This window comes from Kitasatospora sp. NPDC001095, assembly GCF_053598615.1.
In genome coordinates, this window is the sequence record NZ_JBSFKQ010000026.1 from 1 (window position 1) to 57,671 (window position 57,671).

Consider the following 57,671-nt stretch of genomic DNA (forward strand, 5'->3'; position numbering starts at 1 on the left):
CAGCTCCGCCAGCAGGTCCATCACCTGCGCCTGCACCGTCACGTCCAGGGCCGTGGTGGGCTCGTCCGCGATGATCAGGTCCGGCTCCAGGGCCAGCGCCATCGCGATCATGATCCGCTGCCGCATGCCGCCGGAGAACTGGTGCGGGTAGTCGTTCACCCGCTGCCGGGCGGCGGGGATGCGCACCCGCTCCATCAGCTCGACGGCCTTCTCCTTGGCCTCCTTGCGGGAGACGTTCCGGTGCGAGCGGAACATCTCGCCGAGCTGGTAGCCCACGCTGAGCACCGGGTTCAGCGCGGACAGCGCGTCCTGGAAGATCATCGCGATCTTCTGGCCGCGGATCCGCCGCCGTTCCTCCTTGCCCAGTTTGAGCATGTCCCGGCCCCGGTAGAGGATCTCGCCGCGCGGGATCCGGGCGGGCGGCATGTCCAGGATGCCCATGATCGCCTGCGCCGTCACCGACTTGCCCGAACCGGACTCCCCCAGCACCGCCAGCGTCTCCCCCGCCGCGACGGAGTAGCTCACCCCGTTCACCGCCCGGGCGACGCCGTCCCGGGTGACGAACTCGACGTGCAGGTCGCGGACGTCGAGCAGCGGCCCCTGGTACGGCGCCTCCTGCTCGCGCCCGGCGGTGTCCACCGCTGTACTCACGATGCGTTCCCCTCGCTCAGCGAAGCTTCGGATCGAGGGCGTCGCGCACCGCGTCGCCCAGCATGATGAAGGCCAGCACGGTGACCGAGAGCGCCGTGGCCGGGAAGAACAGCACGTACGGCGCGGTCCGGATCACCTTCTGGGCGGAGGCGATGTCGATGCCCCAGGAGATGGTCGGGTCCTGCAGACCGATGCCGAGGAAGCTCAGCGTCGCCTCGGTGGCGATGTAGCCGCCGAGGGCGATGGTCGCCACCACGATCACCGGGGCGATCGCGTTCGGCAGGATGTGCCGGAACATCAGCCGGCCCGTCCCGGCCCCGAGCGCCCGGCCGGCCACCACGTAGTCGGACTGCTTGACGGTCAGCACCGCTCCGCGCATGACGCGGGCGATCTGGGTCCAGCCGAGCACGCCCAGCGCGACGACCACGGTCCACACCGTGCGGGTGGCGAAGGCGTTCAGCAGCACCAGCGCGCCGAGCAGCAGCGGGATGCCGAAGAAGATGTCGGTGATCCGGGAGAGCAGCGCGTCGATCCAACCGCCGAAGTAGCCGGCCGCCATCCCGGTCAGCCCGCCGAGCAGGGTGACGGCGGCGGTCACGAAGATGCCGACGGTGATCGAGGCCCGGGCGCCGTACACCACCCGGGCGTAGATGGAGCGGCCCTGCGCGTCGTAGCCGAACCAGCCGGCCCCGAAGACGTCGCTCCAGTCCGGCCGCCTGAGGTAGTTGTTCACCAGGTCGGCCGCGCGCGGGTCCGCGTCGGTGAACGCCCCGGGGAAGATCGCCATGATCACCAGCAGCAGGATCAGCAGCGCCGAGAGCAGGAAGATCGGCCGCCGGCGCAGGTCCCGCCAGGCGTCGCCCCACAGGCTGCGGGCCGCCTCGCGCTTCTCCACGTCGGGTTCGACTAAAGTCTCCTGCTCGACGGCCATGCCCTGCTCGCCCGCGTAGTCGAGGCGCACGACCCCCGGCTTGGGGTGCGGTTCGTACGACTCCTCGTCGTGGATGTCGGGCTCAGGCATAGCGGATCCTCGGGTCCAGGACCGCGTAGAGCAGGTCGACGAGCAGGCTGGCGACCAGGTAGACGATCACCAGGACGGTCACGATGCCGACCACGGTGGGGCCCTCCTTCTGGTTGATCGCCCGGTACAGGACGTTGCCGATGCCCTGCACGTTGAAGATGCCCTCGGTGACGATGGCCCCGCCCATCAGCGCGCCGAGGTCGGTGCCGAGGAAGGTGACCACCGGGATCAGCGAGTTGCGCAGCAGGTGGCGGGAGGTGATGGTGCGTCGGGGCAGGCCCTTGGCGACCGCGGTGCGCATGTAGTCGGCCCGCAGGTTCTCGCCGATCGACGTCCGGGTGAGCCGGGCGACGTACGCGAGCGAGAGCGAGCCCAGCACGATCGCCGGCAGGATCAGCTGGGTCAGGTCGTAGCTGTCCTGCACCGTCGGCGTGACCCAGCCCAGGTTGGTGGCGAACACCGTCTGGGCGATGTAGGCCAGCACGAAGACCGGGATCGAGATGACCACCAGGGTCAGGATCAGCACCAGGGTGTCCGGGATGCTGCCGCGCCGCAGTCCGGAGACCAGGCCCAGGGCGAGGCCCAGGACCATCTCGAAGACGAACGCCATCAGGGCGAGCCGGATGGTGACGGGGAAGGCGTCCGCCATGATGTCGGTGACCGGACGGCCGGTGAAGCTGGTGCCGAAGTCCCCCTGGAAGAGGTTCCCCATGTAGTGCAGGTACTGCTTCCAGATCGGCTGGTCCAGGTAGTACGTGTGCTTGATGCTGGCGACCACGGCCGGGTCGGCGGCCTTCTCGCCGAACAGCGCCGCGACCGGGTCGCCCGGCAGCGTGTAGACCATCAGGAAGATCAGCAGCGTGGTGCCGAAGAACACCGGGATCATCTGCAGCACCCGCCGCAGCACGTAACTGCCCATCCGAGCCTCCTTCCTAGGTGTCCGAGCGGGTTCCGGGCGGGTTCCGACCGGGTGTCCGGCCGGCTGTCGGGTCGGGGTGCCCGGCCGACCGGGCCGGTCGGCCGAGAGACCGCGCCCCGCCCTCCGGTGCGGGGAGGGCGGGGCCGGTGCGAGGAGTCGGGGCTCAGCCCTTGACCTCGACCTGGGTCCAGGCCGGGTTGCCGAAGGAGTCGAACTTCACGTTCTGCACCTTGGTCGAGTAGCCCGAGTTGGTGCGGTAGTACCAGAGCGGGATGGCCGGCATCCCGCTCGGCAGCACCGCTTCGGCCCGCTGGTAGCCCGTCACCGTGTCCGCGACGCTGGCGGCCTCGTCGGCCTGGGTGGCCGCCTCGTCGAACTGCGGGCTGCTGTAGCCGAAGTCGTTGGACGCGGCGCCGGTGCGGTACACGTCGGCCAGGAAGTTGGCGTTCAGCGGGTAGTCCTGCACCCAGCCGGTGCGGAAGGCGCCGTTGACGGTGTGCCCGGTGATCGCGGCCCGCGCGGTCTTGAAGTCGGGCTTCGGGTCGCCCAGGCAGTCGACCCCGGTGCTCTGCCGGATCGAGTTGCAGACCGCGTCCACCCACTCCTTGTGGCCGCCGTCCGCGTTGTAGGTGATCATCAGCTTGTTGCCGGGGACGCCGCCGCCCTCCTGGATCAGCTGCTTGGCTCTGGCCGCGTCGAAGGTGCAGAAGTCGCCGCAGGTACCGGACTTGTAGCCCTCGACGCCCTCGGCCACCCAGGCGGTGGCGGGCTTGCGGGAGCCCTGGAGCACCGTCTTGGTGATGGTGGCGCGGTCGATCGCCATCGACAGGCCCTGGCGCACCTTGGCCTTCTCCGGCGCGGCCCAGTCGGCCTGGTAGAGCGTGAAGCCGATGTTCTGGATGGCGCCCTGCGGCTCGTCCACCGCGCGGTCGCCGAAGTCGCTCCTGTACGTGGCCAGCGCGGACGGCGGCACCTGGTCCATCACGTCCAGGTTGTTGGACTGGAGGTCGGCGTAGGCGGCCTCGGACGTGGTGTACATCTTGAAGACGATGCCGCCGTTCTTCGGCTTGTCCACGCCCTGGTAGTCGGGGAAGGCCTTGGTGGTCACGTTGCTGTTGTGCGACCAGCTGACGAACTGGTACGGGCCGTTGCCCACCGGCTTCTGCCCGTACCCGGCCGGGTCGGAGTAGAAGCCATCGGGCAGTGGCGAGAAGGCGATGTAGCCGAGCTTGTACTCGAAGTACGAGACCTTGTGGCTGAGCTTGACGGTGAAGTGGAGGTCGTCGGTGACGGTCAGCCCGGACATCTTGTCCGAGGCGGGCCGGCCGGAGGCCGGGTGGACGTCCTCGTAGCCCTCGATGTCGGAGAACCAGGAACTGTTGATCTGGTTGTTGGCCGGGTTGGCCCCCCAGTTCCAGGCGTCGACGAAGTTCCGGGCGTGCACCGGGGTGCCGTCGTGGAACTTCCAGCCGTCCTTCAGCGTGATCTCGAAGGTCTGCGAGTCACTGGTGTCGATCTTCTCGGCGACCTGCATCCGGATCCGGGCGTTGCTCGGGTCGTAGTCGACCAGCCCCTTGAAGAGGTTCTGGATGATGCGACCGCCGCCGACCTCGTTCGCGTTGGCGGGCTGCAACGGGTTCTGCGGCTCGTTGCTCTGGTAGCTGAAGGACTTGCTGGCGTCCGTCGAGCCGCTGCCTCCTCCGCTGCCGTTGTTGCTGCACCCGGTGGCCATCAGGGCCACGGACGTCGCGACGGCGAGGACCCAGCGAGCACGGGCGGCTACGGGCATGGAGGTTCCTCCTCAAGGGTGTTGTCGCATCACACCCCATGAGAAGTGCGCCCCGGCGACGGCGCGCGTCAGGAACACCCGGACGGGTGCGCTGACCCCCCGCCGAGTTGACGCGGCGCCGGAACGCCGGAAGGGCCCGCGGCGCGAACGCCACGGGCCCTTCCTGGGACCACCGGGGGATCAGGCCGCTGCGGCCTGCTCCCGGACCTCGGGGAAGTGGCAGGCCGACTCGTGCGCGGCCGGGCCCTTCAGCAGCGAGGGGACCGCGAGCAGCGGGACCTCCTCGGAGCACTTCTCCTCCGCCTTCCAGCAGCGGGTGCGGAAGCGGCAGCCGGACGGCGGGTTGGCCGGCGAGGGGATGTCACCGCTGAGGATGATCCGCTCGCGGGACTCGCGCGCCGTCGGGTCCGGCACCGGCACGGCGGAGAGCAGCGCCTGGGTGTACGGGTGGGTGGCGTTCTCGTAGATCTCCTCGTCCGAGCCGATCTCGACCATCTTGCCCAGGTACATCACGCCGACGCGGTCGGAGATGTGCCGGACGATGGAGAGGTCGTGCGCGATGAACATGTAGGAGAGGCCGAACTCGCCCTGCAGCTGCTCCAGCAGGTTGATCACCTGCGCCTGGACGGACACGTCCAGAGCGGAGACCGGCTCGTCGCAGATGATGATCTCGGGCTTGAGCGCGAGGCCGCGGGCGATGCCGATGCGCTGGCGCTGACCGCCGGAGAACTGGTGCGGGTACCGGTTGATGTACTCCGGGTTCAGACCCACGACGTCCAGCAGGTCCTGGACGGCCTTGCGGCGGTCGCCCTTGGGCGCCACCTCGGGGTGGATCTCGAACGGCTCGCCGATGATATCGCCGACCGTCATGCGCGGGTTGAGCGAGGTGTACGGGTCCTGGAACACCATCTGGATGTTGCGGCGGACGGACTTGAGCGCCGCGCCGGACAGCCGGGAGATGTCCTCGCCCTTGAACAGCACCTGGCCGGAGGTGGCCCGCTCCAGGTTCATCAGCACCTTGGCCAGCGTGGACTTGCCACAGCCGGACTCGCCGACGATGCCGAGGGTCTCGCCCTTCTTCAGCTCGAAGGAGATGCCGTCGACCGCCTTGACCGCACCGACCTGCTTCTTGAAGAGGATGCCCTGGGTCAGCGGGTAGTGCTTGTGCAGGTCCTTGACCTCCAGGATGTTCTCAGCCATGGAGGGTCTCCTTCCAGAGGTGGCACGCGCTGCGGCGGCCGGCGAGCTCCTTGCCGTCCTTGTCCGTCACGTGGTGCAGCGCCGGGATCTCGGTGCGGCACAGGTCGGTGGCGACGTCGCAGCGGGGGTTGAACGCGCAGCCGGTCGGAACCTTCAGCAGGTTCGGGGGCAGGCCCTTGATCGCGTACAGCTCCTGGCCCTTCTGGTCCAGGCGCGGGATGGAGCGGAGCAGGCCCTTGGTGTACGGGTGCGCGGGGTTCGCGTACAGCTCGTGCACCGGGGCGGTCTCCACGATCCGGCCCGCGTACATCACGGCGATCTTGTCCGCGACGTCGGCGACCACGCCGAGGTCGTGGGTGATCAGGATCAGGCCCATGTTGTACTCGGCCTGCAGCTCCGCGAGGAGGTCCATCACCTGGGCCTGGACGGTCACGTCCAGGGCGGTGGTGGGCTCGTCCGCGATGATCAGGTCCGGCTCCAGGGCCAGCGCCATGGCGATCATGATGCGCTGGCGCATGCCGCCGGAGAACTGGTGCGGGTAGTCGTTCACCCGCTGCCGGGCGGCGGGGATGCGCACCCGGTCCATCAGCTCGATGGCCTTCTCCTTCGCCTCCTTCTTGGAGGCGCCCTGGTGCACGCGGAACATCTCGCCGAGCTGGTAGCCGACGCTGAGCACCGGGTTCAGCGCGGACAGCGCGTCCTGGAAGATCATCGCGATCTTCCGGCCGCGGACCTGCCGCCGCTCCTCGTTGCTCATCTTGAGCATGTCCTTGCCCCGGTACAGGATCTCGCCCTGCGTCACCTTGCCCGGGGGCATGTCCAGGATGCCCATGATGGTCTGCGCCGTCACGGACTTGCCGGAGCCGGACTCGCCGAGGACGGCGAGCGTCTCGCCGGCCGCGACGGAGTAGTTGACGCCGTTCACGGCCTTGGCGATCCCGTCCCGGGTGTGGAACTCCACGTGGAGGTCCTTCACCTCCAGGAGAGGGGTGCCAACTTCGAGACGATCGTTCTTCTGGTTGTTCTCGATCACGGTGGTCATCGGGTCGTCACCTCTTCTCTCAGCGGAGCTTCGGGTCGAGGGCGTCGCGCACCGCGTCGCCGAGCATGATGAACGCCAGCACGGTGAGGCTCAGCATTCCGGCCGGGAAGAACAGGGCGAACGGCGCCGTACGGATCACCTTCTGGGCCGAGGAGATGTCGATGCCCCAGGAGATGGTCGGGTCCTGCAGACCGATGCCGAGGAAGCTCAGCGTCGCCTCGGCCGCGATGTAGCCGCCGAGGGCGATGGTCGCGACGACGATCACCGGGGCGATCGCGTTCGGCAGGATGTGCTTGAACATGATCCGGTTGGTGCCGGCGCCGAGCGCCCTGGCCGCCGTCACGAAGTCGGCCTGCTTGACCGTGATCACCGAGCCGCGCATGACACGGGTCATCTGGGTCCAGCCCAGGGCGGCCAGCGCGAAGACCACGCTCCACACGGTGCGCGTGGTGAAGGCGTTCAGGACCACCAGCGAGCCGAGCAGCAGCGGGATGCCGAAGAAGATGTCGGTGACGCGGGAGATGATCGTGTCGACCCAGCCGCCGAAGTAGCCGGCGAGCATACCGGCGATGCCGCCGATGATGGTCACGCCGAGGGTGACGCAGATGCCGACCACGACCGAGGCGCGGGCGCCGTAGATGACGCGGGCGTAGATGCTGCGGCCCTGGAGGTCGTAGCCGAACCAGTCGGGCTGGAAGAAGTGACTGTAGTTCGGCTTCGACAGGTAGTGGTTGCGCAGGTCGCCGGCCCGCGGGTCCACCGAGGTGAACAGGCCCGGCGCGATCGCGATGACGATCAGCAGCAGGATGAGCAGCGCGGAGATCACGAAGATCGGCTTGCGGCGCAGGTCGTGCCAGGCGTCGGAGCCGAGGCTGCGGGCCTTCTCCGGCTTGGCGACCGCGGCGGCGGCAGCGGTCTGGGCCGGGGTCTCCCCGGCCGTCTTCTTCTCGGTCAGGTCAGGCATAACGGATCCTCGGGTCCAGGACCGCGTAAAGCAGGTCGACGATCAGGCCGGCAACCAGGTACACGATCACCAGGAAGGCGACGAAGCCGGAGACCGTCGAGCCCTCCTTCAGGTTGATCGCGTGGAAGAGCGCGTTGCCGACGCCCTTGACGTTGAAGATGCCTTCGGTGACGATCGCGCCGCCCATCAGGGCGCCCAGGTCGGTGCCGAGGAAGGTGACCACCGGGATCAGCGAGTTGCGCAGCAGGTGGGTGCCGATCACCTTGCGCCGCGGCAGGCCCTTGGCCACCGCGGTGCGGACGTAGTCGGCCTTGATGTTCTCGGCTATGGAGGTGCGGGTGAGACGCGCCACGAAGGCCAGCGACACCGAGCCGAGCACGACGGCCGGCAGCACCAGCTGGGTGATGTCGTTGGAGTCCTGGACGGTCGGGGTGACCCACTTCAGGTTGTCCGAGAAGATCGTCTGGAAGATGAAGCCGAGCACCGGGATCGGGATCGAGATCAGCAGCAGGGTGAAGATCAGGGCGCCCTTGTCGAACGCCTTGCCCCGGCGCAGACCGGCGAACAGGCCGATGCTGATGCCCAGCACGATCTCGATGGCGAACGCGAACAGCGCCAACCGGACCGTGACCGGCAGCGCCTCGGTGATCACGTCGAGCACCGGTCGCTGGGCCAGGGTCTTCCCGAAGTCACCGGTCAGCAGGTTCCCCATGTAGTCGAGGTACTGCTGGGGCAGCGACTTGTCGAGACCCATCGAGTGCTTCAGGGCCTCGACCTGCGCCGGATCCGGCGCCTTGTCGCCCCACATCGCGGCCACCGGGTCACCCGGCAGCGCGTGCACCATCAAAAAGATGAGCAAGGTCGTTCCGAAGAAGACCGGGATCATCTGGAGCAGTCGCCTCGCGACAAAGCGCCCCATCGTGCCTCCATGTATGACTCTGCCGGGCCCGTCAACCCGGCAAGAGATAAGTCGGCGTGCCAACGGCCGGTGCCAGTCCTCGCCCTTGTGGGGATGGACGGGCACCGGCCGTTGTCACCGGGTCAGGCGGTGCCGACCGATTACTTCTTCTTGACCTCGACGTCGGTGAAGACCGGGTCGCCGAAGGAGTCGAACTTCACGTTCTGGACGTTCTTGGAGTAGCCGGAGCTGGTCTTGTAGTACCAGAGCGGGATGGACGGCATGTCCTTGGCCAGCTGGGCCTCGGCCTGCTGGTACAGCTCGGCGGTCTTCTCGACCGAGGTGGCGGCGTCCGCCTCCTTGGCCAGGCGGTCGAACTCCGTGCTGGAGTACTGGTTGTCGTTCGACGAGGCGCCGGTGCCGTAGACGTCACGCAGGAAGTTGGCGTTCAGCGGGTAGTCCTGCACCCAGCCGGTACGCATCATGCTCTGGACCTGCTTGTTGGTGACGACGTCACGCACGGTCTTGAAGTCCGGCTTCGGGTCACCGGTGCAGTCCACGCCGGTCGACTGGCGGATGGAGTTGCAGACCGCGTCCACCCACTCCTTGTGGCTGCCGTCGGCGTTGTACAGGATGGTGACCTTGCCACCGGGGACGCCGCCGCCCTCGGCGATGAGCTGCTTGGCCTTCTCCGGGTTGAACTTGCAGAACTCACCGCAGGTGCCGGCCTTGTAGCCCATGACGCCCGGGGCGACCCACGAGTCGGCGGGGATGCGGTTGCCGTTCAGCACGGTCTTGGTGATGGTGTCGCGGTCGATCGCCATGGAGATGCCCTGACGGACCTTCTCCTTGCCCGGGGTGTTCCATTCGCCCTGGTACAGCGCGAAGCCGACGTTCTGGATGGCGCCCTGGGCCTGGTCGACGGCGCGCTTGCCCAGGTCGTCCTTGTACTTCGGGAGGTCGGTCGAGTCGACCTGGTCCAGGACGTCCAGGGTGTCGGACATCAGGTCCTTGTACGCGGCCTCACCGGCGCTGTAGTTCCGGAAGACGATGCCGCCGTTCTTCGGCTTGTCCGAGCCGGCGTACTTGTCGTAGGCCTGGACGGTGACGGCCTTGTTGTGCTCCCACGAGACGAACTTGTAGGGGCCGTTGCCGACCGGCTTCTGGCCGAAGCCGGCCGGGTCGGCGAAGAAGCCCTCGGGCAGCGGGGAGAAGGCCGTGTAGCCGAGCTTGTACGTGAAGTACGAGACGGGGCTGGTCAGTTCGATGGTGAAGTGGGTGTCGTCGACGATCTTCAGGCCGGACATCTCGGTCGCGGTCGGGTCACCCTTCTCCGGGTGGACGGCGTCGTAGCCGACGATGTCGGAGAACCAGGACGAGTTGATCTGGTTGTTCTTCGTGTTGGCCGACCAGTTCCAGGCCTTGACGAAGGACGCGGCGGTGACCGGGGTGCCGTCGTGGAAGGTCCAGCCGGACTTCAGCGTGACGGTGTAGTTCTTGGCGTCGGTGGTCTCGATCTTGTCGGCCACCTGGTTGCGCAGCGCACCGGTCGCGGGGTCGTAGTCGACCAGGCCCTTGAAGAGCACCTTGACGATACGGCCGCCGATGTTCTCATTGGCGTTGGCCGGCTGGAGCGGACGCTGCGGCTCACCGCTCTGGTAGCTGAAGCTGGCGGCGGCGTTGACCGCACCGCCCTCGGAGCTACCCCCGGAGGAGTCGCTGCTGCTGCACGCAGTCGCAGCGAGGGCGACAGCAACAGCTGCGACAACCCACTTGGCCTGGCTCGCACCGCGCATCGGTGTGCCTCCTGAATTCGACGTTGCAACGAGGAAGGCATCGCGGAACGGTGGTCACCGGGCCCGCTGTGCCGTCCGCGCTCGTGGTTTCGGCGCGCACCCCTGCGCGTTCACCCTTGACCCGAGCCTGACTGCACCCACTATCCGTCACGCACGGACACGAAAGTGACCAGTGACGATCTCAATTAGGTCACATGAACAGTCGGTAAGTTTCGAAAACCGGACATTTGAGACATAGCCAGACAGGCACCAAACGGACAGTCGTCACGGATGACGAACTGTCACGTCCGCTCAGCGGACACTCAGGTGTGATGAGCGCTATTCCGTGAATAGCGGCCCCGACAACTTGGAGTAGTTGAAAAAGTTCGCCCCCCTCTCCATGGGAAAGGGGGGCGAATCATTCCGGCCAATGGCCGTTCAGTGCGTCCGGATCACGCCTTCTTGGCGCGCGAGGCGGTGCGACCGCGGTCCTTCTGGTCCAGGACGACCTTACGGATGCGAACCGTCTCCGGGGTCACCTCGATGCACTCGTCCTCGCGGCAGAACTCCAGCGACTGCTCCAGCGAGAGCTTGCGCGGCGGGACGATCGACTCGGCCACGTCGGCGGTCGAGGACCGCATGTTGGTGAGCTTCTTCTCCTTGGTGATGTTCACGTCCATGTCGTCGGAGCGCGAGTTCTCGCCGACGATCATGCCCTCGTACACCTCGGTGCCCGGCTCGCAGAAGAGCACGCCGCGCTCCTGGAGGTTGGTCATCGCGAAGGCGGTCACCACGCCGGCCCGGTCGGCGACCAGGGAGCCGTTGTTGCGGGTGGTCAGCTGGCCGAACCACGGCTCGTGGCCCTCGTGGATCGAGTGGGCGATGCCGGTGCCGCGGGTGTTGGTGAGGAACTCGGTCCGGAAGCCGATCAGGCCGCGGGACGGGACGACGAACTCCATCCGGACCCAGCCCGAGCCGTGGTTGGACATGTTGTCCATCCGGCCCTTGCGGACGCCCATGAGCTGGGTGACGGCGCCCATGTGCTCCTCGGGCACGTCCACGGTGAGGCGCTCGACCGGCTCGTGGGTCTTGCCGTTGACCTCCTTGGTGACCACCTGCGGCTTGCCGACGGTCAGCTCGAAGCCCTCGCGGCGCATGGTCTCGATCAGGATGGCCAGCGCCAGCTCACCGCGGCCCTGCACCTCCCAGGCGTCCGGACGCTCGGTGTCCAGCACGCGCAGCGAGACGTTGCCGATCAGCTCGCGGTCCAGGCGGTCCTTCACCTGGCGGGCGGTGACCTTGCGGTCCACCTTGACGCCGGACTTGGCGTCGGCGCCCTTGCCGCTGCCGCCACGGCCGACCAGCGGGGAGGTGTTGGTGCCGATGGTCATCGAGATGGCCGGCTCGTCCACCGTGATCAGCGGCAGCGCGATCGGGTTCTCCGGGTCGGCCAGGGTCTCGCCGATCATGATGTCGGAGATGCCGGCGACGGCGCAGATGTCACCGGGGCCGGCCACCTCGGCCGGCTTGCGGGTGAGCGCCTCGGTCATCAGCAGCTCGGAGATGCGGACGTTCTGGATCGAGCCGTCGCGCTTGATCCAGGCCACGGTCTGGCCCTTGCGCAGCTCGCCCTGCTCGACGCGGAGCAGCGCGATGCGGCCGAGGAAGTTGTCGGCGTCCAGGTTGGTGACGTGGGCCTGGAGCGGGGCGTCCTCGTCGTAGCTGGGGGCCGGGACGTGCTCCAGCAGGGTGGAGAAGAACGGCTCCAGGTTGGTGCTGTCCGCGGGAACGGTGCCGTTCTCCGGCTTGGTCAGCGAGGCGACGCCGTCACGCGCGCAGGCGTAGACGATCGGGAACTCGATCTGCTCCTCGTCCGCGTCCAGGTCCAGGAACAGGTCGTAGGTCTCGTTGATGACCTCGTCGATCCGGGAGTCCGGACGGTCGGTCTTGTTGATGCAGAGGATGACGGGCAGCCGCTGGGAGAGCGCCTTGCGCAGCACGAAGCGGGTCTGCGGCAGCGGGCCCTCGGAGGCGTCGACCAGCAGGACGACCGCGTCCACCATCGACAGACCGCGCTCGACCTCGCCACCGAAGTCGGCGTGGCCCGGGGTGTCGATGATGTTGATGGTGATCGGCGCGCCACCGTCCTTGGGGTGGTACTTGACCGCGGTGTTCTTCGCGAGAATGGTGATGCCCTTCTCGCGCTCCAGGTCGTTGGAGTCCATCATCCGGTCATCGAGCTGCTGGTGGGCGGCGAAGGCGCCGGCCTGCTTGAGCATGGCGTCGACCAGCGTGGTCTTGCCGTGGTCGACGTGGGCGACGATGGCGACGTTACGGATGTCGTTGCGCGTGGGCATGCCTTGCGGATTCTCCCGGAATCGTGGGTTGCGGCGCCCGGCTGCGTGACGCGCACTTGCGATCCCTGTCGATCGCCGCCGCCCGTTCCGCCTGCTACTACCGGTCCACCCGCCGGGCACATGGCCATGCCGCGGCTTCCTCCTATCGTACGGGGAAGGGCGGAGGTGGGCGGAAACGAGCCGGTCCGGCGGGATCAAGATCACAGGTGGGTCACACGCCCTTCACCGACCGGCCGTGCTCCGACAGTCTTCCGTTCGTGATCCGACAGCCCGGGGCCCGGCGGCGCCGGATCGCCGATGTCGAACGCATGCCGGAGCCCGCGGAGGTGGCCCGATGAGTGTCCCGATCGTCCTGGTGCACGGCACCCGCTTCAGCGCGGGGCAGTGGAGCCCGCAGTTGGCGGCGCTGCGGGAGGAGTTCCCGGTGGTGGCCGTCGACCTGCCGGGGCACGGCACCCGACGCGGCGAGCCGTGGAGCCTGACGGCCGCCTGCGCGAGCGTCGCCGCGGGGGTGGAGGAGCTGGGCGGCGGGCCCGCGCTGGTGGTCGGGCACTCGCTGGGCGGGTACGTCGCGCTGGAGTTCGCCCTGCGCAGGCCCGAGCTGCTGCGCGGGCTGGTGCTGGCCGGCGCGAGCGCCGACACCCGGGGGCGCTGGGCGGTCCCGTACCGGGCGGTCGGCGCGCTGGTGCCGCGGGTCCCGGCCGCGCGGCTGTCCCGCTGGAACGACGGGCTGCTGCGCCGGCTCTACCCGGCGCAGGTGGTCGCGGAGACGATCCGCGCCGGGTACGGCTTCGAGGCCCTGCCCGCCGCCTGGGCCTCGGTGCTGGGCCGCTTCGAGCCCGGCGTCCTGCGCCGGGTCGAGGCCCCGGTGCTGATCCTGAACGGGGAGAAGGACCCGGCCTTCCGCTCCGGCGAGCGCGCCTTCGCCGCCGCCCACCCGCACGGGCGGGCCCGGATCGAGCTGGTACCCCGTGCCCGGCACCTCGCCAACTTCGACGCCCCGGAGGCCTTCACCGACGCCCTGCGCCGCTTCGCCCGGGAGCTGCGGCCGCGGGTCTAGTCCTTTGGTCTAGTCCTGCCCGGTCTCCAGTGCGCTCCAGCCCACGTCCTGGAAGCGCGGCCACCCGAAGCCGTACGCGCCCGCGCCGAGCACCCCGGTCCTGACCCCGACCAGCTCCGGCCGCTGGTAGAGCGGCACCGAGTGCCCGAGCTCCCAGATCCGTACGTCCGCCTGCTGGAGCAGGTCCAGCCGGGCCGCCTGGTCCGGCTCGGTGGCCGCCCGCTCGAACAGTCGGTCGATCTCCTCGGTGCCGCTGCGGCCGAAGTTGCCGCCCGGCTCGGGCACCCCGTCGGGGTCGGGCCGGGGCTTGGCGTAGGCGGGGCGCTGTTCGATCGCCGGACTGGGGCCGGCCGGCCAGGTGAGCAGCACGAGGTCGTAGTCCCCGGCGGCCAGGTGCTCCCCGACGAAGGAGTCGGCGGGCGCTGGCACCTGCTGCACCGCGATCCCGGCGTCCGCGAGGCCGGCGGTGAGCGCGTCGGCGGTGCGCTTGGCGGTCGCCGAACCGGCCGGGACGAGCATCGAGAGGGCGAGCGGCTTGCCGCCCTTGGTCCGGGTGCCCCCGCCGCCCGGCCGCGTCCAGCCCGCCTCGTACAGCAGCCGGCCCGGGTCCCCCTGACCGGCCGCTCCGCTGTTGTCCCGGTAGCCCTCCTGGTCGCCCGCGAGCAGGTGGCTGCCCAGCGGCGCGGCGGGCAGGCCGAGCGGGGTGAGCGCGGCGTCGGCGATCCGCTGCCGGTCGACGGCCCGGGTGAGGGCGCGGCGCACCAGCGGGTCGGTCAGCGGGCCACGCGCGGCGTTGAGGGTGAGCTGGGTGAGCGAGGCCGCGGCGGCCCGGTGCACGGTGACGCCGGGCAGCGATTCGGCCCGGTGCAGTGCCAGTGCCGCCGCCTCGGGCGCGGCCGCGGGCGGCGGCGCGACGGAGGGGGAGGCCGAGGCGGCGGTGGCGTCGGCGGCCGGGACCGGGACCGCCCGGTCCACGGCCGCGGTGAGCGGGGCGATGTCCAGCCGGTCCTGGTCCAGCGCGTCCAGCCGCTGCTCGGGCGGCGCGGCGAGGAAGTCGATCCGGTCGGCCTTCGGCGGGTCGCCCCACCAGAGCGGGCTGCGCACCATGCTGACCGTCCCGTCCTCGGCGTCGTACCGGGCGACGGTGTACGGCCCGGCGCTCGGCCCGCCTCCGGTCAGCGGTCGGCCGAACGCGGCCGGGGTGGCCGTCTCGGCGGCCGGGTAGAGCGGGCCGAACAGCGAGCGCCAGTCGGCGTACGGCCGCCGGAAGGTCACCCGCACCTCGGACGGGTCGGCGCCCTGGGTGACCGAGTCGATGGCGTCGTACCCGACCGCCCGCGCGCCCCCGTACGCCGGGTCCAGGCCGGACAGCGCGGTCCGCTGGGCGTCGAGGTCGGCGGCCGAGACCGGGGTGCCGTCGCTCCAGACGGCGTTCGGGTTGAGCCGGTACGTCACCACCTGCGGGCCCGGCCCGGGCGGGGTGGACTCGGCTCCGGCCAGGTAGTCCGGGTCGGGGACGAGCCGGCCGTGCTCGTCGGGCCGGAACAGCGAGGGGTACAGGGCGTGGGCGAGCAGCGCCGAGTCGGCGTTGGCCGCGCCCTGGTAGACGTTCAGCGTGGCCGGGACGCCGTCCACCGCCCAGCGCAGCGTGCCGCCGTCCCGGACGGCGGCGCGGTCGGCGGGCCGGACGTCCCCGGTGGTGGCGGTGGGATCGGCCGGGACGGGCACGGGGGCGGGTGTGTGGGCGGGCCCCGAGTCGTCGGAGCAGCCGCCGAGACCGGCGGCGAGCAGCAGCGCGGCGGCTGCGGCGGTGAGCTGGCGGACGCGCATGGCGGCCATCGAACGCCGCCCGGGGCCCTGGGACCGTGCCGACACGGCGGGCCGCCGGGCGACTGCACCCGTCCGGCCCATCGTTTCCGGCGACTACAGCGCCAGCTCGAACCAGACGATCTTGCCCTTGGGCGTGCGCCGGCTGCCCCAGCGCTCGGCCAGCAGGCTGACCAGCTGCAGGCCGCGCCCGCCCTCGTCGGTCTCCTGGGCGCGCCGCTGCCGGGGCTGGGCGTAGCCGTCGTCCCAGACCTCGCAGACCAGGCCGCGCTCGCGCAGCAGCCGCAGCCGGATCTCGCCCCGGCCGTGCTTGAGCGCGTTGGTGACCAGCTCGCTGACCAGCAGCTCGGTGGTGTCGACCAACTCCTCCAGCCCCCGGGAGAGCAGCCAGCTGCACGCCAGCTCCCGGGCCTTGGCCACCGAGGTGGGCTCGGGCGGCAGGAACCAGTTGCCGACGGCGTCGTCGGGGAAGGCGTGCACCTTGGCCATCAGCAGGGCGATGTCGTCCTCGCCGTGGTGCGGGTTGAGCTCGCCGAGCACGTGGTCGCAGAGGTCCTCCAGCCCCTTGCCCTCGTCGGAGAGCGCGGAGCGGAAGGCCCGCAGGCCCTCGTCCAGCTGGTGCTTGCGGCTCTCCACCAGACCGTCGGTGTAGAGGGCGAGCACGGCGCCGTCCGGGAGGGTCAGCTCGACCTCCTCGAAGGGCTCGCCGCCGACGCCGAGCGGCAGGCCGGGCGGCACGTCGAGCATCCGGGAGCCCTCGCCGGGGCTGAGCAGCACGGGCGGCAGGTGGCCGGCGTTGGCGAAGAGGCAGCGGCGGGTGACGGCGTCGTAGACCGCGTAGACGCAGGTCGCGAGGTAGACCTCGCGGGCCTCCTCGTCGGCGGTCGAGGTGAGCCGCCCGTACGGGGTGGGCGGGCCGGCCGGGACCGAGTCGTCGCCGAGGCCGCGGGCGATCTCGTCCAGGGCGGTGAGCACCTCGGCCGGGTCGAGGTCGAGCATCGCCAGGGTGCGGACGGCGGTGCGCAGTTGGCCCATCGCGACGGCGGCGCGCAGACCGCGGCCCATGACGTCGCCGATGACCAGCGCGGTGCGGTTGCCGGGCAGCGGGATGACGTCGAACCAGTCGCCGCCGACCTCGGTGTTGTTGTTGCTGGGCAGGTAGCGGCAGGCGATCTCCAGGCCGCTGGCGGCCGGGTTGCCCGGGGGCAGCAGGCTGCGCTGGAGGATCAGGGCCCGCTCGTGCTCGCGCCGGTAGAGCCGGGCGTTGTCGATGCAGACGGCGGCGCGGGCGACCAGCTCCTCGGCGATCGCGACGTCGCGGGCGTCGAAGGGCTCGCTGCCGATCGCCCGGGAGAGCTGGACGAGGCCGAGCACCTGGTCGCGGGCGACCAGCGGGACGATCAGGGTGGAGCGCAGCAACGGGTCGCGCCCGGGCTCGGGGACGACGCTGCGGCCGGTGCGCAGCGCCCGGGCGTGCGGGGAGCGGCGCGGGTAGCAGAGGGTGCCGCCGGCCTCGGCGATCGGCAGGCCGGTGACCGAGCCGAGCACCGAGGAGGCGCCGCCGACCACGCTGGAGACGGCGACCCGGCGCAGTTCGCCGCTGCCGTCGGTGAGCACGGTGTCGCCGAGCCGGCCCGCGCTGGGCACGGTCTCGCCGGAGAGCAGCGCGGTGTACAGGTCGACGGTGGCGAGGTCGCAGAACGGCGGGACGACGACGTCCAGCAGCTCCTTGGCGGTGGTCTCCAGGTCGAGCGTGGAGCCGATGTGCGCGCTGGCCTCGTTGAGCAGGGCCAGGTTGCGGCGCACGCCGTCGGCCTCGCGCTCGGCGACGTGTCGGCTGGTGACGTCGGAGACCTGCCCGGCGACGCCCATGGTCTGCCCGGCGGAGCCGTTCAGGCGGTACAGCGAGACGGCCCAGAGCCGGTTGCCCTCGCGGGTCGGGACGGCGCCGTGGAAGCGCAGGTCGAAGACGGGCTCGCCGGTGGCCAGGACCTTGCGCAGGGCGGCGGTGAGCCGGTCGGCCTCGGACTGCGGGAAGAGGTCGTGCGGGGTGAGGCCCTCCAGTTCGGTGGGGACCAGGCCCATCCCGGAGGCGAAGGCGTCGTTGACCCGCTGCAGCCGCAGCCGGTCGTCGAACAGCACGAAGCCGGTGGGCGTCTGCCCGAAGACGGCCTCGGAGGCGGCCAGGTCGGTCTCGATCCGGCGCAGCCGCCCGAGGTCGACGGCCAGACAGGTGGCGCCCGCGGTGGGCAGCGAGCTGTCCGGCATCAGGTAGAGCTCGGCGAGGCCCTCGCCGCCGTCGGCGTCCCGGTACGGGGTGGTGCCGACCCACTCCTCGCCCGCCAGGGTGCGCTCCAGCCGGGCTCGGCCGCGCTGCCAGAGCTCGCGGGGGACGAAGGTGGCGATCGGGTCGGCTCCGACGGCCTCGGCGGCCGGGACGCCGAAGAACTCGGCGGCGCGCTCGCTCCACTGGCTGATCAGCCCGTCGGGGCCGATCGCGAAGGTGGCGACCCTGATGTAGTCGTAGATCGAGCCGGGGTCGTTGGCGCCCCAGGGCCGGTCCCGGTCGGCGGGGCGGTGGCCGCGGCCCGCGCCCGCGCCGTCCCGTACGGGCAGGTGCGCGGACCCGGCCTGTCCGGGCACGGCGGCATGACCGCTGCTGCTCGGCGATGCGCTCCGCGCCGGAGTGCTGTTCAACGGACCGACCCCTCCAACCCGCGACCGTCCGGATGTCGAGAAGACCGAGTATTCATCATCGAGGGGTACGTTCACACGCCCTCAACATCACAACATCAGATCGGGCGAAGGTTTTTGTCCTACCGCCCGCGCAACCACAATGCCACGCTCGCGCCCCCTTCCGGAGCGCGCGCTCCCCCCGAGCGCCCGATGGCATGTTCGACACCGCTCCCCTGCTGTTCGCTCCGATCACGATCCATCCGGCTCACTACCCGGCAGCGCCTGCTCGAACCAGACCACCTTGCCGATGCCCTCGGCCCGGGCGCCCCAGCGCAGTGCCAGCCGGTGGACCAGTTCGATGCCGCGCCCGCCCTCGTCGGCAACGGCCGCGTGCCGCTCCCGGGGCGGGTCGGGCAGCGGGTCGGAGATCTCGGCCAGCAGCGTCTCACCGAGCGTCAGCCGCAGCCCGATGGGGGCGCTGGCGTACCGGACGGCGTTCGTGACCAGCTCGCTGACCAGCAGCTCGGCGATGTCGGTGAGCTCCTCGACGCCCCACTCGAGGAGCGTGGCGCGGACCAGCCGGCGGGCCCGGGAGACGGCGGTGGGCTCGGCCGGGAGGGTCCAGCCCGCCGTCGGGGTGCCGGCCTGGCCGTGGCCGAGCCGGGCCAGCAGCAGGGCGACGTCGTCCGGCTCCCGGCCCTGCTCCATGGTGTCCAGCACCGCCTCGCAGGCGGCCTGGATGGAGGCGTGCGGCTCCTGGAGCACGGTGACCAGCCGGCCGAGGCCGACGTCCAGGTCCTTGTCCCGGGACTCCACCAGGCCGTCGGTGCACAGCGCCAGCAGGCTGCCCTCGGGGATCTTCAGTTCGACCGACTCGAACGGGACTCCGCCCACCCCGAGCGGGGCGCCGGAGGGCAGGTCGAGGATGCGGCCGGCGCCGCCGAGCAGCGGGCCGCCGGTGCGGGTCGGCTCCGCGGCGTCCCTGTCCGGCACCACCAGCACCGGCGGGATGTGGCCGGCCTTGGCGACGGTGAGCCGGGCCGTCGCCGGGTCGAACACCGCGTAGACGCAGGTCGCCAGCAGCGCCTCGTCCGGGCCCTGGGCGAGGTCGTCGGCCAGCTCGTGGACGTGCCGCAGCAGGACGTCCGGCGGCAGGTCGAGGGCGGCCAGCACCCGGACGGCGGTGCGCAGCCGCCCCATCGTGGCGGCGGCCCGCAGGCCGTGGCCCATCACGTCGCCGACCACCAGCGCGGTGCGGTCGCCGGGCAGCGGGATGACGTCGAACCAGTCGCCGCCGACCTCGGTGCCGCTGCTGCCGGGCACGTACCGGTAGGCGACCTCGACGCCGGTGGGCTGCGGGACCTGCTGCGGGAGCAGGGTGCGCTGGAGGGTGAGCGCGGCGGTGCGCTCGCGGGCGTAGAGGCGGGCGTTGTCCAGTGAGCTGCCGGCCCGGTCGGCCAGCTCGACGGTGAAGGCCAGGTCGTCCCGGTCGAAGCCCTCGCGGTAGCCGGCCCGGCTGACCAGCAGCAGGCCGATCACGATGCCGCGGGCGCGCAGTGGCGAGACCAGCATCGAGTGCACGCCGAGGTCCCGGGCGGCCTGCATCTTCGGGTCGCCCGGGTAGGTGACGTCGTCCAGCTGGTCGGCGCCGGAGACCAGCTCGGGCACGCCGGTGCGCAGCACCCGGCCGCAGACGGAGTCCTCGGCGAAGGTGATCCGGGCGCCGCGGCGCAGCATCACCTCCACCTCGGGACCGTCCTGGACGGAGGCGGTGCCGAGCTGGAGCAGGGAGGTGCGCCGGTCGTGGCCGTGCCGGGGCAGGTCGTCACCGTGCGCAACGGCCTGGAGCAGGATCACCGCCGAGTGGTCGGACAGCCGGGGGACGACCGAGCCGGCCAGCTCCTGGGCGATCCGGGAGGCGTCCAGCAGGTCGCCGACCCGGGAGCCGAACTCGTTGAGCAGCGAGAGCCGGCGCCGGGCGTGCTCGACCTTGGCCACCGCCCGGTAACGCTCGGTCACGTCCATCACGGTGCCGGAGATGCCGAGCACCCGGCCGGAGCGGTCGGTCATCCGGCTGTAGGAGATCGAGCGGTAGCCGGCCCGGGTGGTGACCGGGGAGGCCAGGGTGACGTCGATGACCGGCTCGCCGGTGGCCAGTACCTGGCGCTGGATGGCGGTGATCTCGTCGGCCGCCCGCTCCGGCAGGGTCTCGCCGGTGGTCCGGCCGACGTGGTCGTCCGGGGCGACGCCGTTCATCTCGGCGAGGGTCCGGTTGACGGCGGTGTAGCGCAGGTCGGTGTCCATGATGGCGATGCCCAGCGGGGACTGTTCGAACAGTGCGTCGCGCACCGCGAGGTCCCGCTCGACGGCCCGGACGGCAGCCGCCTCGGCCATGCTGACCTGGAGGAACGGGGTGCCGTCGCCGTCCACCAGGAGGGAGATCCGGGCGTCCATGGCGACGGCCAGGCCGTCCCGGTCGAGCAGTTCGGCGTGGCCGGCCCAGCGGCCCTCCCGCAGGGTGGACTGGATCGCGGCCCGGATCCGGGCGACCTGCTCCCGGTCGGGGATCAGCTCGTCGATCCGGCGGCCGACCAGCAGCTCGTTCGGCCAACCGAGCAGTTCCTCGGCGGCCGGGCTCCAGAGCACCACCCGGCCCGCGGTGTCCAGGATCGCGATGGCGACCTTGAGCATGTCCAGCAGGCCCTCGGCTGGCGTGCCGGAGCCCCCCGGGGCGTCGGCGGACCCGCCGGGGAACGGCCGTCCGGGACGGCTGCGCAGGCCGCCGGGCCGGGGAACCGGCTCGGCCACCGCCAGGGTCGGGGTCGGCTGGTGGGGCCGCGCGGCGGCGGGGGTGGCGGTGCCGGCGGCCTCGACGGTGCCGCCGCGGCGGCGGCCGGCCGGAGGCTGGGGGGCGGCAGGACGGGCGGCGCGGCGCAGTCGGGCGCGGGCGGCGGCGCTCCCCGCGGAGCCTGCCCGCCGCTCTCCCCCGCCGCCGTTCCCGGAACTCGACACCGACGGGGCCTCCGGCTCTGGTCGGGATCGGCGTCGCCGGCTGGGGACGGCTCACCGATGGTGACGAATAGTGCCGAAAAGTGACATACCCAGCGACACCCAGGCTATCCCGGCGCCTAGGTCGTCTTGTCCGATTGACCTACCCGGCGGGCGGCGCGTCGCCGACCGCCGACACGCCGTCCACGGCCCGCGCCGGGGCACCCGTGAGCAGCCGTGCGACGTGCGGCAGCACGTCACGGTCATGGTCGATCCAGTCCACGGCGTCCAGCTCCTCCGGGCCCAGCCAGCGCAGCGCGTCGTGGTCCTCCAGTGCGCTCGGCTCGCCGGCCAGCAATTCGGCGGCCCAGAAGTGCAGCTCCAGGCCGGGGCGCACGGCCCACGCGCCCGGCAGCCGGGTCAGCGCGCGCGCCCGGACGCCGAGCTCCTCCAGCAGCTCCCGCTCCAGCGCCTGCGCCTCGGTCTCGCCGGGCTCGGCCTTCCCTCCGGGGAACTCCCACCGGCCGGCCACCGACTCGGGCGCGCTGCGCCGGGCGGCGAGCACCCGGCCGCCGCGCACCAGCGCGCCGCCGACCACGATCCGGGGCGCGGCGGGGGCGGCGGGGGTGTCGGAGCCGTCGGGAGCGGGGTGACTGGCGTGGGTCGCGTCCATGGCCCCGACCCTACGGGTTCAGGCGTTGCGGACCGTCCCGTCCGCCGCGTCCGGCCGGGCCTCCGCGTCCGCTTCGACCCAGTACATCTGCTTGTGGCCGCGGGCCTCGAACTCGGCGGCCAGCCGTCGGGCCTCGGCCGGGTCGAGGCCCTTGGCGACCACGAAGCGGTTGCCGTTGTCGTCCTGCCGCATGACCCGGTGGGTGCCCATGGCGGGAGGGTACCGGGACCATCCCGGGACGGGACGGTCCCCGGCTCGCGTGGGGGTCGGGCCGGGGACGCGCTCACGACCGTACGGTCGGCGGGTTACCGGCGGGTACGGGCGAGGTCAACGCCCGGTAACCGGATAGGCGGCCGCTCAGACCCGCAGGTCGGGTGCCTGCTCGCCGGTCGACAGGCCCAGCCCGCGGCGGATCTCCAGGATCGTCGGGGCCGACCTGGCCTCCGCCGCCCTGGCCCGGCGGAGGTCACCGGCCAGGTCGGTGCCGGAGGCCGCGGCGTCCCAGGCGGCGGCCGCCTGTGCCTTGGCCTCGGCCAGCTTGGCGATCATCGGCTGGACGTCGAGCGGCCAGGCCACCCCCGTCCGGCCCAGCGCCGCTGCCTGGGCCCGGGAGGCGGAGGCCACCCGGCGGGCCCAGGCCCGGTAGTCGGCCTCGGCCTCGGAGACGTCCCGCTCCGGCTCGTCCAGGTAGTCGTCGTTGAAGCTCCGGGCGGCCTCCAGGTAGGCCAGCTGCGGCGCGGTCAGGCGGCTCCGGTCGGTGCGGACCGTCCCCTGGTGCCGGTCCTCGGCGTCCTCGAAGGCGCAGGTGACGTACCGGTCGCCGGCCGCCCAGTTCTTCGCGGTCGGGTAGAGGTAGACGTCGTCCATGCCGTCCGGGACGGCCCACTGGTCGAGCGCGTAGGAGTCCAGCACCGTGCGGCACAGCCGGACGGACATCTTGCGGACCGCGTCCTCGCCCGGGTACGGGCCGGCCTTGTCCAGGAGGTCGGCGGTGCCCGCCACCTCGCCGTGGTGCGGCTTGGCGCAGGCCACCCGGTTCACCCAGTACACCTTCGCGTCGCCGTTCCCGTCGACCGTCGAACCGTCCTCGGGCGAGTCGTAGCAGTCGCCGGCCTTGAGGTCCGACCAGTGCACCGAGCCGGCCGGCGCCTTCGGGACCTGGCCGTAGCGGCCGGCCCGCGCCGAGCTGAAGTCGGCCGCACCGAGCATGAGGGCCAGCAGCACCGTGCCGACCGTGCCCAGCACCAGGCCGGTCACCGCCATGCCGGTGCCGCGCTCCTTGCGGCGGTTGATCTGGACCAGCGCGAGGATGCCGAACACCAGGGCCACCGGGGCCACCAGGAGCAGGCCGGTGACCAGGGAGCCGACGGCGAAACCGTTGGTGGGGGCGGGGCCGGGACCGGGCGCGAACCCCGGGGCGAATCCGGGGAGGGGGGCGCCGGCCGGGACCGGGCCGTGGGTCGGAGCGTACGGGTTGCCCGGCTGGAAGCCGGACTGGGCGGCGGGGGTGACGGAGGCCCAGCCGCCGGCGGGCAGCGGGTGCGGCGGCTGGGGCGGGGCGGCCGACGGCGGGACGGCCTGCGGGGCCGGGGCCGCGGTCGATGCCTCGGTCGGGCCCGGGGCGGTGGCGGGGGCGGTGGCGGTGGGCGGGGTCGCGGGCGGGCCGGCGGAGAGGTCGGGTGCGGCCCAGGGGCCGGCGGGCCGCGCGGGCTCGGCACCGGCCGGGACGGGCTCGGCACCGGACTCGGCGGGCCGTGCGGGCTCGGCGGTGTCCTTGCGGAAGTCCACTCGCGGGTCCTGGCCGGCTGCCGGCGTCTCCGGCGCCGCCGCCGTTTCCGTTCCCGATTCCGTTTCCGCCGCCACCGCAGTCTCCGCCTCCGGCCCCGGGACGGGCGGCTCGGACTCAGGCTTGGACACGTGGACTCCCCACCCCGCCGGAACGGGCATCGGCTCGGCGCTCGGCACCATGGCTCGGACCCGAACGGGCCCGAATCTGAACGGTCGCGCGACTTTACCCGATCTTTCCGAACGTCCGTCCACTCTTTCCGGCCCGCCCTCCCCCGGCTCAGCCGCGGGCCAGGACCTCGCCGTGCAGCATCGAGAACCAGCCGTCCCCGGCGGCGCTCCACTCCCGCCAGCCGTCCGCGATCCGGTCCAGCTCGTCCCGGTCCGCGAGGCCCAGCCCGACGGCCGTCCGGCCCAGCGCGGTGCCCGTCACCCGGTCCGCCCACATCCCGCCCCACCAGGCGCGCTGCTCGGGCGTCGCGAACGTCCAGGTGGAGGCGCTCGCGGTGACCTCGGTGAAACCGGCCGCGCGGGCCCAGGACAGCAGCCGTCGGCCGGCGTCCGGCTCGCCGCCGTTGGCGCGGGCGGCCCGTCGGTACAGCTCCAGCCACCGGTCCAGCGCGGGGACCTCCGGGAACCAGGTCATCGAGGCGTAGTCGACGTCGCGGACCGCGACCACGCCGCCCGGTGCCGTCACCCGCCGCAGCTCGCGCAGCGCGGCCACCGGGTCGGCCACGTGCTGGAGCACCTGGTGGGCGTGCACCACGTCGAACTCACCGTCCCGGTACGGCAGTCGATGGACGTCGGCGCGCTCGAAGACGACGTTGGCCAGGCCCCGCCCGGCGGTGTGTCCGGCGGCCTGCTCCAACACCTCGGCGGAGGTGTCCACGGCCACCACCCGTCCCTGCGGGCCGACCAGCCCGGCCAGGTCCGCGGTGATCGTGCCGGGCCCGCAGCCGACGTCCAACAGGGCCTGCCCGGGCTGCAGTTCGGGCAGCAGGTAGCCGGCCGAGTCGGCGGCGGTGCGGGAGCGGTGCGAGCGCAGCACGGCCTCCTGGTGGCCATGGGTGTAGACGGCGGCGGGCCGCGGTCCGGTCATGAGGTCCCCCCTGGGTGTGGTCGGTCCCGGTACTCCCGACGCTACTCCCAGTCCCGCATCGCGAGAAGATCCGTCTCATATTCCGACCACCAGGGGCCCGGTCCGCCCGACCGGATCCCGGCCGCCGTACCGTGGAGGCGCCCCCGACAGAACGGTCCCCGCCCATGCCCGGCCCGCGCCCCTTCGTCCTGCTGAGCGCCGCCGTCTCGCTCGACGGCCACCTCGACGACGCTTCCCCCGACCGGCTGCTGCTCTCCAACGCCGCCGACTTCGACCGGGTCGACGAGGAGCGCGCCGCCGCCGACGCGATCCTGGTCGGCGGCAACACCCTGCGCGTCGACAACCCCCGGCTGCTGGTCGACGACCCGGGGCGCCGGGAGGCCCGGCTGGCGGCGGGCCGGCCCGAGTACCCGCTGAAGGTGACCCTCAGCGCGAGCGGCGACCTTGACGCCGGCCTGCGGTTCTGGCACACCGGCGGCGCCCGGCTCGCGTACACCACGGACTGCGGGGCGGCGGCGCTCCGGCCCCGGCTGGACGGGCTGGCCGAGGTGGTCGCGCTGGGCGAGACGGTGGACCTCGGCGCGGTGCTGGACGACCTGGGCGCCCGCGGGGTGCGCCGGCTGATGGTCGAGGGCGGCGGGGGCGTGCACACCCAGTTCCTGGCCCGGGGCCTGGCGGACGAACTCCAGCTGGCCGTCGCCCCGCTGCTGGTCGGTCAGGCCGAGGCGCCGCGGTTCGTCCGTCCGGCCGCGTTCCCGGGCGGGCCGACCCGGCGGATGCGGCTGCTGGAGGCACGTACCGTGGGCGACGTCGTCCTGCTCAGGTACGCCCCGAAGGAGCCCGCGCCGTGACCCAGTCCGCGTCCACCGACCTCGACCACCTGCGCCGGGCCGTCGAGCTCTCCCGCCGCTGCCCGCCGTCGGAGACGGCCTTCTCGGTCGGCGCGGTGATCGTCGGCGCCGACGGCACGGTACTGGCGGAGGGCTACAGCCGGGAGACGGACCCGCACGACCACGCCGAGGAGGCGGCCCTGGCCAAGCTCCCGGCGGGCGATCCGCGGCTGCGGGGGGCGACCGTCTACAGCTCACTGGAGCCCTGCGGGCAGCGCGCCTCGCGGCCGGTGCCGTGCGCCCGGCTGCTCGTCGCGGCGGGCGTGCCGCGGGTGGTGGTCGCCTGGCGCGAGCCGGACCTGTTCGTCACCGACTGCCAGGGCACCGCACTGCTGACGGCGGCCGGGGTCGAGGTGGTGGAGCTGCCGGAGCCGGCCGAGGAGGCCCGGGCGGTCAACGCCCACCTGCTCGGCTGACTTTTTGTATCATTTCGAAACAAAGAGCTCGCGTCCTCCGGCTCTCCCGTCGCCGCACTCCCCGAGGAGCCGCCCCGTGCCCGCCACCCCCGTCCGCCTGACCGCCCGCGCCGTCCTCCTCGACATGGACGGGACGCTCGTCGACTCCGACGCCGTGGTCGAGCGCTGCTGGAGCCGCTGGGCCGGGCGGCACGGCCTGGACCCGGCCGAGGTGCTCGCCGTCGCCCACGGCCGCCAGGGCCACGCGACCATGGCCGCCCTACTGCCCGAGCGCCCGGCCGAACTCAACCTGGCCGACAACGAGCGGATGCTCGACGAGGAGCGCGCCGACACCGAGGGCGTCGTGCCGGTGCCCGGCGCCGCCGCCTTCCTCGCCTCGCTGGCCGGGCTCCCGCACGCCCTGGTCACCTCCGCCGACCAGCCGCTCGCCCGGGTCCGGATGGCCGCCGCCGGCCTGCCGCTGCCGCCCGTCCTGATCACCGCCGAGTCCGTCGGCGCGAGCAAGCCCGACCCCGAGGGCTTCCTCAAGGGCGCCGCCGCCCTCGGCTTCGCCCCCGCCGACTGCCTCGCCTTCGAGGACTCCGGCGCCGGCATCGCCGCCGCCAGGGCCGCCGGCGTCCGCGTCATCGGCATCGGCCCGCGCGCCCTCCCCCACCACCCGGACGCCCACGCCGACACCCTCACCGCCGTCACCGTCACCACCACCCCCGACGGCCTCCTCACCGCCACGGTCGCCTGACCCCGGCAACGCCGTACCGGTCCGGGTACGGACCGGTACGGGTACGCGCCCGGCCGTCGAGTCGGTCCGCAGCGTCCGGGCGCACCCGGCCGAGGCCTCACGGCAGCCGGACGCGGCGGCGTGCTCCAGCAGGATCCGGGTGCACGGGTCGAGCAGGGCGAGGACTCCGAGCACCAGGGCGACCGCCGCGTCGCAGCCGAGCAGCAGGGTCCTGCGCTCGTAGCGGTCCGCGAGCACGCCGGCCGGCAGTCGGGCGAGCACGATGCCCAGGGACCCTCATGCCAGCCTCCTGGCGAACTGCCGTTGGACGCCGGACATCGGATGGGCCGTCATGACCGCGGGGACGGCCACCGCCAGAGCCGCGGCGACGGTCACGCCCACGGTCCAGGGCACGTCGAAGGCCGGCATCGCACCGGTGCCCAGGACCAGGGCCAACGGGACCAGGCAGACGATCGCCGTGACGGCGGCGAGGGCCGTACCGACGATCGTCACCCCCGCGGCCTCGTACACCACGCAGCGCAGCATCTGGAACCGGCCGAGGCCCAGGGCCCGCAGGTGCGCTCGTTGCGCCCGCCGGTCGCGCTGGGCGAGGGAGCTGGTGTTGGCGGCGGCCAACAGCGCATAGCCCGCGACGACGGCCACGATGAGCCGGACGGCCAGGTCGTCGGCGGCGCTGCGCGGGCTGAGGTCGGCGAGGTGGTCGGCGCGGGAGGCGACCTTCTGGCCCTGCGCGCGCGGCCAGCTGTCCGTGCCGCCGGTGAGCAGGATCCGATCGGCGCGGGCGGACGGCGTGTGTTCCAGCGCCGTCGACCGCGCAATCACCAACTCCGGGAAGGCCAGGTCCCGTTCGTAGACGGCGGCCAGGGTCAGCGGCTGCGAGGAGCCGTCCGCCAGGACGAACGTCACCTCCTGGCCCAGGCGCCAGTGGTGCCCGTCGGTCTGCATGGCACCGGCGGCGAAGGTGCCCTGCCGCAGGTCGGAGATGCTGCCTTCCCGCACCTTGAGGTCCAGGACCTGGGCCAGGGGGCCGCCGTCGGCCCCCCACGCGCTGGTGGCCGCCGGCTGGTCGTCGTACCAGGTGGGCGGAGGCGTGACCTCGGTGGCCACCAGCGGGACCGCCGTCCCGCCGGGGACCGGCGGCGCCGCGACCGGGAGCCGGGCCCCGGGCTCGGCCGTGACGACCGCCGCCGCGCGCAGGCCCTCCTCCGCCTGCCGGTGCTTCGCCTGCCCGATGGTGGCCCCGGCCCCGAGCAACGACACGGCGATGCCCACCGACAGGAGCACCGGCACCGCCATCGCCGTCGTCCGCGCGGGTGTGGCCCGCAGGCCCACGGCGGCGAGGCGGCCCACCCGGCGGTCGAACAGGCGCATCAGCACGGTGGCCGGACGGATGAGCGGCGGCACGATCCAGGGAGCCAGCACGGCCAGCACGGGGATCACCACCAGCGCGACGCCTGGTGCCATCGCGGCGCGGAGCGTCGCGGGCAGGTCCGTGAAGGCCATGACGAACAGCAGTGGGGCGCACAGGGTCGCCAGCAGCAGGCCGGTCACCAGGCGCGCCGTGCGCCGGGACCAGGCCACGGACAGCTCCGCGTCCCGCAACAGGGTGCCGGGGCTGACCCGTCCCGCGGCCAGCACGCTCGCCAGGGCCGCGAGCACCCCCACGCCCGCCGTGGCGAGGCAGACGGCCACCGCCGTCCACACCGTCCGGTCCGTTGCGGGAAGCGAGGCCTCCGCCGGGAACAGCCCGCGGTCCAGGAGGACGCTCCGGCCGAGTCCCGCCAGCGGAACCATGCCCAGGGCCGCGCCCACCGCCGCCGAGACCAGGCCGAGCCGCGCGACGTCGAAGGCGACGAGCCCGCGCAACCGGTTCGCGCCGACCCCCAGGGCGCGCAGCACGGCGAACTGGGAGAGCCGTTGGCCCGTCCACAGCGAGACGGTGGATCCGATGACCATCACCGCGCACATCAGCAGCATGGACATCAGGAGTGACAGGAGGTTCCGCGCGTCCTGCGCGGCGGCCCAGGCCGCCGAGTCCTTCTCGTACTCCGGGAGGCCGGCCCCGATGAAGAGCAGCGCGCCGGCGCCCAGCCCGGCGGCCGTCACGGCGCATGCCAGGGCCGCGGCCACCACTCTGCCGGGGTAGGCCCGGACCTCGGCGGCGAACAGCCGGCGCATGCTCGTCGGACCGGCGGGAGGGCTGGAAGGCGCGGACACGTTTGCTGACCTCCATCGGAGCGTGAGCCGGAACGAGCCGGGGAGGCCGCACTGACCGCGGCCTCCCCGAACTCGCCTCTTTGGAACGGGTCTTGCCCCATTATCGGCACCTCAGTGGCACACGACATGTTCACGGTACTGATCGGGGCCTCGACCACGATCTCCTCGTCCAGCTCCTGCAGAGCGAGAACGTTCAGCATGCGAAGTCACCTCCCCACAGCGACCGTCACCACGCGTCCGCCTCGTCACCAGGAGAAGGCTGGTGGCCGCGGCTTGACCCTGGGGGGGCAGCAGCGGGCCGAATCCCGGCACCAAGTCAGCACGGGCATGGAAGCGGGCCTTGCCTCAGAAGAGGCAAGGCCCGCTTGACCTGCACACTTGACAGATCACATCAACTCAAAGCAATCAGACGATCACACGTTGAAGCGGAACTCCACGACGTCGCCGTCCTGCATGACGTACTCCTTGCCCTCGATGCGGGCCTTGCCCTTGGAGCGGGCCTCGGCGATGGAGCCGGTCTCGACCAGGTCGGCGAAGGAGATGACCTCGGCCTTGATGAAGCCCTTCTGGAAGTCGGTGTGGATGACTCCGGCGGCCTCGGGGGCGGTGGCGCCCTTCTTGATGGTCCAGGCGCGGGCTTCCTTCGGGCCGGCCGTCAGGTAGGTCTGGAGGCCGAGGGTGTCGAAGCCGACCCGGGCGAGGGTGGCGAGGCCGGGCTCCTCCTGGCCCATGGACTGGAGCAGCTCCAGGGCCTCGGCGTCGTCCAGCTCGATCAGCTCGGACTCGATCTTGGCGTTGAGGAAGATCGCCTCGGCCGGGGCGACCAGCTGGCGCTGGGCGTTCTTGAAGTCCTCGTCGGCCAGCTCGTCCTCGTCCACGTTGAAGACGTAGAGGAAGGGCTTGGCGGTCAGCAGGTGGAGCTCGCGGATCGGGGCGGTGTCGAAACCCGCCTCGAAGAGGGTCTTGCCGGTCTCCAGGATCGCCTGCGCGGCCTCGGCGGCGGCCAGCACGGGGGCGGTGTCCTTCTTGAGGCGCGCCTCCTTCTGGAGTCGCGGCAGGACCTTCTCGATGGTCTGGAGGTCGGCCAGGATCAGCTCGGTGTGGATGGTCTCGATGTCGTCCTTGGGCGACACCTTGCCGTCCACGTGCACCACGTCCGGGTCGGTGAAGGCGCGCACTACCTGGCAGATCGCGTCCGACTCGCGGATGTTGGCGAGGAACTTGTTGCCCAGGCCCTCACCCTCGCTGGCGCCGCGCACGATGCCGGCGATGTCGACGAAGTCGACGGTCGCCGGGAGGATGCGCTGGGAGCCGAAGATCTCGGCGAGCTTGGTCAGCCGCTCGTCCGGGACGCCGACCACGCCGACGTTCGGCTCGATGGTGGCGAACGGGTAGTTGGCCGCCAGCACGTCGTTCTTGGTCAGGGCGTTGAACAGGGTCGACTTGCCGACGTTCGGCAGGCCGACGATTCCGATCGTGAGCGACATGAAGCGCAGTCCCGTGGGCTTGGAGGAGTTGGGTCGGCACCGTACGGGCCGACCCCCAAGTCTACGGGCAGCCTCCGCCGCGCCTCACTCCTCGGTCGCAGCCGCCCTGGGCTCCAGGAACTCCAGCCGGTTGCCCAGCGCGTCGTCGGCGTAGAAGCGCCGGTGGCCGGGCAGGTTGTCGTCCCAGGCCACCGGGTGGCCGTGCGCGGTGAGGCGGTCGGCGAGCGCGTCCAGCGAGCGGACCAGGATCCCCGGGTGCCCCTTGCGGGACGGGCGGAAGTCCGGGGTCACGCCCAGGTGCACCTCGACGCCGCCGCCCCGGAACCAGCAGCCTCCCCGGGCGGCCGGCACCGGCGGCTTCGGCAGTTCGGCCATGCCGAGCACGCCGGACCAGAACGCCCGGCACTCGTCCTCGGCGCCGGCCGGGATGTCGAGCTGGACGTGATCGAACCGTTCGAACGTGAAATCGGTCATGTTGTCCCCCCGCGGGAAGCCCGTGTACGGATCCGGTGGTCATCGCTCGTCGGCTCGTCCGAGCAGGTCAGCCGACCTGAACGACGATCACATCACTACTCCGCCCAAAGACACGGGGCAAGACCTGAACGGTCCATTACACAGTGTGGCGATGATCGGACCGTACGTTGGGCGGGTGGAGCAGAGCATCCGTACCCAGCCGCCAGGGCCCAGACGCCGTCCGCCGACCGGCCGGGCCGCAGCCGCCGTCCCCGGCCCGGGCCGGGCCCCCGAGAGCGCCGGGGCCCCCGCCGGGCGCGGCTCCCGGCCGCGCCCGGCGGCCACCGAGAGCCCGGCCGGCCCCCGGCTGCGCCTGCGCGTGCCGCTGGGCGGGCAGCGCGGCGACGAACCGTCTGACGGGCGGCGGCGCACCGGCCGGCGGGCCCGGCTGACGGCCGTCGGCACCGGGGTGGTCGCCGTCCTGGCGACGCTCGCGGTGGCCGGCGTGGACCGGCTGCTGTTCGACGGCCTGGGCTGGGTGTTCGGCCTCGGCTACCTGGCGGTCTGCTTCCAGCTGGCCGTCCGGGTGCGCTACGTCGACCTGCTGGCCGCACCGATCAGCGGGCCGATCGCCTTCGCCCTCGCGCTGCTGCTGCTCGAACCGGTGAGCTCCCCGGGCGTCACCGCCCAGGTGGTCTCGCTGGCGACCGGGCTGGCGCTGCGGGCCGGCTGGCTGTTCTCCGGCACCGGGCTGGCCGCGCTGATCGTGCTCGCGCGGTTCGTCGCCCAGCGCCGGATCCACCGCTCCCGCTGACGCCGCCCTCCCGCGAGGCCTGAGCCGAGGACCGAGTGCCGAGCCCGGGGCCCGGCCCGCTCAGCCCTCCGCCCGGGCCGCCGCCATGGCGGCCCCGACGATGCCCGCGTCGTTGCGCAGCTCCGCCGGCACCACGCGCGCCTCGCGGTCCCTCAGCAGCGGCAGGAACCTCTCGTGCTTGCGGCTCACCCCGCCGCCGATCACGATCAGGTGCGGCGAGAACAGCCTCTCCACCAGGTCCAGGTAGTCGTCCACCCGCCCGGCCCACTGCTCCCAGTTCAGCCCGTGCCGATCCTTGGCGGCCGAGGAGGCCCGGCGCTCGGCGTCCTTGCCGCGCAGCTCCAGGTGGCCCAGCTCGGTGTTGGGCACCAGCGTGCCGTCCACGAACAGGGCGCTGCCGATGCCGGTGCCGAAGGTGAGCACCAGGACCACGCCCGGCTCGCCCCGGCCGGCGCCGTGCGTCAGCTCGGCCAGGCCGGCCGCGTCCGCGTCGTTCAGGACGGTCGCGGGCATCCCCAGTGCCTCGCGGAAGAGACCCGCCGCGTCCAGGTCGATCCAGCCCTTGTCCACGTTGGCCGCCGTTCTGGTGCGGCCGTCGACCACCACGCCGGGGAAGGTCAGCCCGACCGGGCCGTGGTGGTCGAAGTGGCGGACCACCTCGCAGACGGCGGCGACCACGGCCTCGGGCGCGGACGGCTGCGGGGTGAGCACCTTGTGGCGCTCCTCGACGAGCACGCCCCGGGCGAGGTCGACGGGCGCCCCCTTGATCCCCGAGCCGCCGATGTCCACGCCGAATACCGCCGTCATCACGTCCGCCCTCCGCCGTCGGCCGCGGACCGGGCCGGTCCGCGGCCGGTGGATTGTCCACAGCCCTGTGCACAAAGCTACGAGAGCGCGCCGGGGCGTGCACAGCGGAAGGCCCGGCGCCCCGAGTCGGGGGTGCCGGGCCTTCCGGGTGGGGTCAGAGCTTGCCCGCCGCCTCGGCGCGCAGGTCGCGGCGCAGTTCCTTGGGCAGCGAGAAGGTCAGGTGCTCCTCGGCGGTCTTGACCGTCTCGACCGTGTCGTAACCGCGCGCGGCCAGGAACTCCAGCACGCCGTCGACCAGGATCTCCGGCACCGAGGCGCCGCTGGTCAGGCCGACCGTGGTGACGCCCTCCAGCCACTCCTCGCGGATCTCCTCGGCGAAGTCCACCAGGTGGGCGGCCTTGGCGCCGTACTCCAGGCCGACCTCGACCAGGCGGACGGAGTTGGAGGAGTTCCTGGAGCCGACCACGATCAGCAGGTCGGTCTCCGCGGCCAGCTGCTTGACCGCGACCTGGCGGTTCTGGGTGGCGTAGCAGATGTCGTCGCTGGGCGGGCTGACCAGCGCGGGGAAGCGCTTCTTCAGCTCGCCGACGGTGGCCATGGTCTCGTCCACGGACAGGGTGGTCTGGGACAGCCAGACGACCTTGGACTCGTCCCGGACCCGCACGTTGGCGACGTCCTCGGCACCGTCCACCAGGTGGATCCGGTCCGGGGCCTCGCCCATGGTGCCGATGACCTCCTCGTGGCCCTCGTGGCCCACCAGCAGGATGTCGAAGCCCTCGTCGGCGAAGCGCACGGCCTCCTTGTGCACCTTGGTGACGAGCGGGCAGGTCGCGTCGATGGTGGCGAGCTTCCCGGCCCGCGCCTCGTCGTGGACGGACGGTGCGACGCCGTGCGCGGAGAAGACGACGATCGCGCCCTGCGGCACCTCCTCCGTCTCGTCGACGAAGATCGCGCCCTTCTTCTCCAGGGTCTGCACCACGTACTTGTTGTGGACGATCTGCTTGCGGACGTAGATGGGCGCCCCGTACTGCTCCAGGGCCTTCTCCACGGCGATCACGGCGCGGTCGACTCCCGCGCAGTAGCCCCGGGGGGCGGCGAGCAGGACACGGCGCTGCGCGGTCTTGGACATGGCTCCATCGTACGGGCGGTGGCGGGTCGTGCCGCCCCGGCCGGGGAGCCGCGCCAACAGTGGACGCTTTCCGTGCGGACTCGGTCGATACCGCTCAAAATGTGGTGTCTATGAGCTCTGTGAGCGAGCGGGCAACGCCGAGCGGCCTGCGCCGCAGCCTGGGCGTGCGCGATCTGATGGTCTACGGCCTGCTGTTCATCGCCCCGATGGCCCCGGTCGGCGTGTTCGGCGTGCTGGACGCCAGGAGCCACGGCGCCGTCGCCGCCGTGTACCTGGCCGCGACGGTGGCGATGGGCTTCACCGCCTTCTCGTACGCCGAGATGGTGCGCGCGGTGCCGCAGACCGGCTCGGTGTTCGCCTACGCGCGGGCCGGCCTGGGCGAGGGCCCGGGCTTCGTCGCCGGGTGGATGGCGATGCTCGACTACCTCCTGATCCCCGCAGTGGCCTACCTGTTCTCCGGGATCGCGCTGAACTCCCTGGTGCCGGACGTCTCCCGCTGGGTCTGGACGGCGCTCGCGGTGGTGGTGACCACCGCGCTCAACCTGGTCGGGGTGCGGACGGCGGCGGCGGTCGGGTTCGCGGTGCTCGCGATGGAGATCGCGGTGCTGCTGGTGTTCACAACCGCGGCCGTGGTGGCGCTGGTCCAGGACGGCCCCCGGCGCGGTTGGGACACCCCGTTCACCGCCGTCGGGGCGTTCTCGCCGACCGCGGTGATCTCGGCGGTGTCCGTCGCGGTGCTCTCCTACCTGGGCTTCGACGCGATCGCCACCTTCGTGGAGGAGGCGGTCGGCGCGTCCGCGGCGGTGGCCAGGGCGGTGCTCTGGTGCCTGGCGCTGGCCGGGGTGCTGTTCGTCGTCCAGACCTACCTGGCGGCGCTGCTGGAGCCGACCGGCCCGCAGCAGCTCGCGGCGGACCCGGCGGCCCAGGGCTCGGCCTTCTACGACACCGTGGAGAGCGGGGTCGGGCACTGGCTGCACGTGCTGGTGGCGGCCAGCAAGGCGATCGGCGCGGCCTTCGCCGCCCTGGCCGGGCAGGCCGCGGCCGGCCGGCTGGTCTTCGCGATGGCCCGGGACGGCCGGCTGCCGCGGACGCTCGGCTCGGTCGACCCGGCCAGCGCGGTGCCGCGCCGGGCGCTGCTGACGGCCGCGGTGATCACGATGGCGGCGGCGGTCTGGGCGGCCGACCGGGACGACGGGCTGGACCAGCTCACCTCGGTGGTGAACGTGGGCGCGCTGACCGCCTTCGCGCTGCTGCACGCCTCGGTGATCGGCTGGTACGCGGTGCGGCACCGCTCGCGGCGGTGGCTGCGGCACCTGGTCGTGCCGGTACTGGGGATCGCGGTGATCGGGGCGGTGGTGTACGAGGCCTCGTCCACCGCGCAGCTGGTCGGGCTGGTCTGGCTGGCGGTCGGCCTGGCGGTGCTCGCCGTCCAGGGGGCGAGCGGCCGAAGCGGCGGCCCCGGCCGGGCCGGCGGGCGCCGACGGCCGTAGACGCGGCTGTCGCCGTTGCGGCGGACGTAGCCGTGTCGGCCGGCGCCGCTAGCCTCGTACGCATGGCCAACACCAGCTCCCCCGAAGCGCCGCTCCCGGTCGGCAAGGTCTCCGCGCTGATCGGCGGCTGGATCGACCGGCTCGGCGCGGTCTGGGTGGAGGGGCAGATCACCCAGCTCAGCCGCCGCCCCGGCGCGGGCGTGGTGTTCCTGACCCTGCGCGACCCCCAGGCCGACGTGTCGCTCACGGTGACCTGCTTCCGCTCGGTGTTCGACCAGGTCGCGGACGTGGTGCAGGAGGGCGCGCGGGTCGTCGTGCACGCCAAGCCGGAGTGGTACGCGGCGCGCGGGCAGCTGTCGATGCGCGCCTCCGAGATCCGGCCGGTGGGCCTGGGCGAGCTGCTGGCCCGGCTGGAGCAGCTGAAGCGGCGGCTCGCCGGGGAGGGCCTGTTCGCGGCCGAGCGCAAGAAGCCTCTGCCGTTCCTGCCGCAGTGCGTCGGGCTGGTCACCGGGCGCGGTTCGGCCGCCGAGCGGGACGTCCTGGAGAACGCCCGGCGGCGCTGGCCGGCCGTCCGCTTCGAGGTGCGCAACGTCCCGGTGCAGGGGGTCAGCGCGGTGGAGCGGGTGTGCGCGGCCGTGCGGGAGCTGGACGAGCACCCCGAGGTCGACGTGATCGTCGTGGCCCGCGGCGGCGGCAGCGTGGAGGACCTGCTGCCGTTCTCGGACGAGGGGCTGGTGCGGCTGGTCGCGGCCGCCCGTACGCCGGTGGTGAGCGCGATCGGGCACGAGCCGGACCAGCCGCTGCTGGACTTCGTGGCCGACCTGCGCGCCTCCACCCCGACCGACGCGGCCAAACGGGTGGTCCCGGACGTCGGCGAGGAGCTGGCGAAGATCCGCCAGCTGCGCGACCGCGCCCGCCGGCACGTGCTGTCCCGGGTCGAGCGCGAGCAGCACGGGCTGGACGGGGTGCGCAGCCGTCCGGCGCTGGCCGCCCCGCACCGGATGCTGGACGGGCGCGGGCAGGAGGTGGACGGCCTGCTGGAGCGGGCCCGGCGCACCCTGCGGCACCGGCTGGACCACGCGCAGAGCGACCTCGGGCACACCCTGGCCCGGGTGGTCGCGCTCTCCCCGGCGGCCACCCTGGAGCGCGGCTACGCGGTGCTCCAGCGGGCGGACGGCACGGTGGTGACAGACCCGGCGCAGGTCGCGCCCGGCGAGGGGCTGCACGCCCGGGTGGCGGGCGGCGGCCTCGACGTCACCGTGGACGCCCGGTAGGCAGGCCCTGACCACGGCCGGACGGGGCTGGGGAGTGTCGGCCCGAGCCCCTACGCTGGCACGCATGGCAGAGCAGCAGGAACAGCAGGACGCGGCGGCGCCGAACCCGGACGACGCGCTGGGCTACGAGCACGCCCGGGACGCGCTGCTGGACGTCGTCCGGCAGCTGGAGAACGGCGGAACCTCGCTGGAGGAGTCGCTGGCCCTGTGGGAGCGCGGCGAGCAGCTGGCGAAGGTGTGCCAGCGCTGGCTGGACGGCGCCCGGGCCCGGCTGGACGCCGCGCTGGCCGCCGAGGAGGGCGCGAGCCCGGGCGGGGAGTGAGGCCGCGCGGCGGCTGGAAACCGGGCGGGAGTGAAGCAGCTCACACCCGCTTGGGGAATCGTTGAAACTTCACCTATGTTGGAGGAAGTGATCGGCCGCGGCCGGTCACACCGACGAACTCCTTTCCGCATGAGGTGCACAAGCATGACCACCGACGCCCTGGTACTCGACGCCGCCGCCCAGGACCTGCTGTTCCGCGAGGCCCGCACCGCGAACACCTTCACCGACGAGCCGGTCTCCGAGGAGCAGATCCGGGCCATCTACGAGCTGGTCAAGTTCGGCCCGACCGCCTTCAACCAGCAGCCGCTGCGCGTCGTCCTGGTCCGCTCGGCCGAGGGCCGCGAGCGCCTCGTCCGGCAGATGGCGGACGGCAACAAGGAGAAGACCGCCGCCGCCCCGCTGGTCGCCATCCTGGCCGTGGACAACGAGTTCCACGAGGAGCTGCCGACCCAGCTCCCGCACTTCCCGCAGGCCAAGGACCTGTTCTTCTCGGAGCGCAGCGTCCGCGAGCAGTCCGCCACGCTGAACGGTGCCCTGCAGGCCGCCTACTTCATCGTCGGCGTGCGCGCCGCCGGCCTGGCCGCCGGCCCGATGACCGGCTTCGACGCCGACGGCATCAACAAGGAGTTCTTCGAGGACGGCGAGCACTCGGTGCTGGCCGTGGTCAACATCGGCCGGCCGGGCGAGGACGCCTGGTTCCCGCGTTCGCCGCGCCTGGCCTACGACGAGGTCGTCACCACCGTCTGATCCGCCCCGCGCACGCCGAAGGGCCCCGCACCGGTTCGTCCGGTGCGGGGCCCTTCGGCGTGCGCGTGCGCGCGGAAGCGGGTGCGGGGGCGGGGGCGGGGCGAGTGCGGGGGCGGACTACTTGAGCGCCTGCGCCAGCTCGGCCAGCTCCTCGTAGGAGGCGGTGCCGGTGAGCAGGGTGGTCCCGACGCCGGTCTGCGCGGCCAGGGCGCGGTCCTTCTCGCCCTGCAGCCGGTCCCAGGTGCGGCCGGCCACCTCGGAGGTGCCGTCCGCCTTGGCGCCCTTGACGTAGTCCGACACCAGGGAGTCGCGCGAGACGTCGCTCTGCTCGACCGCCGCGTACTGGCCGGAGGGAGTCACGAAGCCCAGGTGCCAGGCGTTGCCCTTGCCGTTGTTCTGGTCGGCCGGCCGGTAGGCGACCGAGGTGGCCCGCCACTTCTCCGGCAGCCCCTCCGGGGCGAGCAGCGGGTACGGCGCGGCGCGCTTGGCGGAGGCCGCCGCGACCTTGTACTCGACCACGTGCACCGGGTCGCCGTTGGCGTCGTGCGGGAGGAACAGGTACCCGATCCAGACGATGAAACCGACCGCCAGCATCGACAGGACCATGTCCCGTACGGTCTGCCGACCCCTCATGCCCTTGCTGTCTGCTGCCACCCCCACATGGTGACTCATCCACACACCGGGACGGCCACCAGGGGTGTCCACGTACGGATGAAAGGGGTCGAACCGGTGTTTTCCGCCACAGAGCAGCGACCCGCGCCACAGACAGTCATCTCATGGGCAGATACGATCGCAATACCCTCACCACGGCGTTCGACCTGGCAGTAGTCGGGCGCTCACTGGCCGTCGCGTACAGAGAGGTAACGACGATGACCACGCAGTACCCGCACCACCTTCCCAGTGCCCTGGAGGTCGCGCCCGAGGCTCCCGACCGGAACCTCGCGCTCGAGCTCGTCCGGGTCACCGAGGCGGCCGCGATGGCCGCCGGCCGGTGGGTCGGACGTGGCGACAAGAACGGCGCGGACGGTGCCGCCGTGAAGGCGATGCGCACCCTCGTCTCGACCGTGTCGATGAACGGCGTGGTCGTCATCGGCGAGGGCGAGAAGGACGAAGCCCCGATGCTCTACAACGGCGAGCGGGTCGGCGACGGCACCGGCGCCGAGTGCGACGTCGCGGTCGACCCGGTGGACGGCACCACGCTGACCGCCAAGGGCATGAACAACGCGGTGGCCGTGCTGGCCGTCGCCGACCGCGGCACCATGTTCGACCCCAGCGCCGTGTTCTACATGGACAAGCTGGTGGCCGGCCCGGAGGCCGCCGAGTTCGTCGACATCACCGCCCCGGCCGCGGTCAACATCCGCCGGGTCGCCAAGGCCAAGGGCAGCGCCGTCGAGGACGTCACCGTCGTCGTGCTCGACCGCCCGCGCCACGACGGCCTGGTCCGGGAGATCCGCGAGGCGGGCGCCCGGATCAAGTTCATCTCGGACGGCGACGTGGCCGGCGCCATCATGGCCGCCCGCGAGGGCACCGGCGTCGACCTGCTGATGGGCATCGGCGGCACCCCCGAGGGCATCATCGCGGCCTGCGCGATGAAGTGCATGGGCGGCGTGATCCAGGGCCGGCTGTGGCCCAAGGACGAGGCCGAGCGGCAGAAGGCCCTGGACGCCGGCCACGACCTGGACCGGGTGCTCACCACGGACGACCTGGTCAGCGGCGAGAACGTGTTCTTCGTCGCCACCGGCATCACCGACGGCGAGCTGCTGCGCGGCGTGCACTACCGCTCGGAGACCGCCACCACCAGCTCGCTGGTGATGCGCTCCAAGAGCGGCACCATCCGCGAGATCAACTCCACCCACAAGCTCTCGAAGCTGCGGGCGTACAGCGCGATCGACTTCGACCGCGCCAACTGAGGCCCGGAAGAACGCGGCACCGCGGCCCCGGCGGAATCCCCCTCCGCCGGGGCCGCGGCGCGTCGCCGTCCCGCTCTCGGGCCCGCCGTCACCCGGCTATCCGGCGCCGCGCGGCCTCCGTCGCCCGGGCCGCCTCGCGCAGCTCCGCGTCCCGGCGGCGGCGCCGGGCCAGCACCACCCGCCGCTCGGCGGCCGTCAGCCCGCCCCAGACCCCGTACGGCTCCGGCTGGGCCAGCGCGTGCTCGCGGCACTCCAGCAGCACCGGACACCGGGCGCACACCTGCTTGGCCTGCTCCTCGCGCGACAGCCGGGCCGCCGTGGGCTCCTTGGAGGGCGCGAAGAACAGCCCCGCCTCGTCCCGCCGACACGCGGCACCGGTGTGCCAGGGGTTGTCCTCGCCCGCGGGGGCACCCGCCTGGCCGCCCTGGGGCTGCGGCTGCGGCCGGACGCCGGGGCGGCGCTCCAGGACCTGCGCGGCGGCGACTGGCGAGGTGGTGCGGGACTCGATCGGATGCAGCACGGCCGTACTCCTGACGAGGCTCTCGGACACGGGGATCCCTCGCTCCCCCGCCGGCCGCGAGCCCCCGCTGTCCAACCCGGCACGGCCGCTCGGCCGCCTCCGGTGCGCAGCCGTCCAAGAAGCGATGTGCGGAAGGAACTACCCCGCCCGGCCGCGATTCATGCACACTGCACGCAATCGACTACGCAGCGCACTGGCCGCAACGCCGAGCGCCCGGCCGGGAGTTGATCCACGGTCGGGCGCTTCGCAGGTCAATGGCGGTCAGTCGACGCCGAGTTGGCGGCGCACCCACTCCTTCAGCTTCTTGCCCCGGCGCGGCTTCGCCTCACAACCGCCGAACAGCGCAAGGCCCTTGACCCGGACAACCGGAGCGTACGGGTCCGCCGCGGTCGTCTCCCGGACGTCGAAACCGCCGAAGATGCCGATGCCGGAGCCCTGCAGGGTGACGTTCTCCGGGACCCGGACCTCGACCCCGCCGAAGATCGCCGTCACGGTGATCTCCACCTCGGGGGACTCGAACACGGCGTCGGTCAGGTCGATGTCCACCCCGCCGAACGCGGCGAAGGCGCTCAGGTGCGAGCCCACCCGCCAGCGGCCCTTGCGGGCGGCGCCGCCGAAGATCGCCACCACCGTGGGGGACTCCAGGCGCGCGGGCGGCTGCGGCGGCGACGGCTGCGGGGCGGCCGGCGGCGGCTTCTCGAAGGACAGCGGACGGGCCGGCAGGTCCCGGGTCAGCGGCGCGAGGTCACCGAAGGTCTTCGCGGCGTAGGCGGCCTCGATCCGCTCGGCGTGCTCGTCCGCGTCCAGGCGGCCCTCGGCGTAGGCGTCCCGCAGCAGTTCCGCGACCTTCTCGCGGTCGGCGTCGGAGACGCGCAACTCCGCTTCCGCGGCCGGCGCGTGCGGGCGCGGTGCGGCCTGCGCCCCGCTCTCGGGCTTGGTCATCGGTACGGGCGCCGGCACCGGCGGCTGCCCCGGGTCGTCGTGCGACGGCGAGTTGTCCACGGGATCAGACTAGTCGCTCGCACTCCCGAGCGAGTGAGCCCGGTCACGCAAGGCTGCCCTGTCCGCATGCCGACCTCCGACGGGTCCTACCCTTGATGGTGCTTCGCCGACGCAGCCGGACCAACTGGACAGCTAAGGACCGCCCCCATGGCTCCCACGCCAGACTTCGAGTACAGCGACCTGCTCCCCCTGGGCGCTGACCCGACCCCGTACCGCAAGCTCACCTCCGAGGGTGTCTCCACCTTCGAGGCCGGCGGTCGCACCTTCCTCCAGGTCGAGCCCGAGGCGCTGCGGCTGCTGACGGCCGAGGCGATGCACGACATCTCGCACTACCTGCGCCCCGCCCACCTCGCCCAGCTGCGCCGCATCCTGGACGACCCGGAGGCCAGCCCCAACGACCGCTTCGTCGCGCTCGACCTGCTGAAGAACGTCAACATCTCGGCCGGCGGCATCCTCCCGATGTGCCAGGACACCGGCACCGCGATCGTCATGGGCAAGCGCGGTCAGAACGTGCTGACCGAGGGCGGCGACGAGTCCGCCATCGCGCGCGGCGTGTTCGACGCGTACACCAAGCTCAACCTGCGCTACTCCCAGATGGCCCCGGTGACCACCTGGGACGAGAAGAACACCGGCAACAACCTGCCGGCCCAGATCGAGCTGTACGCCACCGACGGGGACGCGTACAAGTTCCTGTTCATGGCCAAGGGCGGCGGCTCCGCCAACAAGTCGTACCTGTACCAGGAGACCAAGGCCATCCTGAACGAGGCGAGCATGCTCTCGTTCCTGGAGCAGAAGATCCGCTCGCTGGGCACCGCGGCCTGCCCGCCGTACCACCTGGCCATCGTGATCGGCGGCACCAGCGCCGAGTTCGCGCTGAAGACCGCCAAGTACGCCTCGGCGCACTACCTGGACAACCTGCCGACCTCGGGCAACGCCAAGACCGGCCACGGCTTCCGCGACCTGGAACTGGAGGCCAAGGTCACCGAGCTGACCCAGAAGATCGGCATCGGCGCCCAGTTCGGCGGCAAGTACTTCTGCCACGACGTGCGCGTGGTGCGCCTGCCGCGGCACGGCGCCTCGCTGCCGGTCGCGATGGCCGTCTCCTGCTCCGCCGACCGCCAGGCGCTCGGCAAGATCACCGCCGAGGGCGTGTTCCTGGAGCAGCTGGAGACCGACCCGGCGAAGTACCTGCCGGACACCACCGACGAGCACCTCGACGACGACGTGGTGCGCGTCGACCTCGACCAGCCGATGTCCGCGATCCGCGCCGAGCTCTCCAAGTACCCGGTGAAGACCCGGCTGTCACTCACCGGCACGCTCGTGGTCGCCCGCGACATCGCCCACGCCAAGATCAAGGAGCGCCTGGACGCCGGCGAGGGCATGCCCAAGTACCTCCAGGACCACCCGGTCTACTACGCGGGCCCGGCCAAGACCCCCGAGGGCTACGCCTCCGGCTCCTTCGGCCCGACCACGGCCGGCCGGATGGACTCCTACGTCGACCAGTTCCAGGCGGCCGGCGGCTCGATGGTCATGCTCGCCAAGGGCAACCGCAGCAAGCAGGTCACCGACGCCTGCGCCGCGCACGGCGGCTTCTACCTCGGCTCGATCGGCGGCCCGGCCGCCCGTCTCGCCCAGGACTGCATCAAGAAGGTCGAGGTGCTGGAGTACGCCGAGCTCGGCATGGAGGCGGTCTGGCGCATCGAGGTCGAGGACTTCCCGGCCTTCATCGTCGTCGACGACAAGGGCAACGACTTCTTCCGCGAGACCACCGAGGGCCCGCTGATCACCAACCTGCGCGTCCGCTCCAAGGAGTAGCCCCGCCCGGGGCCGTCCCCGCAGGCCCCCGCAGCACCCCCCGAACCGCCCCGGCCGCTGGAACCCGCGCCCGGGGCGGTTCCACGTCCGTTCCCGCGCCGCACCGGCCGATCCGCGCTCAGGCGTCGAAGTCGTACTCCAGGACGTAGGAGGCGGCGTCCAGGGTCATCTCGTTGAGTTCGACGACCTGCCCCTCGTCGGCGAAGGCGGTGCGGCAGATCAGGATGACCGGGGTGCCGGCGGACAGTTCCAGGCGGGTGGACTCCTCCGAGCTGGGCATCCGGGAGCGGACCTCCTCGCGGAAGTGCACGGGCTTGGCGCCGACCTCGGCGAGCCGGGCGAAGATGCCGCCGGGGCCGGTGTCCTCGCGGGTGATGGCGGTGCCCGCGACCAGCCCGGCGGGCAGGTAGGAGGTGGAGAGCAGCACCGGCTTGCCGTCCAGCACGAAGCGGCGCTGCCGCACGCACATCGGGGCGCCCGGGTCGACCCCGAGCACCCGCGCCACGTGCTCGGGCGCGCCCTGCTCGGCGACGGTCACCTGGTCGACCACCAGGCTGCGGTTGTCGATGTCCGCCGACCATATCGACCGGCCGGACCCCCACTGCCCCTGCGCCAGCCGCTGGATGCCGCGCCGGCGCAGCGGCCGGAAGTCCCGGACGAACACCCCGGCGCCGCGGCGCGCCTCGGCGATGCCCTCGCTCTGCAGCACGCCGAGCGCCTGACGAGCCGTCATCCGGGCCACGCCGTACTCGTCCATGAGGTCGTTCTCGCCGGGCAGGCGGTCGCCCGCGCGGTACCGGCCGGCGGCGATGGCCGCCTTCAGCGCTTCGGCGATCCGCTGGTACTTGGGCTGCTTGTCGCCACTGCTACCGGTCATCGCCGCTCTCCCTCTGCCTCGGACAAATCGTAGGCGCGCCCGCGGCCGCCGGTAAGGAGATACGACGGGCCGTTGACATCTCTAGAGATATTAGCTTCTCTAGAGATGCTGGGCACACGCCGAAAGGAGCAGGCGGTGAGCACCCGACAGCGCGACACCTCGGCCTACCGGCCACACACGGGTGAACTCGTCCTCGACCGGAGGACCGGACGCACCGGCATCTACATGGACACCCTCGGCGGCGAGCACTACCTGCGCCCCGAGGGCGGCGGCCGGGAATGGACCGCCGAACCGCACCAGGTCTCACCCGTTCCCGGGCCCCGCGATTCGACTGAATGGGATCATTTGCGGTAATTGCGGCAAAATCCACGCAAATCGCAACGTTCAGGACTCGACAATCCCCCGGTGAATCCGGAATTCCGGAACGCCGGACGCCCCACGACCGGCACGTTACGGATAGCACCGGTCACCATGCGTGCACCAGGGGCCGAAATCGGCCACCACGGTGCACTCGCACACGAATTGGCGCGCATAACCGACGGCGCCCCCGCGCCCGGACAGGGCGCGGGGGCACTCGGCCACAACGGCTTACGGGTTGCCGCCGACCGCGTTCTCCGGCCGGTACGGGCCGCCCGGCTCACCGGCGGGCTCCTCGATGTACTGGCCCTCGTCACCGAAGGAGCCGTTCTCGAACGCGTTCTTCTCCGCGTCGGTCGGCGCGGTGTACCCGGTCGGGTCCGAGGCCGCGGTCACCGCGCCCTCCACAGCCTTGCCCGCCTCCACAGCGGCGGCCGGGGTGCCGGTCTGCGCCGCGTTCTCGGGCGTCGACAGCACCGGGGTCTCGCTCTGGTCATTGGCCATTGGGCGGCCGCCTTTCGGTCATCAAATGTGTTCAGCCCGACCTCTGTGGCGCGGGCGCGCGGACAGTATCGTAGGGTTGATTAAATGTCCGATAAACATCGTGCGACTTGCGGCGCCGTCCGGCAGAGTCGGGCGTCCGCCTAAGCTGAAGCCTCGCGGCGGACCGCCGAGCGCCCTTTCACGGAATCGACACCACAGGCCATCGGGGGACTTCATGGAGTTTCTGGAGACGCCGCAGAACCCTGCGCTGCGCTTCCAAGTCCTCGGTCCGGTCCAGGCCTGGCTCGACGGCAAGCCCCTCTCCCTCGGATCGCCCCAGCAGCAAGCGGTGCTCACCACCCTCCTGCTGCACTCCGGACGCCCGGTCACCACCCAGGACCTGGTCGACGCCCTCTGGGGCGACCGGCCCCCCACCCAGGCCGTGGCCGCGCTGCGCACCTACATCTCCCGCCTGCGCTCCGTCATCGAGCCCCGGCGCGAGGTGCGCCGGCCCGCCGAACTGCTGGTCTCCGTCGCCGACGGCTACGCGCTGCGCATCCCGGGCGAGGCCCTCGACCTGACGGTCTTCGAGCGGCTCTCCGCCGAGGCCGCCACCGCCCGCACCTCCGGCGACAAGCACAAGGCGCACCGGCTGCTGACGCAGGCGCTGGACCTGTTCAGCGGACGTCCGCTGACCGGCGTCCCCGGCCCGTACGCCGACGCCCAGCGCGGGCGGCTGGCCGAGCGCCAGGTGGCGGCGACCGAGGAGCTGTGCGCCGCCGCGCTCGACATCGGCCTGCACGCCGAGATCGTCGGCGAGCTCGACAACCTGACGACAGAGCACCCACTGCGCGAGCGCCTGCGCGAACTGCTGATGCTGGCGCTGTACCGCTGCGGACGCCAGGCCGAGGCACTCGGTGTCTACACCGACACCCGCAAGCTGCTGATCGAGGAGCTCGGGGTCGAACCGGGCGCGGGCCTGTCCGCGATGCACACCCGCATCCTCGCGGCCGACCCGGCGCTCGCCGTCCCGGTCGCCCCCGCCCCTGGCCCCACCGTCCGCGAGGACGGCCCGGCCACACCCCCCGCTCCGGCCCAACTCCCGGCCGACGTATCCGACTTCAGCGGACGAACGGAACTGGCGGTCGACCTCTCGGCGGCCCTGATGAACGCCACCGGTCAGGCCGTGGTCGTGACCTCGCTGGCCGGCATCGGCGGCGTCGGCAAGACCACCCTCGCGGTTCACGTCGCCCACCGGGTCCGCGCCGAGTTTCCGGACGGGCAGCTGTACGTCGACCTGCGCGGAGCCGGCGTCTCGCCCGCCGACCCGGCGGTCGTCCTGGGCGACTTCCTGCACGCGCTCGGTGTCGCCGACAACCCCGAGTCGCTCGAACAGCGTGCCGCCCTCTACCGCTCACTGCTCGCGAACCGCCGCATGCTGATCCTGCTGGACAACGCGCGCGACGCGGAGCAGATCCGGCCGCTCATCCCCGGCGTCTCCGGCTGTGCCGTGCTCGCCACCAGCCGGTCCCGGCTGGCCGACATCCCCGGCGCCCAGCTGTTCGACGTCGAGGAGCTGACCCCCGACGAGGCGCTGGCGCTGTTCTCGGCCGTCGTCGGCGAGCAGCGGGTCGCCGCCGAGCCCGAGGCCGCCATGAAGGTGGTCACCGCCTGCGGCTTCCTGCCGCTGGCCGTACGCATCGCCGCCGCCCGACTGGCCAGCCGCCCGCGGTGGAGCGTCTCCGACCTGGCCCGTCGGTTAGCCGACCAACGCCGACGGCTGGACGAACTCCAGCTCGGCAACCTCGCGGTGGAGACCACCATCGGGCTCGGCTACGGACAGCTGTCCGCGACCGAGGCCCGCGCCTTTCGGCTGCTCGCGCTGATCGACTCCCCCGACGTCCCCCTGGCGGCCGCCGCAGCACTGCTCGGCGTGGACGAGTACACCGCCGAGGACCTCGCCGAGGCCCTGGTCGAGGCGAACATGCTGGAGTGCTTCGCCCCCGGCCGCTACCGCTACCACGACCTGCTCCGGCTCTACGCCCAGCGGCAGAACGAGCGGACAGGAGACACCGGCGAGCAGGAGCAGGCGGTGCTCCGGCTGCTCGACCTGCTGATCCCGACCGTGCGAAACGCGGCCCAGGTGATCGAGCCGGACGAACCCGTGCTCGAACAGCTGACCGCACCCACGTCGCCGGGAATCGGCCTGCCCACGAGTCAGGCCGCACAGGACTGGCTGCGTACCGAGGGCGGTCTGTTGCTCAGCACCGTCGAGGCCGCCGCGACCGGCCCCGGCGCCCTGCAGCGCGCAGCCATCGACCTGTTGAACTACCTGATCAGCATCGACCCGGACCCGACCCGCGGCCCCCGGGCACTGCGGACCCTGGAGGCCATCGGTGCGGACGCGCGTCGTCGTGACGACTCGGCCGCGCTCGCCCGGGTGCACTTCGCCCGCGGCACCCTGCAGTCCGACACCAGCGACTTCCAGGGGGCCGAACAGTCCTTCCGCCGGAGCCTGGACCACCAGGCGCCGGACGACCCGACCGTCCTGCTCCTCGCCACGGCCAACATGCTGGGCGTGATGCTGAACGTCGGCAACCGTCCGGCCGAGGCCCTGTCGTTCTACGAACAGGCCCGTGCCACCAGCCAGGCCGTCGGCGCACCGACGGCCGAGGCGCGGGTGGTCAGCAACATGGCCCGGGCTCAGCACCGGCTCGGCATGACGGAGACGGCGATCCGGTCCGCCGGCGAGGGTGTCGCCGCCGCTCGGGAGTCCAAGAACGGCCCGCTGCTCGCGCAGACGCTCTACCAGCTCGGTGTGGTGCTCTCCGGCGCCGAGGCCGTCCCGCACCTGAGGGAGGCGCACGAGCTGTACCAGTCGCAGCAGAACGCCCTGTGGGGCGGTTACACCCTGGCCCGCCTCGCCACCGCCCTGCTCGCGGCCGGGCAGCCCACCGAGGCCGCCGAGGCGGCCGGCGAGTCGCTCGCGATCGCCCAGGAGCTGGACTCCGCCTACTGCCAGGGCCTGGCGAACGCCGCACTCGGCGAGGCGCTGCTGGCGCTCGCCCAGCCGGCCCGTGGGCTCGCCTGCCTCCAGGAGGCACATGCGATCTTCATCCGGCTCGGTGTGCCCGAGGCCTCCCCCGTGGCGGACCTCATCTCCCAGCAGCACACCGAGCCCTTCTCTCCCCCCGCGCCGTAAGGCCTCCGCTCCCCCACGGAAGACCTCCCCCGTTCCGCGCGTCGGCGCTCCCGCAGCCCCCCGGCTGCGGGAGCGCCCTCAACGCTTCCCCGGCGCTGGACTCCACTCTGCACCGCGCCGATTGACGTTCGATAAACGTCCGATAGTCGGCCTGCGGATCGGCAAAACCGCAGGTCATCGACGTCAGTCTGACGCGTTGTCCGGCGCGCGGGGCCTCGCGCACAACCCCGCCCACACCCTCGTGCTTCCGCAACCCGGGCCACAACGGTCCAAGCACGGCGAGTTGGCCGGAAAGGGACCCCATGGCGCAGTGATCGCGCATATTCTCAGATGCCAGTACGCACACGAGTGTCTGCCGGATGCCCATCGGGGCGCAGTCCGTCCGTGTGGTGCGCAGAGCGTGACGTACCGCCACCGGCAGCGGCCCGCTGGGCCGCGGGAGGAGCCACCGGAGGCCACGGGTGGAAGGGTGTCTCGCAACGTGACGACCGGACAGATATCCGACCCGTTCCCCGTCGGCGAGGACGCGGGCGACGACGATCCCGAGGTACGGCGGCGGCGGGCGGCCCGGGCGCTGCAGGCGGTCGCCTTCGACACCATCGGCGCCGGGTACGGCGAGGCCTTCCCGGCCAAGGACGGCCAGCTGGCCTGCGTCCGGCGGCTGCTCGCCGGGCTGGAACCCGGCGCCCGGGTGCTGGACGTCGGCTGCGGCACCGGCGACCCGACCGTCCGGCAGCTGGCCGCGGCCGGTCTGCGGGTGATCGGCGCGGACCTCTCCGACGGGATGCTCACCCTGGCCCGGCGGACCGCTCTCCCCGGCGTCTTTGCGCCAGTCTTCCATCGGATCGACCTGTACGATCTGGCCACCGAGCGTGCGGACCGGGTCTGGAACGCCCCCGAACTGGGGCCGGACGGGCGGGGCGGCTTCGCCGCGGTCACCGCGTTCTTCTCGCTGATCCTGCTGCCACAGGACGAGATTCCGACCGTGCTCGGGCGGCTGCGCGAACTCCTGCGTCCGGGGGGACTGCTGGCGCTCGGTATGGTCGAGGCGGACCTGGATCACGTTCCGCTTCCGTTCCTTGGCAGAGAGCTGCGGATCAGTGGGTATCTGAGGGAGGATCTGGAGCGGGTTCTGGTCTCGGCCGGCTTCGCCGTCGAGGAGTGCTCGGGGCATCCGTACGCACCGGCCAGCACCTCGCTGCCGCCGGAGGAACAGCTGTTCCTGTGCTGTCGACGCGTCGGCTGATCGAACCGGGACAGGACCGGCCGTACCCGCGGCCGGCGCAACAGAACAGCTCACCGACCACACCGAATCCAGGACAGGCAGCCGTGCGCGACCAGCTCAAGACCGAGGCGGAGCAGCCGCCCGCCGTCCCGGGCCAGCGCCGCCAGGTCCCGGCCGCGCCACCGACCTCGGCCCCGGCTCCGACCGCCCCGGCCCTGGCGGTGGCCCCGGCGGCCCCGGCCCGACGGACGGGCGCACGGCCGGAGCGCGCCGAGATGGCGGACCGCCTGGCATATCTCGACTCGGCGACCCGGCGGATCAACACCGCCCTCGACCTCGCCGCGACGCTGCGCAACATCGGCCGGGTGCTCGTCCCGACGCTCGCCGACGCCGCCGTCGTCCACCTGCGCGACCCGCTGCCCAACGTCGAACGCGAACCCGGATTCCCGGAGGAGCTGCGGATACACCACAGCACCGGCACCCGGATCGGCCGCCGCGGCCGCCCGAGCGGCCTGGACGACCGGCGCCGCTCCCGCTACGGCGCCCGCTCGACCGCCGACGGCGGCCCGGCCACCCCGGTGACCCGCGGCGGGGCGCTCGCCCACGCCCTGCTGAGCCGCCGCCCCGCCGAGGCCGCCGTCCTGGGCACGCCCTCCGCCGAGCGCGCCGAGACGCTGCTGCGCGAGCTGTACGGCACCCGCGGGGTGGCCCGGCTGGCCGCCGGCACCTCCGTCCTCGCCCTGCCGCTGCGCGGCCGCAAGGCGGTGCTCGGGCTGTTGATACTGATCCGCCGCCCTCCCGAACGCAGCGGCCGCCCGGTCTTCGACGCCGCGGACACCGCGACCGCGGCGCACCTCGCCACCCAGGCCGGGCTGGCCGTGGACACCGCGCTGCGCTACGCCCGCGAGTGGGAGATCGCCAACGAGCTGCAGCGCAGCATGCTGCCGCTGCGCCTGCCGCAGTCGCACGGCGTCCGGATCGCCCAGCGCTACCTGCCCGGCGAGCGCGGCGCCCAGGTCGGCGGGGACTGGTACGACGCCGTCCCGCTGCCCGGCAACCGGGTCGCCCTGATCGTCGGCGACGTGATGGGCCACTCGCTCACCTCGGCCGCCATCATGGGCCAGCTGCGCACCAGCGCCCAGACCCTGGCCGCCCTCGACCTGCCGCCGCACGAGGTGCTCTACCACCTGGACGAACAGGCCCAGCGGCTCGGCCGCGAACAGCACCTGGCCACCTGCGTCTACGCGGTGTACGACCCGATCGCCAACCGGGTGGTGATGGCCAACGCCGGGCACGTCCCGCCGGTGCTGGTCCGCCCGGACGGCACCGCCGAGCTCGTCGAACTGGACTCCGGGGCGCCGATCGGCGTCGGCGGGGTGGACTTCAACTCCGTCGAACTGCCCGCGCCGCCCGGCTCGGCGCTGCTGCTGTTCACCGACGGCCTGGTGGAGACCCGCACCCGCCCGATCAGTGACGGCCTGGAGCTGCTGCGCGCCCGGATCGCCGCCGCCCGCTGGCAGTCCCCGGAGCAGCTGTGCCAGGAGGCGCTGCGGATCCTGCCGCCCGGCGACCGCGGCGACGACATCGCGCTGCTCGGCGCCTGCTTCGACGGCATCCCGGCCGGGGACGTCGCGCACTGGTACCTGCAGCCGCGCAACGAGACGCCCGGACGGGCCCGCCGGCTGGCCGCGCACACCCTGCGCCGCTGGGGGCTGGACGAGCTCAGCGAGGCGACCGAGCTGATGGTCAGCGAGCTGGTGACCAACGCCGTCCAGCACGCGACCCGGCCGGTCACCCTGAGCCTGGTGCGCACCACCCGGCTGCGCTGCGAGGTCGGCGACGACAGCCCGCTGCTGCCGCGCCCGCGCCGCACCGGGCCGGAGGACGAACGCGGGCGCGGGCTGCAGATAGTGGCCCGGTGCGCGGACCGCTGGGGCGCGACCAGGCTGGGCACCGGCAAGGTGGTCTGGTTCGAGCAGCGGCTGCCCGCGAACGTGAACGTGAACGCCGGGGCGTGAGCGCGCCGTTGTGAGCGCGCCGCCGTGAACGCGGTGTTGCGAGCGGCCGCCGTGAACCCGGTGCCGTGCACGCGACGGCGCCCGGCGGGAACGAGTCCCACCGGGCGCCCCGGGTCGGTCCGTCAGGCCCGGGCCGGCTCCTTGGCCGGCTCCTGCGCCGACCGCTCCGACTGCTCCGTCTGCGCCGACTGCTCCGCCAGCCGGGCGATCAGTTGCTCGCCCTCCATGTCCACCCGCGGCACGACCTTCTCCAGCCGCTTCGGGAACCACCAGGCCGCCTTGCCGAACAGCGCCATCGCGGCCGGCACCAACGCCATCCGCACCACGAAGGCGTCCACCAGCACGCCCACCGCGAGGGCGAAGCCGATCGGCTGGACGATCGGGTCGTGGCCGAAGACGAACGAGCCGAACACCGCCACCATGATCAGCGCGGCCGCGGTGACCACCCGGGCCCCGTTGCGCACACCGCCCACCACGGCCTCGCGCGGCGCCGCGCCGTGGACGTGCTGCTCCTTCATCCCGGAGACCAGGAACAGCTCGTAGTCCATCGCCAGCCCGAACAGCACGCCGATCAGCAGGATCGGCACGAAGCTCACCACCGGGCCGACCCTGGGCACGTCGATCAGGCCGTCCAGCCAGCCCCACTGGTAGACCGCGACCACCGCGCCGAGCGAGGCGGTGATGCTGAGCAGGAAGCCGGCCACCGCCTTGAGCGGGACGAGCACCGAGCGGAACGCCAGCGCCAGCAGCACCACCGCGATCCCGACGATCACCGCGAGGAAGGGCGGCAGCGCCTGGCCGAGCTTGGTGGAGACGTCGATGTTGGCGGCCGTGGTGCCGGTGACGGCGATGTCCGCGCCGGTCGCCGCCTTGAGCTCCGCCTTCTGGTCGCGGATCTCGTTGACCAGCGCCTTGGTGTCCGCGTGGTCCGGGCCGGTCCGCGGGATGACGGTCACCAGCGCGGTGCCGCTCGCCCGGTCGACGGTCGGCGGCAGCAGCGTCCCGACGCCGTCGAGGGTCTGGAGCTTCGCGGCCACGCCCTGCACCGCCTGCTCGGGCCGCGGCGCGCCGTGGGCGTCCACGACGACCACCAGCGGCGCGTTGAAGCCCGGCCCGAAGCTCTCGCCCACCAGGTCGTAGGCCTTGCGGGCGTCCGTCCCGGCGGCCTGCGAACCGCCGCTCGGCAGGCCGAGGTTCAGGCTCGCGGCGGGCACCGCCAGGGCGCCCAGCCCGGCCAGTGAGACCAGCAGCACGGGCAGCGGGCGGCGGACCACGAAGCGGCCCCAGCGCTCGCCCGTGGTGGTGCGGCCGTTGGCGGTCAGGGCCCGCTTCCAGATCGGCAGCCGGTCGATGGCCCGGCCGGTGAAGCCCAGCACGGCGGGCAGCAGGGTGATCGCGACCAGGACGGCCACCACGACGGCGCCGGAGGCGGCCAGGCCCATCACGGTGAGGAAGGGGACGCCCGCGACGGCGAGTCCGGCGAGCGCGACGACCACGGTCAGGCCGGCGAAGACGACGGCGCTGCCGGCGGTCGCGGTGGCCCGGGCGGCTGCCTCCTCCGGCTCCAGGCCCTCGTCCAGGTGGCGGCGGTACCGGAACAGGATGAACAGCGCGTAGTCGATGCCGACCGCGAGGCCGACCATCAGGGCCAGCACCGGCGCGGTGGTGATGATCTCGAAGGAGCCGGTGAGCGCCAGCAGGCCGGCCATCGTCACGCCGACGCCGACCAGCGCGGTCAGCAGCGGCAGCCCGGCGGCGACCAGCGTGCCGAGGGTGACCACCAGGACCACCCCGGCCACCGCCAGGCCGATCGCCTCGCTGCCGCCCTCGATCTGGGCCATCGTGTTGTACGCGTCGCCGCCGAAGGCCACGTCCAGCCCGGCCGCGCGGGCCGGCTCGGCGGCGGCCTTCACGGCCTCGCGCTGCTGGTCGGTGACGTCGGCGAGCTTGTGGTCGAACGAGACCAGGGCGATCGCGACCTTCCCGTCCGGCGAGAGCGCGCCGGTGGCGTACGGGTCGGGCACCGCGGCAACGCCCGGCACCCGGGCGATCCGGGCGACGGCCTCGCCGACCGCCTTGCCCGCCTCGGGCGTCGCGACGCCGCCGGGCGCACCGGCGGCGAAGACGACCTGCGCGGAGCCGTGGCCCTGCTCCGGGAAGGTGTCCTTGATCCGGTCCAGGGTGGCCTGGGCCTCGGTGCCCGGGACCTTGAACTCGTCGGTGGTCTTGCCGGCGAAGGCGCCCGCGGCTCCGCCGATGGCGATGAGTACGGCGATCCAGACGGCGACGACGGCTCGCCGTCGTCGGAAGCAGTATCGGCCCAGTCGGTACAGGTACGTGGCCATCGGCGGTCCCTCGGGTCGGTCAGGGCAGGTCGCGTCCCACCGTAGACCGAACTTTGTCGAGTGACAAAGTTGATCGACAAGTTCAAGTGACGTAGTTATCCGCTCGTGGCGCTACCCTGACTGGATGGCTCATGTCCCCGCCTCCGAACGCCGACCGCAACTGGTCCAGGCCGCGATCGACCTGATGACCAGGGAGGGAATCGCGGCCGGCAGCACCCGAGCGATCGCCGCCGAGCTCGGCGTGGCGCAGGCGACGGTGCACTACACCTTCGGCACCAAGAAGGACCTCTACCGGGCCGTCGTCGAGCAGCTGAAGTCCGACTTCGTCGGCGAGGTGCGCGCCGCCTCCCCCGGCGACGGCGCGTTCGGCGAGCAGGTCCGCACGCTGGTGCACGCGCTCTGGGAGGCCGCCACCGGCGAGCACGGGCGCTGTGTGCTGCTGAGCGAGTTCGGGGCGCTGGCCATGCGCGACCCGGACATGCAGGAGATCATGCTCGGGCTCCAGCACGACATCGAGGGCACCGCCACCGAGATGCTCGGCGCCCTCGCGGCCGCCCACGGCCTGACCCTGGCGCTGCCCGCCCGCCGGATCGCCGTCCACTTCCTCGGCGGCTTCGACGGCCTGACGGCCCGCCACCTCACCCTGCATCGCCCCGGCGACCGGCCCGACCAGGACACCCTGGACGCGCTGGAGCTGCTGGTCGCGACGACGGTCGGGCTCTGCCTGGGCGCCCCGGCGGCGGAGAGCGCCCAGGGCTGACCGAGGAGGCAAGCCCTAGGAGACGATCCGGACCGGCAGCTCGACCAGCACCTCGCGCAGCGCGGCCGCGAAGCGCTCGTACTCGGCTCCGCGGGCCGAGCCCGGCCGGACGGCCAGCCCGATCCGGCGGCCGGGCGCCGGGGCGGCGAAGCGGACGGCCGCCAGCCGGTCGGTGCGCCCGGCCTCGACGTCCAGCGCGGTGGCGGGCAGCAGGGTCACCCCGAGGCCGCCGGCGACCAGCTGGACCAGGGTGGACAGGCCGGCCGCGCGGGTGGTCGAGCCCGTCGGGTCGGCGCCGACCTCACGACAGATGTCCAGCGCCTGGTCGCGCAGGCAGTGGCCCTCCTCCAGCAGCAGCACGTCCAGGTCGAGCAGCACGTCGCGCGGCACGTCGATCCGCCCGGCGAGCGGGTGCCCGGGCGGGGTGAGCAGGACGAAGTCCTCGTCGAACAGCGGGATGTCCAGGGTCGGCGAAACCCCGCCGGCGGGCAGCGCGAGCATCAGGACGTCCAGCCGCCCGGCGGCCAGGCCCTCCAGCAGCGAGGGGGTGCGCTCCTCGTGGACGTGCAGCTCCAGGTCCGGGAAGCGGTCGCGCACCAGCCGCAGCACGGTGGGCAGCAGGTAGGGCGCGACGGTCGGGATGACGCCCAGGTGCAGCGGCCCGGTGAACGGGCGGCGGGCGGCCTCGACCTCCTCGGTGAGGGCCTGGAGCGAGGCGAGCACCCGGCGGGCATGCTGGTGCACGCGCTCCCCCAGCGGTGTGACGATCACCTTGCGCGTCGTACGCTCGACCAGCTGCGCGCCCAGCGACTCCTCCAGCGCCGCGACCGCTCCGGACAGCGCGGGCTGGCTCGTCCCGGTGGCGGCGGCGGCCTCCCTGAAGTGCCGGTGTTCGGCCACCGCGACGAAGGCCCTCAGCTGGGCGACGGTCGGGGTGCGCGGACTGCGGACTGTGGCACTCGCCACAGCGGGCTCGGTCCTGGCGCCGCCCTTCCTGCGGGAGGCCGAGCGCGACGTGGGGAATTCAGTACTGATAGCAATCTCCGATCAGACACATCAAGTGTAGCTATTTCCCTGATCAGTCCACCCTGTGGAATCGTGAGTGGTGTCCGGATTCCGGACATCTCCCCTCATCTCACTTCAGGAGAAGCGAACGTGCTCACGATCGGTGACAAGTTCCCCGAGTTCGACCTCAAGGCCTGTGTCGACCTGGACGCCGCGAGCGCCTTCGCCGACATCAACCACAAGTCCTACGAGGGCAAGTGGAAGGTCGTCTTCTTCTGGCCGATGGACTTCACCTTCGTCTGCCCGACCGAGATCGCCGCGTTCGGCAAGCTGAACGACGAGTTCGCCGACCGCGACGCCCAGATCCTCGGCGTCTCCGGCGACTCCGAGTTCGTGCACCACGCCTGGCGCAAGGACCACAAGGACCTGCGCGACCTGCCCTTCCCGATGCTGGCCGACATCAAGCACGACCTGATGCGCGACTGCGGCGTCGAGAACGAGGACGGCACCGCCCAGCGCGCCGTCTTCATCGTCGACCCGAACAACGAGATCCAGTTCGTCATGGTCACCGCCGGCTCCGTCGGCCGTAACCCCAAGGAGGTCCTGCGGGTGCTGGACGCCCTGCAGACCGACGAGCTGTGCCCGTGCAACTGGAACAAGGGCGAGGACACCCTCGACGCCCAGGCCCTGCTGGCGGGCTGACCCATGGCTCTCGACGACCTGAAGGCCGCCCTCCCGGACTACGCCAAGGACCTCAAGCTCAACCTGGGCTCGGTCATCGGCAACTCCGACCTCCCCGCCCAGCAGCTCTGGGGCACCGTGCTGTCCTGCGCGATGGCCACCCGCAGCCCCGGCCTGCTGCGCGAGCTGGAGCCCGAGGCCAAGGCCAACCTCTCCCCGGAGGCGTACAACGCCGCCAAGGGCGCGGCCGCGATCATGGGGATGAACAACGTCTACTACCGGACGCTGCACCTGCTCTCCGACAAGGAGTACAGCACGATGCGGGCCGGTCTGCGGATGAACATCATCGGCACCCCGGGCGTCGAGAAGGTCGACTTCGAGCTCTGGTGCTTCGCGGTCTCGGCCATCAACGGCTGCGGCCAGTGCCTCGACTCGCACGAGGCCGTGCTGCGCAAGGCCGGCGTCGAGCGCGAGGTCGTCCAGGCCTCGATGAAGATCGCCGCCGTCCTCCAGGCCGTGGCCGGCGTCCTCGACTCCGAGGCCGCCCTCGCCAACGCCTGACGCACCCGCGTACGCCGACGGGCCCCTCCCGGACACCATGTCCGCGAGGGGCCCGTCGGCGTACGCGCCGGCTACTCCGCCGCGGACCGCGGCTGCGCCTGTGGTTGCGGGGCCCCCGTCGGGGCGGCCGCGGTGCGCTCGGCGGCCTCGCGGGCGGCTTCCAGCGCGGTGAAGACGGCCTGGCCGGCCTCGTTGCGGCGGCGCAGGTGGGCGACCACGGTGTTGGTGACGGCGATCAGCGGGACGGCGACCACCGCGCCGCCGATGCCGCCGATGATCCCGCCCGCCGCGACGCCGAGCACGACGCCGAGCGGGTGGACCCGGACGGCCCGGCCGAGGATCAGCGGCTGGAGGATGTGGCTCTCCACCTGCATCACCACCACCAGCACCACCAGCACCATCAGCGCCGTCCACGGCCCCTGGGTGACCAGCGCGATCAGCACCGCGACGGTGCCGGTGATCAGCGCGCCGACCAGCGGGACGAAGGCGCCCAGGAAGATGATCACGGCCAGCGGGAGGGCGAGCGGCACACCCAGCAGGTCGACGCCGATGCCGATGCAGAGCGCGTCGATGAACGCCACGCAGACCGTGCCGCGCACATAGGCGGTGAGCGTCGTCCAGGCCTTCGGACCGGCCCCGGCCATCGCGAACCGGGAGTGCCGGGGCAGGCCGCGCAGCGCCCAGTTCCAGATCTTCCCGCCGTCGTAGAGGAAGAAGAAGGTGGTGAAGAAGGTCATCAGCAGCGCGGTCAGCACCTCGACGGCGATCTGCGCGCCGGTGATCGAGGCCGAGGTGAGCTGGTCGGTGTTGGTGGTGATGGCCTTGGTGATCTGGTTGGCGAAGTCGGTGATCTGCTGCTGGGTCAGGTGCAGCGGCCCGGTGACCATCCAGTCCCGCAGCTGGTTGACACCGGTCTTCACCTGGGTGGTGACGTCCGAGAGGTTGGTCGACACCTGCCAGACCACGAACCAGCCGACCAGCCCGATCCCGGCCAGACCGCTGAGGAACACCCCGCCCGCCGCCAGCGAGCGCGGCACCCCGCGCCGGCGCAGCCAGGAGACCGAGGGCTCCAGCAGCGCGGTGATCAGCAGCGAGGCCAGCACCGAGAAGGCGACCAGCCGCAGCATGTCGACCACGTAGAAGACGACGTAGAGCGCGGCGCCGAGCAGCAGCAGCCGCCAGGTCGACTCGGCGGCCACCCGCAGCCCCCACGGCACCGCCTCCGCGGGCGTGGCCGGGCGGCCGGGGTGGTACTCCCGCCCGAGGCCGGCGTGCGTGGCCGGTGCGGGCCGGGCGGCCGGGAGCGCCGCGGCGGACTGCGGGAGGGCCTCGGCCACCGGGCCCGGGTCGGCCCGCGGGACCGGGACCGGGCCGGGCGCCTCGGCGAGTGCCGGGACGTGC

At 72.6% G+C, this 57,671-nt stretch carries 46 protein-coding genes and 1 pseudogene (1 of these 47 running past the window's edge); 17 read left to right on the top strand and 30 right to left on the bottom strand.

Annotation, left to right across the window (positions count from 1 at the left end):
• From ACWDBB_RS21395 to typA, 10 genes are all read right to left on the bottom strand, one after another.
• Positions 1-651, bottom strand: a 651-nt coding sequence (locus ACWDBB_RS21395; protein ID WP_449791119.1) for an ABC transporter ATP-binding protein, incomplete at its 3' end; no start/stop codon positions are given.
• Between the two features lie 16 nt (positions 652-667).
• Positions 668-1,672 carry an ABC transporter permease gene (locus ACWDBB_RS21400; protein ID WP_449791120.1) on the bottom strand — a complete coding sequence of 335 codons (1,005 nt, stop codon included), beginning with the start codon at positions 1,670-1,672 and terminating at the stop codon, positions 668-670.
• A complete protein-coding gene (locus ACWDBB_RS21405) occupies positions 1,665-2,591 on the bottom strand; it encodes an ABC transporter permease (RefSeq protein ID WP_449791121.1) in 927 nt (308 codons plus the stop codon). Before ACWDBB_RS21405 ends, ACWDBB_RS21400 begins: the two co-directional genes overlap by 8 nt.
• Positions 2,592-2,754: 163 nt before the next feature.
• A complete protein-coding gene (locus ACWDBB_RS21410) occupies positions 2,755-4,380 on the bottom strand; it encodes a peptide ABC transporter substrate-binding protein (RefSeq protein WP_449791122.1) in 1,626 nt (541 codons plus the stop codon).
• A gap of 180 nt (positions 4,381-4,560) precedes the next feature.
• Positions 4,561-5,580, bottom strand: a complete 1,020-nt coding sequence (locus tag ACWDBB_RS21415) for an ABC transporter ATP-binding protein (protein WP_449791123.1) — start codon at positions 5,578-5,580, stop codon at positions 4,561-4,563.
• Complete coding sequence (locus tag ACWDBB_RS21420) at positions 5,573-6,622, bottom strand: ABC transporter ATP-binding protein (protein ID WP_449791124.1); 1,050 nt, start codon at positions 6,620-6,622, stop codon at positions 5,573-5,575. The genes ACWDBB_RS21415 and ACWDBB_RS21420 overlap by 8 nt, the downstream gene beginning before the upstream one ends.
• 19 nt (positions 6,623-6,641) lie before the next feature.
• Positions 6,642-7,586 (bottom strand): ABC transporter permease, encoded by a 945-nt coding sequence (locus ACWDBB_RS21425; RefSeq protein WP_449791125.1) that lies wholly within the window; start codon positions 7,584-7,586, stop codon positions 6,642-6,644.
• Entirely contained in the window at positions 7,579-8,505 is a 927-nt protein-coding gene (locus ACWDBB_RS21430; RefSeq protein WP_449791126.1) for an ABC transporter permease, read from the bottom strand. Before ACWDBB_RS21430 ends, ACWDBB_RS21425 begins: the two co-directional genes overlap by 8 nt.
• Before the next feature lie 140 nt (positions 8,506-8,645).
• Positions 8,646-10,280 carry a peptide ABC transporter substrate-binding protein gene (locus ACWDBB_RS21435; RefSeq protein WP_449791127.1) on the bottom strand — a complete coding sequence of 545 codons (1,635 nt, stop codon included), beginning with the start codon at positions 10,278-10,280 and terminating at the stop codon, positions 8,646-8,648.
• A gap of 431 nt (positions 10,281-10,711) precedes the next feature.
• The gene (gene typA / locus ACWDBB_RS21440; protein WP_449791128.1) at positions 10,712-12,616 is read right to left on the bottom strand and encodes a translational GTPase TypA; all 1,905 of its coding nucleotides are present in this window, start codon (positions 12,614-12,616) and stop codon (positions 10,712-10,714) included.
• 334 nt (positions 12,617-12,950) lie between these two features.
• On the opposite strand from typA, the gene ACWDBB_RS21445 reads away from it, so the two are divergent.
• Complete coding sequence (locus ACWDBB_RS21445) at positions 12,951-13,676, top strand: alpha/beta fold hydrolase (RefSeq protein ID WP_449791129.1); 726 nt, start codon at positions 12,951-12,953, stop codon at positions 13,674-13,676.
• A 9-nt stretch (positions 13,677-13,685) separates the two neighbouring features.
• Here the strand turns inward: ACWDBB_RS21445 and ACWDBB_RS21450 are convergent, their stop codons facing one another.
• From ACWDBB_RS21450 to ACWDBB_RS21480, 7 genes are all read right to left on the bottom strand, one after another.
• A complete protein-coding gene (locus tag ACWDBB_RS21450) occupies positions 13,686-15,506 on the bottom strand; it encodes an ABC transporter family substrate-binding protein (protein ID WP_449791130.1) in 1,821 nt (606 codons plus the stop codon).
• A 93-nt stretch (positions 15,507-15,599) separates the two neighbouring features.
• The gene (locus ACWDBB_RS21455) at positions 15,600-18,146 is read right to left on the bottom strand and encodes a SpoIIE family protein phosphatase (protein ID WP_449791131.1); all 2,547 of its coding nucleotides are present in this window, start codon (positions 18,144-18,146) and stop codon (positions 15,600-15,602) included.
• 282 nt (positions 18,147-18,428) lie between these two features.
• Positions 18,429-21,191, bottom strand: a complete 2,763-nt coding sequence (locus ACWDBB_RS21460) for a SpoIIE family protein phosphatase (protein ID WP_449791132.1) — start codon at positions 21,189-21,191, stop codon at positions 18,429-18,431.
• A 139-nt stretch (positions 21,192-21,330) separates the two neighbouring features.
• Positions 21,331-21,840 carry an NUDIX domain-containing protein gene (locus ACWDBB_RS21465; protein ID WP_449791133.1) on the bottom strand — a complete coding sequence of 170 codons (510 nt, stop codon included), beginning with the start codon at positions 21,838-21,840 and terminating at the stop codon, positions 21,331-21,333.
• Between the two features lie 18 nt (positions 21,841-21,858).
• Entirely contained in the window at positions 21,859-22,050 is a 192-nt protein-coding gene (locus tag ACWDBB_RS21470) for an SPOR domain-containing protein (protein WP_449791134.1), read from the bottom strand.
• A 147-nt stretch (positions 22,051-22,197) separates the two neighbouring features.
• A complete protein-coding gene (locus ACWDBB_RS21475; protein ID WP_449791135.1) occupies positions 22,198-23,628 on the bottom strand; it encodes a DUF4190 domain-containing protein in 1,431 nt (476 codons plus the stop codon).
• A 277-nt stretch (positions 23,629-23,905) separates the two neighbouring features.
• Complete coding sequence (locus ACWDBB_RS21480) at positions 23,906-24,724, bottom strand: methyltransferase domain-containing protein (protein WP_449791136.1); 819 nt, start codon at positions 24,722-24,724, stop codon at positions 23,906-23,908.
• Between the two features lie 164 nt (positions 24,725-24,888).
• On the opposite strand from ACWDBB_RS21480, the pseudogene ACWDBB_RS21485 reads away from it, so the two are divergent.
• Positions 24,889-26,030, top strand: a pseudogene (locus ACWDBB_RS21485) (dihydrofolate reductase family protein).
• A 76-nt stretch (positions 26,031-26,106) separates the two neighbouring features.
• Positions 26,107-26,769, top strand: a complete 663-nt coding sequence (locus tag ACWDBB_RS21490) for an HAD-IA family hydrolase (protein WP_449791137.1) — start codon at positions 26,107-26,109, stop codon at positions 26,767-26,769.
• Between the two features lie 276 nt (positions 26,770-27,045).
• Here ACWDBB_RS21490 and ACWDBB_RS21495 read toward each other — a convergent pair whose 3' ends face one another.
• From ACWDBB_RS21495 to ACWDBB_RS21505, 3 genes are all read right to left on the bottom strand, one after another.
• Positions 27,046-28,986 carry an FtsX-like permease family protein gene (locus ACWDBB_RS21495; protein ID WP_449791138.1) on the bottom strand — a complete coding sequence of 647 codons (1,941 nt, stop codon included), beginning with the start codon at positions 28,984-28,986 and terminating at the stop codon, positions 27,046-27,048.
• Between the two features lie 413 nt (positions 28,987-29,399).
• Positions 29,400-30,473: a redox-regulated ATPase YchF gene (gene ychF / locus ACWDBB_RS21500; protein ID WP_449791139.1), complete on the bottom strand. Its 1,074-nt coding sequence runs from the start codon at positions 30,471-30,473 to the stop codon at positions 29,400-29,402.
• A gap of 84 nt (positions 30,474-30,557) precedes the next feature.
• On the bottom strand, positions 30,558-30,947 hold the full coding sequence (locus ACWDBB_RS21505; RefSeq protein ID WP_449791140.1) for a glyoxalase: 390 nt from the start codon (positions 30,945-30,947) through the stop codon (positions 30,558-30,560).
• 175 nt (positions 30,948-31,122) lie between these two features.
• Between ACWDBB_RS21505 and ACWDBB_RS21510 the strand changes: the two genes are divergently transcribed.
• The gene (locus tag ACWDBB_RS21510) at positions 31,123-31,740 is read left to right on the top strand and encodes a DUF6542 domain-containing protein (protein WP_449791141.1); all 618 of its coding nucleotides are present in this window, start codon (positions 31,123-31,125) and stop codon (positions 31,738-31,740) included.
• Between the two features lie 60 nt (positions 31,741-31,800).
• Here the strand turns inward: ACWDBB_RS21510 and ppgK are convergent, their stop codons facing one another.
• Together ppgK and ACWDBB_RS21520 are read right to left on the bottom strand one after the other, a co-directional pair.
• Positions 31,801-32,547, bottom strand: a complete 747-nt coding sequence (ppgK, locus tag ACWDBB_RS21515) for a polyphosphate--glucose phosphotransferase (RefSeq protein WP_449791142.1) — start codon at positions 32,545-32,547, stop codon at positions 31,801-31,803.
• Between the two features lie 154 nt (positions 32,548-32,701).
• The gene (locus ACWDBB_RS21520) at positions 32,702-33,676 is read right to left on the bottom strand and encodes a 4-hydroxy-3-methylbut-2-enyl diphosphate reductase (protein WP_392873704.1); all 975 of its coding nucleotides are present in this window, start codon (positions 33,674-33,676) and stop codon (positions 32,702-32,704) included.
• Positions 33,677-33,786: 110 nt separating this feature from the next.
• Here ACWDBB_RS21520 and ACWDBB_RS21525 point away from each other — a divergent pair, with 110 nt between their 5' ends.
• The 4 genes from ACWDBB_RS21525 (at position 33,787) to ACWDBB_RS21540 (ending at position 37,509) form a co-directional block, all read left to right on the top strand.
• Positions 33,787-35,166, top strand: a complete 1,380-nt coding sequence (locus ACWDBB_RS21525; RefSeq protein ID WP_449791143.1) for an APC family permease — start codon at positions 33,787-33,789, stop codon at positions 35,164-35,166.
• A gap of 62 nt (positions 35,167-35,228) precedes the next feature.
• A complete protein-coding gene (gene xseA / locus ACWDBB_RS21530; protein WP_449791144.1) occupies positions 35,229-36,440 on the top strand; it encodes an exodeoxyribonuclease VII large subunit in 1,212 nt (403 codons plus the stop codon).
• Positions 36,441-36,504: 64 nt separating this feature from the next.
• Positions 36,505-36,762: an exodeoxyribonuclease VII small subunit gene (locus ACWDBB_RS21535; RefSeq protein ID WP_449791145.1), complete on the top strand. Its 258-nt coding sequence runs from the start codon at positions 36,505-36,507 to the stop codon at positions 36,760-36,762.
• A 144-nt stretch (positions 36,763-36,906) separates the two neighbouring features.
• Complete coding sequence (locus ACWDBB_RS21540; RefSeq protein ID WP_449791146.1) at positions 36,907-37,509, top strand: malonic semialdehyde reductase; 603 nt, start codon at positions 36,907-36,909, stop codon at positions 37,507-37,509.
• 117 nt (positions 37,510-37,626) lie between these two features.
• Here the strand turns inward: ACWDBB_RS21540 and ACWDBB_RS21545 are convergent, their stop codons facing one another.
• The gene (locus ACWDBB_RS21545) at positions 37,627-38,163 is read right to left on the bottom strand and encodes a DUF4245 domain-containing protein (RefSeq protein ID WP_449791147.1); all 537 of its coding nucleotides are present in this window, start codon (positions 38,161-38,163) and stop codon (positions 37,627-37,629) included.
• 215 nt (positions 38,164-38,378) lie between these two features.
• Here ACWDBB_RS21545 and glpX point away from each other — a divergent pair, with 215 nt between their 5' ends.
• Positions 38,379-39,419, top strand: coding sequence for a class II fructose-bisphosphatase (gene glpX, locus ACWDBB_RS21550; RefSeq protein WP_449791148.1), 1,041 nt, complete (start codon positions 38,379-38,381; stop codon positions 39,417-39,419).
• Positions 39,420-39,507: 88 nt separating this feature from the next.
• Here glpX and ACWDBB_RS21555 read toward each other — a convergent pair whose 3' ends face one another.
• Positions 39,508-39,939 (bottom strand): WhiB family transcriptional regulator, encoded by a 432-nt coding sequence (locus tag ACWDBB_RS21555; RefSeq protein ID WP_449791149.1) that lies wholly within the window; start codon positions 39,937-39,939, stop codon positions 39,508-39,510.
• 261 nt (positions 39,940-40,200) lie between these two features.
• Positions 40,201-40,881, bottom strand: a complete 681-nt coding sequence (locus ACWDBB_RS21560) for a DUF1707 SHOCT-like domain-containing protein (RefSeq protein WP_449791191.1) — start codon at positions 40,879-40,881, stop codon at positions 40,201-40,203.
• Positions 40,882-41,088: 207 nt separating this feature from the next.
• Here ACWDBB_RS21560 and ACWDBB_RS21565 point away from each other — a divergent pair, with 207 nt between their 5' ends.
• On the top strand, positions 41,089-42,756 hold the full coding sequence (locus ACWDBB_RS21565) for a fumarate hydratase (RefSeq protein ID WP_392873725.1): 1,668 nt from the start codon (positions 41,089-41,091) through the stop codon (positions 42,754-42,756).
• Positions 42,757-42,874: 118 nt separating this feature from the next.
• Here ACWDBB_RS21565 and ACWDBB_RS21570 read toward each other — a convergent pair whose 3' ends face one another.
• A complete protein-coding gene (locus ACWDBB_RS21570; RefSeq protein WP_449791150.1) occupies positions 42,875-43,633 on the bottom strand; it encodes a GntR family transcriptional regulator in 759 nt (252 codons plus the stop codon).
• 135 nt (positions 43,634-43,768) lie between these two features.
• On the opposite strand from ACWDBB_RS21570, the gene ACWDBB_RS21575 reads away from it, so the two are divergent.
• Positions 43,769-43,987 carry a hypothetical protein gene (locus ACWDBB_RS21575; RefSeq protein WP_449791151.1) on the top strand — a complete coding sequence of 73 codons (219 nt, stop codon included), beginning with the start codon at positions 43,769-43,771 and terminating at the stop codon, positions 43,985-43,987.
• A gap of 234 nt (positions 43,988-44,221) precedes the next feature.
• Here the strand turns inward: ACWDBB_RS21575 and ACWDBB_RS21580 are convergent, their stop codons facing one another.
• Positions 44,222-44,494, bottom strand: a complete 273-nt coding sequence (locus ACWDBB_RS21580; RefSeq protein ID WP_449791152.1) for a hypothetical protein — start codon at positions 44,492-44,494, stop codon at positions 44,222-44,224.
• A gap of 214 nt (positions 44,495-44,708) precedes the next feature.
• Between ACWDBB_RS21580 and ACWDBB_RS21585 the strand changes: the two genes are divergently transcribed.
• The 3 genes from ACWDBB_RS21585 to ACWDBB_RS21595 all read left to right on the top strand — a co-directional run bounded on the left by ACWDBB_RS21585 (position 44,709) and on the right by ACWDBB_RS21595 (position 50,918).
• Complete coding sequence (locus tag ACWDBB_RS21585; RefSeq protein WP_449791153.1) at positions 44,709-47,675, top strand: AfsR/SARP family transcriptional regulator; 2,967 nt, start codon at positions 44,709-44,711, stop codon at positions 47,673-47,675.
• Positions 47,676-48,249: 574 nt separating this feature from the next.
• On the top strand, positions 48,250-48,921 hold the full coding sequence (locus ACWDBB_RS21590; RefSeq protein WP_449791192.1) for a class I SAM-dependent methyltransferase: 672 nt from the start codon (positions 48,250-48,252) through the stop codon (positions 48,919-48,921).
• A 254-nt stretch (positions 48,922-49,175) separates the two neighbouring features.
• Entirely contained in the window at positions 49,176-50,918 is a 1,743-nt protein-coding gene (locus tag ACWDBB_RS21595) for a SpoIIE family protein phosphatase (protein ID WP_449791193.1), read from the top strand.
• Positions 50,919-51,040: 122 nt separating this feature from the next.
• On the opposite strand, the gene ACWDBB_RS21600 is transcribed toward ACWDBB_RS21595, so the two are convergent.
• A complete protein-coding gene (locus tag ACWDBB_RS21600) occupies positions 51,041-53,263 on the bottom strand; it encodes an MMPL family transporter (protein ID WP_449791154.1) in 2,223 nt (740 codons plus the stop codon).
• A 124-nt stretch (positions 53,264-53,387) separates the two neighbouring features.
• Between ACWDBB_RS21600 and ACWDBB_RS21605 the strand changes: the two genes are divergently transcribed.
• On the top strand, positions 53,388-54,023 hold the full coding sequence (locus ACWDBB_RS21605) for a TetR/AcrR family transcriptional regulator (protein WP_449791155.1): 636 nt from the start codon (positions 53,388-53,390) through the stop codon (positions 54,021-54,023).
• Between the two features lie 15 nt (positions 54,024-54,038).
• On the opposite strand, the gene ACWDBB_RS21610 is transcribed toward ACWDBB_RS21605, so the two are convergent.
• Positions 54,039-54,989 carry a LysR substrate-binding domain-containing protein gene (locus ACWDBB_RS21610; RefSeq protein WP_449791156.1) on the bottom strand — a complete coding sequence of 317 codons (951 nt, stop codon included), beginning with the start codon at positions 54,987-54,989 and terminating at the stop codon, positions 54,039-54,041.
• Positions 54,990-55,178: 189 nt separating this feature from the next.
• Here ACWDBB_RS21610 and ACWDBB_RS21615 point away from each other — a divergent pair, with 189 nt between their 5' ends.
• Both ACWDBB_RS21615 and ACWDBB_RS21620 read left to right on the top strand, forming a co-directional pair.
• On the top strand, positions 55,179-55,730 hold the full coding sequence (locus ACWDBB_RS21615) for a peroxiredoxin (protein WP_224283642.1): 552 nt from the start codon (positions 55,179-55,181) through the stop codon (positions 55,728-55,730).
• A gap of 3 nt (positions 55,731-55,733) precedes the next feature.
• A complete protein-coding gene (locus ACWDBB_RS21620) occupies positions 55,734-56,270 on the top strand; it encodes an alkyl hydroperoxide reductase (RefSeq protein WP_392873757.1) in 537 nt (178 codons plus the stop codon).
• A 71-nt stretch (positions 56,271-56,341) separates the two neighbouring features.
• Here ACWDBB_RS21620 and ACWDBB_RS21625 read toward each other — a convergent pair whose 3' ends face one another.
• Positions 56,342-57,671 carry the 3' portion of an AI-2E family transporter gene (locus ACWDBB_RS21625; RefSeq protein ID WP_449791157.1) on the bottom strand. Its footprint extends 182 nt past the window's final position, so the window shows 1,330 of its 1,512 coding nt (coding positions 183-1,512); its start codon lies beyond the right edge, outside the window — the gene reads right to left on this strand; its stop codon occupies positions 56,342-56,344.

Coding starts and splice junctions, on each gene's coding strand:
- ACWDBB_RS21400 (WP_449791120.1), bottom strand. CDS start 1,672: ATGCCTGAGCCCGACATCCACGACGAGGAGTCGTACGAACCGCACCCC.
- ACWDBB_RS21405 (WP_449791121.1), bottom strand. CDS start 2,591: ATGGGCAGTTACGTGCTGCGGCGGGTGCTGCAGATGATCCCGGTGTTC.
- ACWDBB_RS21410 (WP_449791122.1), bottom strand. CDS start 4,380: ATGCCCGTAGCCGCCCGTGCTCGCTGGGTCCTCGCCGTCGCGACGTCC.
- ACWDBB_RS21415 (WP_449791123.1), bottom strand. CDS start 5,580: ATGGCTGAGAACATCCTGGAGGTCAAGGACCTGCACAAGCACTACCCG.
- ACWDBB_RS21420 (WP_449791124.1), bottom strand. CDS start 6,622: ATGACCACCGTGATCGAGAACAACCAGAAGAACGATCGTCTCGAAGTT.
- ACWDBB_RS21425 (WP_449791125.1), bottom strand. CDS start 7,586: ATGCCTGACCTGACCGAGAAGAAGACGGCCGGGGAGACCCCGGCCCAG.
- ACWDBB_RS21430 (WP_449791126.1), bottom strand. CDS start 8,505: ATGGGGCGCTTTGTCGCGAGGCGACTGCTCCAGATGATCCCGGTCTTC.
- ACWDBB_RS21435 (WP_449791127.1), bottom strand. CDS start 10,280: ATGCGCGGTGCGAGCCAGGCCAAGTGGGTTGTCGCAGCTGTTGCTGTC.
- typA (WP_449791128.1), bottom strand. CDS start 12,616: ATGCCCACGCGCAACGACATCCGTAACGTCGCCATCGTCGCCCACGTC.
- ACWDBB_RS21445 (WP_449791129.1), top strand. CDS start 12,951: ATGAGTGTCCCGATCGTCCTGGTGCACGGCACCCGCTTCAGCGCGGGG.
- ACWDBB_RS21450 (WP_449791130.1), bottom strand. CDS start 15,506: ATGCGCGTCCGCCAGCTCACCGCCGCAGCCGCCGCGCTGCTGCTCGCC.
- ACWDBB_RS21465 (WP_449791133.1), bottom strand. CDS start 21,840: ATGGACGCGACCCACGCCAGTCACCCCGCTCCCGACGGCTCCGACACC.
- ACWDBB_RS21470 (WP_449791134.1), bottom strand. CDS start 22,050: ATGGGCACCCACCGGGTCATGCGGCAGGACGACAACGGCAACCGCTTC.
- ACWDBB_RS21480 (WP_449791136.1), bottom strand. CDS start 24,724: ATGACCGGACCGCGGCCCGCCGCCGTCTACACCCATGGCCACCAGGAG.
- ychF (WP_449791139.1), bottom strand. CDS start 30,473: ATGTCGCTCACGATCGGAATCGTCGGCCTGCCGAACGTCGGCAAGTCG.
- ACWDBB_RS21505 (WP_449791140.1), bottom strand. CDS start 30,947: ATGACCGATTTCACGTTCGAACGGTTCGATCACGTCCAGCTCGACATC.
- ppgK (WP_449791142.1), bottom strand. CDS start 32,547: ATGACGGCGGTATTCGGCGTGGACATCGGCGGCTCGGGGATCAAGGGG.
- ACWDBB_RS21520 (WP_392873704.1), bottom strand. CDS start 33,676: ATGTCCAAGACCGCGCAGCGCCGTGTCCTGCTCGCCGCCCCCCGGGGC.
- ACWDBB_RS21525 (WP_449791143.1), top strand. CDS start 33,787: ATGAGCTCTGTGAGCGAGCGGGCAACGCCGAGCGGCCTGCGCCGCAGC.
- xseA (WP_449791144.1), top strand. CDS start 35,229: ATGGCCAACACCAGCTCCCCCGAAGCGCCGCTCCCGGTCGGCAAGGTC.
- ACWDBB_RS21535 (WP_449791145.1), top strand. CDS start 36,505: ATGGCAGAGCAGCAGGAACAGCAGGACGCGGCGGCGCCGAACCCGGAC.
- ACWDBB_RS21540 (WP_449791146.1), top strand. CDS start 36,907: ATGACCACCGACGCCCTGGTACTCGACGCCGCCGCCCAGGACCTGCTG.
- glpX (WP_449791148.1), top strand. CDS start 38,379: ATGACCACGCAGTACCCGCACCACCTTCCCAGTGCCCTGGAGGTCGCG.
- ACWDBB_RS21560 (WP_449791191.1), bottom strand. CDS start 40,881: ATGACCAAGCCCGAGAGCGGGGCGCAGGCCGCACCGCGCCCGCACGCG.
- ACWDBB_RS21565 (WP_392873725.1), top strand. CDS start 41,089: ATGGCTCCCACGCCAGACTTCGAGTACAGCGACCTGCTCCCCCTGGGC.
- ACWDBB_RS21570 (WP_449791150.1), bottom strand. CDS start 43,633: ATGACCGGTAGCAGTGGCGACAAGCAGCCCAAGTACCAGCGGATCGCC.
- ACWDBB_RS21580 (WP_449791152.1), bottom strand. CDS start 44,494: ATGGCCAATGACCAGAGCGAGACCCCGGTGCTGTCGACGCCCGAGAAC.
- ACWDBB_RS21585 (WP_449791153.1), top strand. CDS start 44,709: ATGGAGTTTCTGGAGACGCCGCAGAACCCTGCGCTGCGCTTCCAAGTC.
- ACWDBB_RS21595 (WP_449791193.1), top strand. CDS start 49,176: ATGGCGGACCGCCTGGCATATCTCGACTCGGCGACCCGGCGGATCAAC.
- ACWDBB_RS21600 (WP_449791154.1), bottom strand. CDS start 53,263: ATGGCCACGTACCTGTACCGACTGGGCCGATACTGCTTCCGACGACGG.
- ACWDBB_RS21605 (WP_449791155.1), top strand. CDS start 53,388: ATGGCTCATGTCCCCGCCTCCGAACGCCGACCGCAACTGGTCCAGGCC.
- ACWDBB_RS21620 (WP_392873757.1), top strand. CDS start 55,734: ATGGCTCTCGACGACCTGAAGGCCGCCCTCCCGGACTACGCCAAGGAC.